Origin of the sequence: Pedobacter flavus, from assembly GCF_036324285.1 — a bacterium.
In the GTDB taxonomy this organism is placed as follows: Bacteria; Bacteroidota; Bacteroidia; order Sphingobacteriales; family Sphingobacteriaceae; genus Pedobacter; species Pedobacter flavus.
On the sequence record NZ_JAZDQU010000002.1, the window covers coordinates 482,419 to 540,089 of the forward strand.

A 57,671-nucleotide genomic window follows, 5' to 3' on the forward strand; every position below is an offset into this window, starting at 1 on the left:
GTTACTTCGGTAAAACTAAAAAATGTACCTGCATATCTTGCTGCTCAAGATTTAATAGTAGAATGTCCGGGTTTAGGTTCTTTAAAATTAGATGTGGCTTATGGCGGAAATTTTTATGCTATTGTTGATCCACAAGAAAATTTTAAAGGATTAGAAAATTATACCGCATCTGAATTGATTGCTTTTAGTCAGAATTTAAGAAAAGAAATTAATAAGCATCATACATTTATTCATCCTCAAAATCCTACCATTAATACTTGTACCCATATATTATGGGCAGGTGCTACCTTATCTGAAGAGGCAACCGCAAGAAATGCTGTTTTTTATGGAGATAAAGCAATAGACCGCTCTCCATGCGGAACAGGTACCTCTGCCAGAATGGCCCAATGGTACACAAAAGGTTTATTAAAACCTGGCGAATCTTTTATCCATGAAAGCATTATTGGAAGTAAATTTATTGGAAAAATTGAGGAAGTTACCGAAGTTAATGGAATCCCAGCCATTGTACCAAGTGTAGAAGGATGGGCTAAAGTTTATGGTTATAATACCATTAAAATTGATGATGATGATCCATATTCGAAAGGATTTCAGGTAATTTAATATGGCTGATGTTATTATAATTGGAGGTGGAATAGTTGGACTAAGTAGTGCCTACTATTTAACCAAAGCTGGATATAAAGTTACGGTTTTAGATAAAGACGAAATTGTAGGTAATTGTTCTTATGGAAATGCTGGAATGATTGTACCTAGTCATTTTGTTCCATTAGCTACTCCGGGTATGGTTAAGCAAGGAATAAAATGGATGTTTAATAGCAAAAGTCCATTTTATGTAAGACCATCCCTAAATATGAATCTAGTAAAATGGGGGCTTCAATTTTTACGATCTTCAAATGAAAAGCACGTAGAAAATTCAGCTATTCCATTGAGAGATTTTTCTCTTTTAAGTAAGCAATTAATAAACGACTTAGCTAAGGATCCTGATTTTAATTTTGAATTAGAAAATAAAGGAATTTTAGCGTTTTACAAAACAGAGAAAGTAGCAGAAGAGGAAGCTGAGTTGTGCGCCAAAGCCGTGGAATTAGGTTTGGAAATGAAAGTTTTAAATCTGGAAGAATGCAAGAAGTTACAACCTAATCTTGATTTAGATGTTTTGGGTGCCGTTCATTATCAATGTGATTCACATATTTATCCTGCTGCCTTAATGCAGAATTTGCAAGATTATTTATTGAAAAATGGTGTCGGTATTCTAAAAAAATCAGCAGTAACTGCATTTCAAATGGAGAGCGATAAAATTCTTTCGGTAATGGTGGGAAATAAAGAATTTAAAGCTGATCATTTTGTTTTAGCAACAGGTTCTTGGTCAACACAAGTTGCAAAATTAGCTGGCGAAAACATTTCCATTATGCCTGGTAAAGGTTATTCTTTTGAAGAAACGGTTGGAAATGAATCTATAACTATTCCAGCTTTATTATGTGAAGCAAGGGTTGCTATTACACCAATGAATGGGAAAATTAGATTTGGTGGTACCATGGAACTAGATCGTGTTAATAATAAGATTAATATAGATCGGGTAAAAGGTATTGTAGAATCTGTTCCCAAGTATTTTCCACAAGTTAAACCTAATTTACCCGAGTTAAATAAAATATGGTTCGGATTTAGACCGGCTTCTCCAGATGGATTACCGTACATTGGCAGAAGTAAGCACAAGAAAAACTTAATCATTGCAACTGGACATGGTATGATGGGCTTAAGTTTAGGACAGGCGACTGGAAAACTGGTTTGTGAAATTATAAGTGAGCAACCATTGAGCATGCCTTTAGCGCCATTTGCAGTAAATAGATTTTCATAATTCCACCAAAGTTTGGTAATATATTAACTTCTTTACTTTGTAATATTAAGTTTTAAAGGTAATATTGGTAAAATTTTATATTAAAATTGCCCAATGAAAGTATTACCTTTTACCATATTGGTTCCAGAAAATAAGAGTGTAATTTCTGAACGGGTTACCTTGCCTTATTTTTATCAGTACCTGCATAGGCACGAAGAAATGCAGATTACTTGGGTAGAAAGAGGGAGGGGAACCTTAATTGTTGGTACGAGCATGCATCCCTTTCAAGACAATGATATATTTGTAATAGGTGCCAATATTCCTCATTTATTTAAATCGAACCCTGAATATTTTAATGGTGAAGAATCTTTAAGTATAAAAGCTTGTTCTATTTATTTCAATCCTGACGGTTTATTATCTCCATTGTTTAATTTACCTGAAATGAATCAGGTGAATAATTTCCTTAATAATTACCGTCAAGGTTTTAAAATTCCTACTTCTATTTCTGGAGAAATAGCCAACAAATTAGTTGATATTCATGAAAGTTCGAGCCTAACGGTTATTTATGAATTTTTAAAACTTTGGGAATCTATAATGCAGTTTAAACAGCCCTTGGTGCCTATATGTAAAGTTTCTAAATCGGTAAATATTTCTGAAAATGAAGGCCGTAGATTAAGTACCATCATCAATTATATTATAGAAAATTATCATCATCCAATTGCATTAGAAGATGTAGCCAATACGGCCTGCATGACACCACAGGCATTTTGTAGATATTTTAAACAGCATACCGGAAAAACTTTTGTTAATTATTTAAATGAAGTTAGAATTCATGATGCATGTAAGCATTTAACTACAGTTAATTTGCACGATGGCATTTCTAATATTGCCTTTAAAGCCGGATTTAATAGTATAACCAATTTTAACCGAGTTTTTAAAAGTATAGTTGGTCAATCTCCGCGACAATATCTGGAGCGTTATAAAAAAATAAGTACCGTAAGAAATACAGCATAAGATTTCTTTATTAATGGATAATCAGTATTTTGTGATAAATATTTAACTATGAAAAAATTGTTTTTTGTGTTATTGGGCCTTCCTATGATTGTGTTTGCTCAAAAATTTGAATTAAAACAAGTTGCCTCTGGAACCCCAACTAGTATGAGGGGTTTGTCGGTTGTGTCTGATGAAGTGGCGTGGGTAAGCGGGAGTAACGGCTATATTGGAAAAACAGTAGATGGTGGTAATACTTGGGATTGGCAACGAATTAAGGGGTATGAAAAGCTTGATTTCAGAGATATAGAAGCGTTTGATGATAAAAATGCCATTGTAGTTAATGCAGGTTCGCCAGCCTATATATTAAAGACCAATGATGGGGGTGCTTCCTGGCAAGAGGTTTATAAAAATACGCATAAAGATATTTTTCTGGATGGAATGGATTTTTGGAACGCTGATCAGGGAATTATTTTTGGCGATCCCATAAATCATAAAATGCAATTATTGAAGACCATAAATGGTGGTTTAAGTTGGATGGATATTTCTGATCAACTGAAGATGAATTTTGCAGAAGGTGAAGCAGGGTTTGCGGCTAGTGGTACAACAGTAAGAACCCTGCCTGGAGGATATACTTGGATTGCTTCGGGTGGATTAGTTTCTAATGCTTACTTCTCTAAAAATTATGGTAAAACATGGGAGAAATTCCCAATTCCAATATTACAAGGCAATAATAGTTCAGGCCCATTTACCATTTCATTTTATAATAAAAGTAAGGGAATTGCAGTGGGTGGCGATTACCTTCAACCAAATAAAGCGGAAAATAATGTTTTGTGGACAGAGGATGGAGGAAAAACATGGCATAAGCCTATAAATCAAGTGAGTGGATATAGATCTGGTTCAGCCTATATATCTGAAAAGATAGTACTTGCAACTGGAACTAATGGAACGGATATTTCTTTAGATGGGGGAAATTCTTGGACAAAACTTGATGATAAATTAGGAAATGCCGTTCAGAAAGCCAAAAAAGGAAACTTAATACTAATTGTTGGGAATGGGGGAAAGATTTATAAAGTGGTTAAAACCCAATAGTTTTTATGAGTTAGATTATTCTAAAGTAGAAATTTTGTTATTCAAGCAAATTAAACGTTTGATTTTATATCTTAGTTGTTTAAATGTAAACCAATTGATATGAAAACAAAATTACTATCTCTTGTATCTGGAGCAGTATTAATGGTGTCTGTAGCGGGCGCACAAACCAGAAATGCTGTTATAGACAACATGGTGAAAGAAGCAACTGAGAATTCTCAGTTAAAACCAATGGCGCACGAATTACTTGATGTAATTGGACCACGTTTAGTAGGTACGCCTCAAATGAAAATCGCTCATGATTGGGCAGTTAGTAAATTTAACAGTTGGGGTGTTTCTGCCTCTAACCAAAAATATGGTGAATGGAGAGGTTGGGAGCGTGGCGTTACGCACATCGATATGATTTCACCACGTTTAAAAACGCTAGAAGGCATGCAATTAGCATGGTCTCCAGGCGCAAAGAAAAATATTATTGCAGAAACTATTATCCTTCCTTTAGTAACAGATTCTAATGCTTTTAAAGCATGGTTACCTAATGTAAAAGGAAAATTAGTTTTAATTTCTCAAAACCAAGTAACTGGTCGTCCTGATTATAACTGGGAAGAATTTGCTACGCCAGAATCTTTAAAAAAGATGAAAGAAGAGCGTGCAGCTGTTGCGGCAGATTGGGCAAATAGAATGAGAAATACAGGCTTAAACGCTAAAAATTTAGCTTTAGCTTTAGAAAAAGCAGGCGCTGCTGGTTTATTAGCAAGTAACTGGTCTGCAGGTTTTGGTGTTAATAAAATTTTTGGTGCCAACACTACTAAAATCCCTACTATCGACTTAAGTTTAGAAGATTATGGTTTAGTTTACCGTTTAACTCAAAGTGGTAATACACCTAAATTGGATATTAAATCTGAATCTAAAGAATTAGGCGTTGTTCCTACTTTTAATACCATCGCAGAATTAAAAGGTTCTGAAAAACCAAATGAATACATTATTTTATCAGCTCACTTTGATAGCTGGGATGGTGGTTCAGGTGCTACAGACAACGGAACTGGAACTATTGTTATGATGGAAGCAATGCGTTTGTTAAAGAAATTCTATCCAAATCCTAAAAGAACCATCTTAGTAGGGTTATGGGGTAGCGAAGAACAAGGATTAAACGGTTCTCGTGCTTTTGTTGAAGATAATCCTGAAATTGTTAAAAACATGCAAGCATTATTTAACCAAGATAATGGTACTGGTCGTGTAGTAAATATTTCTGGTCAAGGTTTCAAAAGAGCTCAAGAGTTTATCCCTAAATGGTTAGCTTATGTTCCTCAAGATATCCGTAGACACATTACTACTTCTTTCCCAGGTAGTCCAGGTGGTGGTGGTTCTGACTTTGCTTCATTTGTTGCAGCAGGTGCTCCAGGATTCTCAATCAGCTCTTTAGGCTGGTCATATGGTAACTATACTTGGCATACTAACCGCGATACTTATGATAAAATTGTTTTTGATGATGTTCAAGGTAACGCAATCTTAACTGCTATTTTAGCTTATGCAGCAAGTGAAGATCCAGAAAGATTTACAAACGAAAAAATGACTTTACCGGCTAATCCTCGTACAGGTGAGCCAGGAAAATGGCCAACACCAGTTTCTCCTAACCGTAAAGGTGGTTTATAAAATAAACTTCATTAATTAATAGAAAGAGGGTAACAATAAATCGTTACCCTCTTTTTTTGTTTTTGTTTTTACCTTTAAAGTGTGAATAGAAAAAGTTTTATAAATATTGCCTTGCCAGGATGTTTAGCTCTAGGTTTAAATATTAGTTTGCCTACTTGGGCTAGAAATAATACTGCAGAAACCTCATCAATGGTTCCACCAAATTTAAATGCGGGTGATATCATTGGAATTACATCGCCTGCTGGATATATTTCACTGGAAGATGTGCAACCTGCCGTAAAACAATTAGAAAAATGGGGTTATAAAGTAGAAATTGGACAAACCATAGGTAAGAAACATGGAACCTTTGGTGGGACAGATTTTGAGCGAATGTCTGATTTTCAATATATGCTTGATAACGATACAATAAAGGCCGTTCTATGTGCAAGAGGAGGATACGGGATGGTTAGAATAATTGATAAATTAAATTTCTCCAAATTTTCTGCTTCTCCAAAATGGTTAATCGGTTTTAGCGATATTACAACCCTACATAGTCACCTTTTTGCGGTTACAGGCATCCCTTCAATACATTCTAAAATGTGCAATAGTTTTCCTGCAAATCCAGCTGTAGCAAGTCAAATTCAGCAAGAGACCATAGAATCTATAAATTTTACTTTGAAGGGCATTAAAATGAAATATAATGCTCCCTTTCATCCATCAAACAAACAAGGTAAGGGAGTTGGAAAATTAATCGGTGGTAACCTTAGGACTTTAGAAAATATGGCTGGTTCCAACGCTCAGATTAACACCAAAAATTGTATTTTATTTTTAGAAGATACGGGCGAGTATCCTTATAGTGTAGATAGAATGTTGTGGAATTTAAAGCGAGCTGGGTTATTTAATCAGCTTCAAGGATTAATTATCGGCGGATTTAAAAATAAACTAGAAACAGAAGAAGATTTATTTCCTTTATCCTTACAACAAATGGTACATGAGAAAATCACGGAATTTGAATTTCCAGTATGTTTTGATTTTCCTGTTGGTCACCAAGTAAATAATTTTGCCCTTAAATGTGGAGTAATTCACCAATTAGAGGTAAGTGAGAACGGTACAATTCTAGTCGAAATTTAAATAAAAAAGGGTTTACTAATGTTATCAGTAAACCCTTAATATTTTGTGCTAATTTAATTAAGCAGTTTTCTTGCCAATTTGTTTTAAGGCAATTATTCCTAAAATTCCAGCGATTATAGAGGCAACTAAAATTCCATATTTTGCTTGGTCTACATGGCCGCTATCTGTAAAGGCTAAACCTGCAATAAAGAGCGACATAGTAAATCCGATTCCCGCTAATAAAGCTACACCAGCAATATGAATCCAAGTTGCCCCATGTGGAAGAGAAGCAACTTTTAACTTAACCATTACCCAGCTAAAGAGCATAATTCCAATAAATTTGCCGATAATTAAACCGAAAATAATACCTAATGAAATTGGGTTTATTAAATTCTGGAAAAAATCGGCTCCAATTGCTACCCCCGAATTAGATAGTGCGAAAATTGGCATAATTACAAATGCCACCCATGGGTGTAGCAAATGTTCTAAATTTTGTAAAGGCGTTGAGGCAGCTTTAGAAAGGATGTTTATTTCATGAATAATATGGTTTTGCTTTGCCGTAATTAAAATACCTCGTTTTGGTATTTCTTTTTCAAATTTTCCTACCAACGATTGCATTTTATCAGAAAAATAACGCTCATCAATACGAGAAATAGAAGGGATGGTAAAGGCTACTAAAACACCTGCTATTGTTGCGTGAACGCCAGATAATAAGAATCCAATCCAAACTACAATACCTAATAGCAAATAAAAAATTCTGGTTCTTATACCTAACTTATTTCCAACTAATAAAAGACCAACGAAGAAAAAAGCAATCCCTAAAGCATAGAAATTTATTTCTGCCGTATAAAATAAAGCAATAACTATAACCGCGCCTAAATCATCAGCCACAGCTAAAGCTGCTAGAAAAACTTTTACTGAGATAGGAATGTTTTTACTAGCCATAGATAATAAAGCTAAGGCAAATGCAATATCTGTGGCCATAGGAATTCCCCAACCACTTGCACTATCGGTGCCTTTATTAAATAAGGTGTAAATTAAAGCTGGTACCAACATTCCGCCAAGTGCGGCCGACATAGGTAAAACGGCCTTTTTAAATGAAGAAAGTTCGCCTTCTATAAACTCCCTTTTTAACTCCAATCCAATTAGGAAGAAAAAAACAGCCATTAAGCCGTCGTTAATCCAGATGTGTAAAGGGTAACTTAAGTTGAAATTATCAAATCCAATAGTAATATTAGTATGCCATAAATGATGATAGGCCTCAGAATAGCTAGAATTAGCCCAAATTAAAGCTGCAACAACACTAAAAAGTAGAACAATACCACTCGTGTATTCTAGATGAATAAATTTCTGTATTGGACTTAATATTTTTTCAATTTTTGTCGGTTTCATCCTCAAATATACAAAAATCAAGCTTTTGGTTAGGTCATAATCCTGTTGTGAAGTTAAAAATATGCCTAACTTTGGGTTAAATGGATTCATTAGAGAAGAGAAATATAAAATTAACCTTTAACACAGCCCTTGCTAAAATTCAGAATTGGTGTGCTTATCAGGAGCGCTCGCACGGAGAAGTAAAAGAAAAATTATATGAGTGGAATTTATATCCTTCGGAAGTAGATCAAATTATAAGTAAACTCATAGAAGAAAACTTTTTAAATGAAGAAAGATTTGTAAAAGCCTATGTTTCGGGGAAATTTAGAATTAAAAAGTGGGGTAGGAGAAAAATAAAACAAGGGCTCTTACAAAAGAAGGTGACTGATAAAATGATAGATAGTGGATTGAATACTATCGATGGAGATGAGTACGAAGCTACTTTAGCCGATTTGGCGATGAAAAAATTTCATTTGATAAAAGAAAAAGATGCTTTTAAACATAAAAATAAACTTATAACCTATCTTCAGAGTAGGGGATATGAAACTGATATGATTTTTTTTGTTTTGAAAGCCAATAACTTATATAAATAAGGTAATTTTTATTTAAAAAAATATTGGATGGAATAGAAACTTGTGTATATTTGCATTCCCAAAGGCAAACAGCCTGCAGGATTACATCGGATGATGTTAATAAATGCGAAAGTAGCTCAGTTGGTAGAGCACGACCTTGCCAAGGTCGGGGTCGCGAGTTCGAATCTCGTCTTTCGCTCTAAATATCTTCCTACCAGGAGATATTTTTAAAAAAAGCAATTTGCTTTTTGCTCAGATGGTGGAACTGGTAGACACGCAGGACTTAAAATCCTGTGCCCTCAACAGGCGTGCGGGTTCGATTCCCGCTCTGAGTACAATTAAATCCCGACTAATCAGTCGGGATTTTTTGTTTTATACCCCTCCTAAATTAATACAAGAATACTAGAGTTAGATTAGTTGTAATTTCTGTGGACTAATCCCTTTGATCTGTTACCTTGAAACGGAATGCAATGCAGTGGTAGGAGCTCATATTCAATCATCGCCACCATTTTAAACATAATCTGATTTTTGTCGAGTTAATCAGATAATTTATACCACCTATGTTTTTGTAATCTCCTTAGTGTTGGATTTAAAAAGATTAAAAAGAAAACCGATGTGAATGTATTGCTAATGGTATAGGCGATGGCAACTTGTAATGCCGGCTCATGACTAAACGACATGGCAATATTTTTTAAGACTCCAAAAAATGGGAACATGAAAATTACGCCTACTATGTTAAATGCAGAAGCCGACCATGCTACTAATTTGGAAAGAGACGAGAATTTTAAGCTGATAATTAAAGCAGTAGAGGTAGTACCAATGTTGGCTCCAATTACAATTGGAATGGCAGAATCTATGGTTATGGTTCCTTGAGCTAACAATACAATTACTAATCCTACTACCACCGAACTCGATTGAATGATTATAGTAATAATAATCCCATAAATTATGCCTAACAATGGGTTAGTGGCCATTGATAAAATTTCAATTAATAAAGGGTCATTTTTAATAGGTTCCATGGCCTCACTTATTAATGAAAGAGAAAAAAAGATAAAGCCAAAATAAAATATAGGCTTACCAACAACGGCAATTTTTGTTGGTATCATACTAATAATTGAGCCCAATACAATGAAGAATGGACCTATAAAAGTAGAGTTCATAGATACAATCCATGCGGTAGATGTGGTTCCTATATTAGTCCCTAATAATATCAATATACTATCTCTAAGCGTTATTACGCCACTATTTACAAACGATACAGTTAGTGTAGAAACTAATGTGCTAGATTGTATGGTTGCTGTGAAAAGGGTGCCCAATAAGAAGCCACCAATTCTGTATTTGGTTATTTTGCCAATCCATTTAGATAAACGCTCTGTTCCTAAATTTTGAATTTCTTTACTAAAGCTTTGTAAACCAAATACAAATAGGGCAATAGAAGCTATTATTATGACAATGGTTTGGAAATTTTCGAACATTTAAATGGTTTGTACGTTTGCTGCACTATTTTCTTTTTATCCCAATAATGCTCGGTTTTGAGTTCAAAATTAAAAAATTACCGCTTATATTCAATTTAATTATTTTTAGTTAAGGATTTGTTGGGTTGTTAAGTTTAGCTAATTTCTATATAATGAAAGAGTTATATGTATTTTTCTATTTTGCTTATTTATGAATTTAAATTTTGGATATACAATTTTATTTTATTTACTTTGTACTACAAAGTACTTTTATAATTTTTAATTTATTGAAAATTAGGCACTTTTATACTTAGTGAAAAAATGAAATTTAAATATTAACCCTATTAAAAAATGACAACTTCTCAAAATTCATCCCCAACTTGTAAACCATTTAATTCCGCTGCCTCATTTATGATTATTGGTGCAATCATAAATTTATGTTTGGTTTTATTATTTATTTCCGGAGTAGATAACCCCAATCCTTTATGGGGACAATTTTGGTTTATCCGCCCAATTATAGTAATAACATTAGCAGGAGCAATGGCAGGTTTTGTAGTTTTTAAGATAAGCAGTTTATGGATACCTGGAAGCTGGAAGTTGGTAGTAGGTTTATTTTTAAGTCTATTAATCTATGTTTTTATTTTGTGGATGAGTTCAGTTTTAGGTTTCGCAGGAACATTGTGGAATTAAGAATAGTTAGAAAGTCAGAAAAGTCTGAGAAGTCAGTCAGTAGTCAGTAGTTAGTTGGTAGTTAGTCAGCAGGTTGTTGATACTTGGTTCTAACTCCTAACTCTTAGCTTTTCCGTCTTTAGTCTTTAGTCTTCGGTCTTTCCGTCTTTCGGCTTTCCAACTTTTCCCTTATCTTTACACCATTCGTTCTTAGTTTTATTCCTCACAATAGTCGGTATTGCCTCTAAGGTAATTTAAAAGGGAATCGTGTGTAAATCACGAACTGTCGCGCAACTGTAAGTAACCAAAGCCTTTGTCAAAGCGGCCCACTCCTCCGGGGGGAAGGGCGACTAAGGTGTTATAAGTCAGGATATCTGCCACTCATTGTTTTGAATGCTTTCGCGGTAAAAAGTATATTCAATCGTATCAATAGTATATCTCAATAGAGGTTGTGCTGGCCTATGCTTTGAATTTTATTACCAAAGCTCTGATCGGCTTATTAAACAGTAATTATATGATACAAGAAAAAATCAAAAACTCCGAAACCCGAATTTTTAAAGCTGTATTTCCCAATACAACAAATCATTATGATACCTTGTTTGGTGGTACAGCCATGCATATGATGGATGAAGTAGCTTTTATAACGGCTACTCGTTACAGCCGACAAATTATGGTTACCGTAAGTAGTGATAAAATTGATTTTAAAAAGCCCATTCCGGCAGGAACAATTGTAGAATTAATAGGTAAGGTGGTCCACGTTGGTAATACGAGTTTAAAGGTTAATGTAGATATCTATATCGAACAAATGTACGCTGAAGGTAGAGAATTGGCTGTGCAAGGTATTTTTACTTTTGTGGCGATTGATAAAGATAAAAAGCCTATAAAAATTAATTAATAGGTGTAATTTTCTTGTGTTACTTTAATTGTTACATTTTTATTGGTCAATTGTAATTGAAATAGGCGATATTAAATTATTAATTGATTAAAAATGAAAAAAATCCTTCTAAGTATATTTTGCTTTGGAGCAGCATTTTTTGCTCAGGCTCAAATTTTAACAACCGGTGGAAAATTAAAACCCGAGCAAGCTATAATGGATGTCCGACATTATACGCTGAATTTAGCTGTGAATGTAGATGACGAATCTATTGCTGGTAATACAATTGTAGATGTAATTCTCTCTGAACCAACTAATGTGCTATTATTGGATTTGATGGATAATTTTGCTATCAGTAAGGTATTGGTTAACAATAGAGTGGAATCGTTTACTTTTAATAATGATTTAATTGTGATTAACCTCAAAAACACCCTAAAAGCAGGGAAGGCCTCCATTCAGGTTTTTTATTCAGGTAAACCACATGTGGCCATTAGACCGCCTTGGGAGGATGGTTTTACGTGGACGAAAGATGCAAATGGAACACCAAGAGTTGAGGTAACAGCAGAAGGAGGTGGTGGTAAAATATTTTTCCCTAGTAAGGATCATCCTTCAGATGAACCTAATGAAGGGGTAATTATGAATATCACAGTGCCTAATAATTTAGTAGTCGCTGGTCCGGGTTTATTAAGGAAAATCACTAAAAAAGGTGATAAAGTTACCTACCATTGGCAAACCAAATACACCATAAATAATTATAATATTGTTTTTAATGCGGCTGATTATACGGTTGTAAAACGTTTATATACCACTAGCGAAGGCAATAAAGTACCTATGGAATTTTATGTTTTAAAATATAATGTAGATAAAGCTCAAAAGCACCTAGATTTATTAGAACGCAGTATGCAAATGCAGGAAAAATACTTTGGAGAGTACCCTTGGATTAATGAAAAGATTGGAATTGTAGAAACAGAGCATATGGGTATGGAACATCAAACGATGAATGCATACGGTGCGAAGTTTAAATATTCTAAAATTGGCGCTTATGACTTCGATGGATTAATGCACCATGAACTTGGACACGAATGGTGGGGAAATAAAGTAACTGCAAAAGATTGGGCAGATTTTTGGATTCAAGAAGGGATATGTACGTTTGGTGATGCTTTATTTATTAGAGAACATGAAGGAATAGATGCTTATGTAAAGCATTTTAAAAGAGTAGGTCAAACGGCGATAAAAAATAATAAGCCATTGGTTCAAGGAAAAGATATTGATGGTAAGACCGCTTACGAAGGCGATATTTATCCTAAAGGGGCCTTTTTTATGCATACATTAGCCTATATTATGGGCGATGATTTGTTTTATCCTGCCTTAAAAAAGTTCGCTACTTCAACCCAATACACTTATCATAATAAAGTAGTTACAGCCGATCTAGAGGCTTTTTTTAGTAAGGAAGCAGGCATCGATCTAAAACCTTTGTTTGATTTATTTATTTTCTCAACCAATAAATTGGAGATTTCTATGAAGGAGTTACCAAATAATAGATATGCTCTACAATTAAACAATATCAAGATGAGTTTACCTGTTGATGTGGTTACTCACGAAGGAACCAAACGTTTAAATTTATCGGAAAAACCAATTATTATAAATAGTAATGTAATGCCATCTGTAGATCCTAATTGGTTTTATTTGAGGAAGATAATTATTGAATAGTATTTTTTAAAGGGTCTAATTTTTTTAGGCCCTTTTTTTATGGATGGGTTTTATAAATTAAATTCATCATTGATGTGCATTTTTTAAGATTTTGAGCTTAAATTTATAGGGAACTATGAAATTTTATCAATATTCTATTTCCCTAAATAAGCCTAGAGGATTTCACTTAATAACTGATCTGGTTGTTCGTGCAACAACTCATTTAAATTCCGTTTCTGTTGGGATGATGCAGGTGTTTATTCAACATACTTCGGCCTCACTAACCATAAATGAAAATGCAGATCCAACTGTAAGGAAAGATTTTGAGACTTTTTTTAATAAAATGGTGCCCTCAGATTTTCCAGATTTTATACATACTTATGAAGGATTAGATGATATGCCTGCTCATTTAAAATCATCTATTTTAGGTAGTTCTGTTCAAATTCCAATTAATAATGGAGAATTATGTTTAGGTACCTGGCAAGGTATTTATTTTTGTGAACATAGAGATTTTGGAGGAAATAGAAATTTAATTATTACAATCTGGGGGAATTAAAATGCAATCTACTTTATACAACATTCAAAAAATTGCAGATATTGTTAATGGTAAGCTGTATGCATTTAATTCAGAACATTTAATTCAAACGTTAGTTACCGACAGCAGAAGGATTAATCACCCGTTAAATGCATTATTTTTCGCGATTAAGGCTCAAAAGGATGGACATCTTTTTTTAAAGGATGCCTACCAAAATCAAATCAGAAATTTTATTGTAAATGTACTTCCTGATTTAAATCAGTTTAAAGAAGCTAATTTTATAATAGTAGATGATACTTTAAAAGCTTTACAACAAATCTCTGCTTACCATAGAAATCAATTTAATATTCCAGTAATTGGGATCACTGGAAGTAATGGAAAAACTATTGTAAAGGAATGGCTATACCAATTATTTGCACCAGATTATTCTATAATAAAAAGCCCTGGAAGTTATAATTCCCAAATTGGAGTTCCACTTTCTGTATGGCAAATAAACAATAAGCACAATCTTGGCATTTTTGAAGCGGGTATTTCCAATCCTTTAGAAATGGTAAAACTTAGGGCAGTTATTCAACCAACAATTGGTGTTTTAACCAATATTCGCGAGGCTCATGCTGCTGGGTTTTCTTCGATAAAGGAAAAGTTAAGTGAGAAGTTGCAGTTGTTTAAGGAGGTAGATTTATTAATTTACAATAAAAAGGATATTCAAAAAAGCGACCTTAAAGAGCTAAATATAAAAAAGCTTTTTGCTTGGTCGAGACATGGAAAGGCCGATTTAACCATAATTGATGAAGTTCCTATTGAAGGTAAATACTATTTAAGGGCTTATTTTCAGGATAAGGAAATAGAATGTTTGATTCCTTTTTCGGACGAAGCTTCCATAGAAAATGGGATAACTTGCTGGGCAGTAATGTTAGCCTTAGGAATTCAGCCATCAATTGCCGATGAGCGATTGGAGCGTTTATCTAAAGTTAGGATGCGTTTAGAATTAAAACCGGGAATTAATCATTGTTCTATAATTGATGATTCTTATAGTGCTGATTTGCCATCTTTAGCGATTGCGTTAGACTTTTTAAATCAGCAAAATCAACACGAACAGAAAACGGTAATTCTATCTGATTTTTTTGAGACGGGAAAATCACCAGAAAATTTATATCAAGAAATTGCAGGCTTATTAAATCAGAAAAAAGTAACCAGGGTTATAGGAATTGGTACTTCTATAGCAGAATATGGTAAATTCTTTAAGGGAGAAAAGCAATTTTTTACAGATACTACCCAGTTTATATCGGCCTTGCCTGCTCTTAGTTTTCATAAAGAAAGTATATTAATTAAAGGGGCAAGAAAGTTTGAGTTTGAGCGAATTAGTAAATTATTGACGCAAAAGAGTCACGATACGGTGCTAGAGGTAAATCTAGATGCTATGACGCATAATTTAAACTTTTATCGTTCTAAATTAAACGAGGGTGTTAAAATAATGGCCATGGTTAAGGCATTTTCTTATGGAAGTGGTTCATTTGAAATTGCCAATTTACTTCAATTTAATAAGGTAGATTATTTGGCGGTGGCTTATGCCGATGAAGGTGTGGCACTAAAACAGGCTGGAATTAAGTTGCCAATTATGGTAATGAGTCCAGAATCTTCTGCATTCGATAAAATTATAGAACACAATTTAGAACCCGAACTTTATAGTTTAGATGTTTTACAAGATTTTTTATCTTATTTATCAGACAATACAATAGATTATCCAGTTCATATTAAATTGGATACTGGGATGCATAGGTTGGGTTTTGAGGAGGAACAGGATGACGCAATTATTGACTTACTAAAATCTACCAATAAAATTTATGTTAAATCTGTCTTTACCCATTTGGTGGGTAGTGGAAATGATGATTTAAAAGAATTTACCCTCACTCAATTAAATGGGTTTAAAACTAGGGCAGAGAAATTATCCACTGCATTGGGTTATAAGTTTATAAAACACGCATTGAATACCTCTGGGATTGATAATTTTAACGAATACCAAATGGATATGGTTCGGTTGGGAATCGGTTTATACGGTTATGATGCTTCTGTTCCAGCTCAATCGTTAAGAACTGTAGCCGTTCTAAAAACAACAATTTCTCAGGTTAAGCAAATAAAACCATTGGAAACTGTAGGTTATGATAGGAAAGGGGTAATGCCTGATGGAGGAAAAACTGCTACTGTGAAAATTGGTTATGCTGATGGATACTCACGTTATTTTGGCCATGGAGTGGGAAAAATGATGATTAATGGAGTGTTGGTATCAACAATTGGGTCTATTTGTATGGATATGTGTATGTTGGATGTTACTGGACTAGATGTTAAGCGGGGGGATGAGGTTATTGTTTTTAATGATGAACTAACCATAAAAAATTTAGCTGATCAAATTCAAACCATTCCTTATGAAATTCTCACAAATATATCGCAGAGAGTAAAAAGGGTATATTTTTATGAGTAGTTTTGTAGTATGAACAAGTTGGGCAAAAGTTTATTGAATTATTTAATAAAAGGACTATTGGTAGTGGTTCCAGTTGCATTGAGTATTTTCATTGTAGTGTGGGCAGTAACTACCGTAGATAGCTGGATAGATGTAAATGCTGTTTTAGGTTCCGATCCTGTTACTGGTAAAACTAGGGATATACCAGGTTTAGGATTATTAACTGTATTAGGAATTATATTATTAGCAGGCGTTATTGTAACCAATTTAGTTACTGAGCCTGTAAAAGCCTGGTTTAGGCGATTAATGAAAAAATTGCCTTTATTTAATTTTATCTATTCTTCAATTAAAGATTTGACTGAAGCATTTGTTGGTGATGAGAAAAAGTTTACTCAACCTGTATTAGTGGAAGTGGAAGCTGGGCTAAAAAAAATAGGGTTTTTAACGCAGTCAGATTTAGATAATTTGGGATTAAAGGATGAAATGATCGTTTATTTCCCTTTTTCTTATTCATTTGCTGGCCAAATTTATGTAATTCATAAGGATAGAATTAAGCCTTTAAAAATGAATCCTGCTGAAGCGATGAAGTTAATTTTAAGCGGAGGGGTAAGTCAATAAAAAAAGGGTTTTTCTAATTAGAAAAACCCTTTTAACTTTAGTACTAAAAGTTAGGTTTTAGTACATATTTCTCATAAAACTTAAAGATATGTTCGGCTGCTTCTTCGGCAGTATCTACAAGCCTAAATAATTTTAAATCTTCTGCATGAATATTATGTTCTTTTGCTAACATGGTAGATTCAATCCAATTAACCAATCCACCCCAATAATCTTTTCCAACCAATACAATAGGAAAACGTGCTATTTTTCCAGTCTGAATTAAGGTTATGGCCTCAAAAAGCTCATCCATAGTTCCCATGCCGCCTGGCAATACAATAAATCCTTGACTATATTTCATGAACATTACTTTTCTAATAAAAAAGTAATCAAATTCTAATAATTTATTTGAATCAATGTATTTATTATGGAACTGTTCAAATGGCAAATCAATGTTTAATCCAACAGATTTTCCACCATTTTCAAAAGCACCTTTATTGGCTGCTTCCATAATACCGGGTCCACCACCTGTAATTACTCCGTAACCTCTATCAGTTAATAATTTTGCGCAGTCTACTGCAATTTTATAATACGGATTAGTTTCAGGAGTTCTAGCTGAACCAAAAATACTTACACAAGGACCAATTTTCGCTAATTTTTCAAATCCATCCACAAATTCGGCCATTATTTTAAAAATAGACCAGCTATCTGTAACTTTTATTTCTTGCCAATCTTTATTGGCAAACGCATTTCTTATCTTCTCTTCACTCGTCATCTCCATAGTTAAATTCTAAAATTTCGTTTGTAAGTCAGTAGGCTTACTAATTAATAACAATCCTATAAATGTAATTAAACCATTGAACAATATCAATTCTACACTAAAAGTATAACCGCCTAATAATTCAGCCGAATTATTGTTCAGAACCCAACATATTATAGGAGCAAGTATACAAACTACAGGCACTAATTTATCTCTTAATCCACGTTTTTTCATAAATAATCCGAAGCCATATAAGCCTAAGAGCGGTCCGTATGTATAAGATGCAACTTTAAATATTCCTTTTACAACCGATTCATCATTTACCGCATTAAATATTATAATTACCAAGAACATTAATAGCGAGAACCCAATATGAACCATATGGCGTCTCTTAACATGCTTAGCTGCATTTAAATCTTTTTCTTTGTCCATCCCTAAAAAGTCGACACAAAAAGAAGTGGTTAAAGCCGTTAAAGCAGAATCTGTGGTTGCAAAAGTTGCAGCGGTTAAGCCTAACATAAACACCACTGCAGGAATTATACTTAAGTGGTTTAAAGCAATTTCAGGGAAAAGGAAATCGGTTCTAGGTTTGCCGGTTGAAGCATCAATTGGAATTTCTATTCCATTTTGTTGTGCGTAAATGTATAATAAAGCACCTACACCTAGGAAAAAGATATTGATCACTACAAAAACTCCGGTAAACGTAAACATGTTTTTCTGAGCTTCGCCAATGTTCTTGCAGCTTAGATTTTTTTGCATCAAATCCTGATCTAAACCCGTCATGGCAATGGTAATAAAAATACCGCCTAGTAATTGTTTACTGATATGGAAGTTACTGGTCATGAAGTCTTCGTAAAAGAAAACTTTAGAATAGTTACTTTCTTTAATGGTTTCAAATGCCTGGAAAATGCTGATGTCTAAACTATCGCAAATGAAATAAATACTTAAAAATACTGAGGTTACTAAAAAGAATGTTTGAAGCGTATCTGTTATAATAATGGTTTTTAATCCACCTTTGTAGGTATAAGACCAAATTAAAATAAGTGAAATTAAAACAGTAGCCCAGAAAGGAATACCATAACTGTCAAAGATAAATCGCTGTAATACAATTACAACCAAGTATAATCTAAAAGCCGATCCAATTGTTCTACTTATCAAGAATATAGATGCAGCGGTTTTATAACTAATAACACCCAGTCTTTGTTCAATATAACCATAAATTGAGGTCAATTGCATACGGTAATACAATGGAAGTAATACAGTTGCAATAATTATAAAGCCTATGGCATTTCCTAAAACAAATTGAAAATATTGAAATTGATTTCCCGATGGTGCGCCAACTTCACCTGGAACCGATATAAAGGTTACACCGGAAAGTGCAGTTCCTATCATCCCAAAAGCAACCAAGTACCATTTGGAATTTCTATTTGCAATAAAAAATGTTGAATTATCGGACGATTTTTTTGAAGTGAAGAAGGCTACACCTATTAACAACAAAAAATACCCAATAAGAAAACACAATAGTAAAAATGGAGACATAATTTTGATTTTAGCGGCTAAATGTAAGAAATTGATAGGTGAAAAAATTATTTTACGGAAAGATAATTATAAATTTGTACAATGAATTTTTCTTCCAAATTACTGGAAAATGCTGTGGCTGAATTCGCTAAGCTTCCTGGAGTAGGTCCAAAAACCGCTTTGCGTTTAGTTCTTAATCTCTTAAAAAATGAAGATTCGGAAGTAGAAAACTTTACATCTTCAATTTTAAACCTAAAGCACCATATAAAATATTGTAATAAGTGTTCTAATTTGTCGGACGATGAAATTTGTGGTATTTGTTTAAATTCTAAACGTGATCATGAAACCATTTGCATTGTAGAAGATACAAGAGATGTAATGGCAATAGAAAATACCAATCAATACTTTGGTGTTTATCATGTTTTAGGTGGTTTAATTTCGCCAATGGAAGGCGTTGGACCTAGCGATTTAAAAATAGATCAGTTAGTAGAACGGATAAAAGAAAATCCTCCTAAGGAAGTTATTTTAGCGTTGAGCGCAAATATGGAAGGCGATACAACTATTTTTTACCTTTATAAGCGTTTAAAAGATTTTAATTTATCTATTTCTACAATTGCCAGAGGTATTGCATTTGGTGGTGAAATTGAGTATGCAGATGAAATTACATTAGGGCGTTCTATTTTAACAAGGGTTCCTTATGAAAATTCATTGATTAAGTAGTAAGGTATAAATTGAATTTGGGGTTTTGAATTATTAAATGATATGGATTTTAAAAACAAAGTAGTTGTTATTACTGGGGCTTCTAGCGGAATTGGAAAAGCTTGTGCGTACGATTTGGCAAGTAAAGGTGCTGATTTGGTCTTAGCTGCTAGACAGTTGGAGGTTATAGAGGAAATAGCGATAGATTTAAACGCGAAGTTTAATGTTCAAGTAATTGCTGTTAAAACAGATGTAAGTAAGGAGGAAGATTGTATTAAATTAATGGAAACAACTGTTTCTAAGTTTGGTAGAATTGATGTTTTACTTAATAATGCCGGAATTTCTATGCGTTCATTATTTTCAAACGTTGATTTAACTGTGCTTAAACAATTAATGGATGTGAACTTCTGGGGTACGGTTTATTGTACCAAATATGCTTACCCAGAAATTTTAAAATCTAAAGGTACTATTGTTGGTGTATCTTCTATTGCTGGATACCGTGGTTTACCTGGACGTACAGGTTATTCTGCCTCTAAGTTTGCGATGAATGGTTTTATGGAATCTATAAGAACAGAATTATTGCCTTTAGGCGTAAATGTTTTAGTGGTTTGTCCGGGTTTTACTACTTCTAATATTCGTGTAGCTGCTTTGTCTGACACAACAGCTGCTCATGGGGAGACCAGTATGGATGAAGGTAAAATGATGACTGCTGAGGAAGTTGCCAGCAGAATATCGCAAGGAATTAAAGATAGAAAACGTACTTTAATTATGACTGGACAAGGAAAGCTGACCGTTTGGTTGAACAAATTATTACCGAAATTGACGGATAAATTGGTATATAACCATTTCACTAAGGAAAAGAATGCATTAATAAAACCATAAAGAAAATTTTATTTAAAAATTTTACGCACGAATAAATTTAATTTGCATCTTTGTCTCAATGAACAGAATTTTAAATAACAATTGGTGGAGCCTTAGCATAATTTGCTGAGCGGCTATTGTTATACTATAAATAAATATTTAACAGAAAAGGGTTGCTTGGTAAGCAGCCCTTTTTTTTATGCCTAAAAAAATGAAAAATATATTAAATCATTTATTCGATTATAAGACTTTCTCTAGGGGAGAAGCAAAGGAAATTCTATCCTCTATTAGCCTGGGGAAGTATAATACGCAAGAAATCACCGCATTTATAACGGCTTTTAGAATGCGAAAAATTACGGTTGATGAACTTCAAGGTTTTAGAGATGCCATGTTAGATTTAGCTATTCCTGTTGATTTAGGTACGAATGAAATTATAGATCTATGCGGCACTGGGGGCGATGGAAAGGATACGTTTAATATTTCAACTTTAGCCTCTTTTGTTGTAGCTGGAGCGGGTTATAAAGTAGCTAAACATGGCAATTATGGCGTTTCGTCTAGTTGTGGATCCTCAAATGTGTTCGAGTACTTAGGTGGTAGGTTTACCAATAATATTGAATTGTTAAAACATCAATTAGATCAAGCTGGAATATGTTTTCTTCATGCGCCATTGTTTAATGAAGGGATGAAAAGAGTAGCGCCAATTCGTAAAGAGTTAGGTGTTAAAACCTTTTTTAATATGCTTGGACCCATGATAAATCCGGCAAAACCTAAATTCCAAGTTACAGGTGTGTTCGATTTAGAATTAGCACGCTTATACGCTTATTTATATCAAGATACAGGAAGTAATTATACCATTATTCATTCTCTAGATGGTTACGATGAGATTTCGCTAACAGGTGCTTTTAAAGTTTACTCAAATAAAGGTGAATCGGTTGTGCAATTAGAAGATTTAGGATTCGAACCTTTATCGCCTAAAGATATAGAAGGGGGAAATACAGTAGCCTCATCAGCACAAATTTTTATAAATGTTTTAAATGGAGAAGGAACGCAAGCACAAAATAATGTGGTTTTAACCAATGCAGCTACGGCTATTCAAACCATTCAACCATATAAATCATTTGCTGATTGCTATTATGAAGCCGAAGAGTCCTTGTTGCGAAAAAACGCATTACAATCATTTAATACTTTAATTTCTTAATTATGTTGCAATTAAAAGTCTGTGGAATCAATGATTATAATACCTTGATTCAATTAAATGCACTGGAACCAAATTATTTAGGTTTCATATTTTACGAACCTTCGCCCAGATGCTTAACGCTAGATAAAACCGTTTTAAGAAATGTAAATCCATCTATTCTTAAAATTGGGGTTTTTGTAAATGAAGACTATTTAAAAGTTGTTGAAAAATGCAAATTATTTAATTTACAGGGTGTTCAATTGCATGGAGAAGAGTCTATTGAGTATTTAATCTTACTAAAATCTTTGCTGCCCGATTTAATTATCTCTAAAGCATTTTTAATAGATTATACCTTCGATTTTAATCAACTTCTTCCGTATTCCGACTTGGTTGATTATTTTTTATTTGATTCTAAATCAGACTTATATGGTGGTTCAGGTAAAAAGTTTAATTGGCAAAAATTAGAAGAATATAATTTAAATAAGCCCTTCTTTCTGAGTGGAGGGATTGAGGTTAACGACTTAAACAAAATAAAGGAAATTAATCATCCACAATTTATAGGTGTAGATATTAACAGTAAGTTTGAAATAGCACCTGGAATAAAAAATATAGAATTAATTAAAAAATTTAAAGAACAACTGATATGAGCAATTTTGAAGTAGATGAATACGGTTATTTTGGGAACTATGGAGGAGCGTTTATTCCAGAAATGTTATACCATAATGTAGAAGAACTTAGACAAAAATACGCTGAATTAATAAATGAGTCTAGCTTTCAGGAGCAATACCATCAGTTATTATCTGACTATGTAGGCAGACCATCGCCATTGTATATGGCAAAACATCTATCGGAAAAGTATAATGCCAAAATATATTTAAAAAGAGAGGATTTAAATCATACTGGTGCACATAAAATAAACAATACCATTGGTCAAATTTTATTGGCAGAGAGGTTAGGTAAAAAGAGAATTATTGCAGAAACAGGGGCTGGTCAGCATGGTGTTGCTACTGCAACAGTTTGTGCTTTACGTGGATTAGAATGCGTTATTTACATGGGGGCAGTAGATATTGAACGTCAGGCTCCAAATGTTGCTAGAATGAAAATGCTAGGGGCGGAAGTAGTGGCTGCACACTCTGGCAGTAAAACTTTAAAAGATGCTACTAATGAGGCAATGCGAGATTGGATAAATAACCCGACCGATACTTTTTATATAATTGGTTCGGTGGTTGGCCCGCATCCTTATCCCGATATGGTGGCAAAGTTTCAGTCGGTTATTTCTAAAGAAACAAAAATTCAATTATTGGAGAAAGAGGGAAGGGAAAACCCAGATTATGTATTGGCTTGCGTAGGTGGAGGAAGTAATGCTATGGGTATGTTTTATCATTATATAAATGAACCTTCTGTACGTTTAATTGCTGTAGAAGCTGGCGGAAAAGGGGTTAAAAGTGGCTATAGTGCAGCTACCACTCAATTAGGCAAAGAAGGCATATTGCATGGAAGCAAGAGTATAATTATGCAAACCACAGATGGACAAATTATAGAACCTCATTCTATTTCAGCTGGTTTAGATTATCCAGGGATAGGCCCTCAACATGCTCATTTATGGGATACAAAAAGAGCAAAATATGTTTCAATCACTGATGAAGAAAGCTTAGAAGCGGGTTTATTGCTCACTAGGCAGGAAGGAATAATTCCAGCATTAGAAAGCGCGCACGCATTGGCATATTTAGAATATATGGACTTAAAATCTGACGAAATCGTAGTTGTTTGTTTAAGTGGAAGGGGAGATAAGGATTTAAGTACCTATGCGAATCACTTTAATTTTTAGATGAATATGGAAAATAGAATAAGAAGAACTTTAGCTAATAAATCAGAAAAATTAATCTCAATATACTTTACTGCGGGATACCCCAACTTAAATGATACTATAGGAATTGCTGAAAATTTGCAGAATGCGGGTGCCGATTTAATTGAAATTGGTATTCCATTTTCAGATCCAAGTGCAGATGGTCCTGTTATTCAAGCGGCTAATAAAGTGGCTTTAGATAATGGAATGTCTTTGAAATTGTTATTTACACAACTTAAAGATTTAAGAAAGCGAGTAGATATTCCTGTTTTACTCATGGGCTATTTAAATCCGGTTATGCAATTTGGGATAGAAGAATTTTGTAAATCTTGTGCAGAGGTGGGTATAGATGGATGTATTTTACCTGATTTACCCTTGGCAGAATATAAAAATGAATACGAGTCCTATTTTAAGCATTATAATTTAGAAATTATCTGGTTAATAACCCCACAAACCACAGAGGAAAGGATACGAGCTTATGACGAAAATTCTAATTCTTTTTTATATGCATTATCATCTTCTTCTACTACCGGAAATACAGCCGATTCTTTCTCAGAAGATTCTATAAACTATTTTAATAAACTTAAGATGTTGAACTTGAAAAATCCATTTTTCATTGGATTCGGAATTTCTAATAAAAACACCTTAAAACAGGCTTTCGATTATGCTAAGGGGGCAATAATAGGTACAGCCTTTATTAAATCTTTAAATAATGCTAATGGTTTAAATAAAACTGATGAATTTATTAATCTATTGAAAAAATAACCCAGTAGATTGAGTTCAGTTTTATTTAATGATTAGTGTTAATTTTTAAAAATTAACACTAATTCCAACCGTTGGACTAATATCTCCGAATCCGAAATTCGCATTGTCGTACTTTTGGATTAAGGTATCTCCCAAATAAAATTTGTATCGGTTATAATTTAACATGTTTATAGAACCTTCTATGTTTAATCTGTTGGTAGCAGCAAAAGAAAAACCTGGTATAACTGCGATTCCAAACTGTCTAATATCTAATTTTCCGGAATTTCCGAAAGAAGGATTACTGAAATTAGTTTCAGATGTGCCAAATCCGTTGTAAGCATTAAACTGTCCGTAGAAATATAATTTAGGCCCGATCGGGATATAATATCTTATAAAGGGAGATAAGCCTACCATCTGCTGTTGAGTTTCATTCCAATTATTTGGAACAGCGTTTACCAAATTTGTTCTTTTTTCTGTTGTTCCGCTAAAAATAATATGTAATCCAATCGCCAGCCTATCTTGAGGGAAATATGCAATGAATGGTGATATTTCATGCGATGTATTTAATGAGGTATAATCAAAATTGTTAGTATTTGTACGATTATATCCAATTTTACCCCCAATTATTTTTGCGCCTTTATCTACATCATACTGACCGAAGCAAAAGTTTGAAACTAACAATGAAAAAAATAATAATTTATATTTCATGGGTGTTGTTAAAAGGATACTTGTTCTGTTTTAAATCTCTTTTAAATAATATTTTTAATTAGTGGTACTAATTAACCTAAATAGCTTTTTAAGCACTATTGGTGCAAAAATATATTTTAAATTATATTAATTGCGTGATTTTTTTCATTATTTGAAAGAAATTATGTGGATAAATATTTTATTTATTTTTATGAAATTATGAATAAATAATTGAAATGTTCGCTAAATAATTACAAATATTTAATGTTCAAGAACTTCGCAAAAAAAAAGAGACTGCTTTTTTTCAAAACAGTCTCTAATCTTATGTTAGAAATGGTATTATTGATTTATAAAAACAAATTTATTATCGAACATATCTAATTTAATTTTATGGTCTTTGTCAATTTTACCTGCTAAAATCTCTTTTGAAAGTTCATTCAATATTCTTTTTTGAATAATTCTTTTCAATGGACGAGCACCAAATTGAGGATCATAACCTAATTGAGCTAACCAATCTAATGCATCCTCACTGGCTGTAATTTCAATACCCATTTCTGCTAGCGTATCTGCAACTTGTTTAAATTGAAGTGCAACGATATCTTTAATTTCTGATCTGTTTAAAGGTGTAAACATGATTAACTCATCAATTCTATTTAAGAACTCTGGTCTTAAAGATTGTTTTAATACTTCAAATAACTCATTCTTCGTTTTAGCGATAACCGCTTCATAATTTTCGTCACTCAAATCCTTGAAATTCTCTTGTATTAGATGCGCGCCAATATTAGAAGTCATGATGATAATTGTATTCTTAAAGTTTACCACTCTACCTTTATTATCTGTTAACCTTCCATCATCAAGTACTTGTAAAAGAATATTAAATACATCTGGATGCGCTTTTTCTATCTCGTCTAATAAAATTACAGAATAAGGTTTTCTTCTAACGGCTTCAGTTAATTGTCCGCCTTCATCATAACCCACATATCCTGGAGGCGCTCCAATTAATCTTGAAACAGCATGGCGTTCTTGATATTCACTCATGTCGATTCTGGTCAACGCATTTTCATCATTAAAAAGGAACTCTGCTAAAGTTTTAGCTAATTCTGTCTTACCCACACCAGTAGTTCCCAAGAAAATAAAGGAACCTATAGGTTTTCTTGTATCGTGTAAACCTGCCCTCGACCTTCTAATCGCATCAGATACGGCTTCAATAGCCTCATTTTGTCCAGCCACACGTTTGTGTAACTCTTCCTCCAAGTGCAACAGCTTTTCGCGCTCACTTGCAATAAGTTTTGTGACTGGGATACCTGTCCATCTACCCACCACACCTGCAATATCATCAGCCGTAACTTCCTCTTTAAGCATTCTGCTCTCAGATTGCTTACTTGCTAATTCAATCTTTAGCGCTGCGGCCTTATCTTGAGCTTCCTTAATTTTTCCGTACCTTATTTCAGCTACCTTTCCATAATCACCAGCTCTTTCAGCTTGTTCAGCTTCTAATTTGTATTTCTCAACATTTTCTAATTGCTGATTAATTTGATCTACTAAATCCTTTTCGCCTTGCCATTTTGCTTTTAAATCGTCTCTTTCAGCAGTTAAATTAGCGATCTCTTCACTTAATTCTGCAACCTTTTTTTCGTCTTTTTCGCGTTTTATGGCTTCGCGTTCAATTTCTAATTGCATGATTTTTCTGGAAAGCTCATCTACGTTTTCAGGAACTGAATCCATCTCTAAACGTAATTTAGAAGCAGCTTCGTCCATTAAATCAATCGCTTTATCTGGTAAAAATCTGTCAGCAATATACCTTTGAGATAACTCTACTGCTGCAATAATGGCCTCATCTTTAATCCTCACCTTATGGTGAGTTTCATATCTTTCCTTTAAACCTCTAAGAATAGAAATGGCATCTTGGGTGTCGGGTTCATCCACCATAACCTTTTGGAACCTTCTTTCTAGTGCCTTATCTTTTTCAAGATACTTTTGGTATTCATCTAAAGTAGTAGCTCCAATGGCACGTAACTCACCTCTGGCTAACGCGGGCTTTAGAATATTGGCAGCATCCATTGCGCCTTCGCCACCACCGGCACCTACAAGCGTATGAATTTCATCTATAAATAGAATAATTTCACCATCACTTTGCGAAACCTCCTTAACCACCGCTTTTAAACGTTCTTCAAATTCTCCTTTATATTTAGCACCTGCAATAAGTGCACCCATATCTAGAGAATATACGATTTTTGATTTTAGATTTTCAGGTACATCACCTTGAATAATTCTAAAAGCAATACCTTCTGCAATGGCAGTTTTACCTACACCGGGTTCTCCTATAAGGATCGGATTATTTTTAGTTCTTCTAGAAAGAATTTGAATTACACGTCTAATCTCCTCATCTCTACCAATTACGGGGTCTAATTTTCCGCTTTCGGCAAATGCATTTAAATTACGTGCATATTTCTCTAAAGCTTGATAAGTAGCTTCTGCGTTTTGATCTTTCACTTTTGAATTACCTCTTAATTGTTGAATGGCTGATTTTAAATCCTTTTCTATAACACCTTGATCGCTTAATAGGCGAGATGCTGGACTCTTAACAGAATTTATAGCTAATAAAAGATGGTCTATTGAAATAAAATCGTCTTTAAATTCTTTTAAATATTGGTTTGCTTTTTGAAAAACTTGGTTTAAGTCGGAACTGATATAATTATTTCCACCTGTAACCGCAGGCAGTTTTTGAATTGCTGCATCTAAATTGTCGGTTAACAATGCAAGGTTTACATTTAGTTTTTTTAAAACATAAGATACTATGTTTTCGTCGACTGCCAATAAGCCTCTCAGCAAGTGCACGGGTTCTATTGCTTGATGCTGATGGCCTTGTGCTATTTCAGAAGCTTTTTGTACTGCTTCTTGAGCTTTGATTGTAAAGTTATTGAAGTTCATATTTCATAACCATCAAAAGGAATACCAAGGGTTAAAAAATATAAAATTAGGTCTTATAGAAATGCTATATAAAAGAAAAGCATGACGTTTTGTCATGCTTTATACTTTTCTTATGCTAAAATTTCCTTTAATTTGGAAGTTTGATGATCAACCAGCTTTTGAAGTGGTCCAGAAGCCAACATTTTCATCATCATATTTAAATCAGCAGAAATTTCTGATTTTACCGCTGTAGAATTTGCATCAATTGCTTCCAACTTCCATTTAATAATTAAATCGAATGGTGGTTTTTCAATAGGAGTGGCAGTTAATTCTTTATTTTCTATCCTTTCAGAAATGCGTAATGATAATTTAGCCATATTTTGAATGGTAAATTTTGCTTCATCCTTAGTTGAGGTCCAGTTGTAAATATTTTCTGGCATCAACTGTTGATGATTATTCATGTCTTCTAAGAACTGATAAATAGATTCTACAGGTTTATTTATGGTTATATTACTTTCAATGACAGTCATTTATTTTAAAATTAGAGGTGAAAATCGAATTTAATTATTAAAAATGATTAAATAAGCGATTTAAATAATAAATATTATAATTATTTACCCCAGTTACTTGGATTAAGCCTCCAGGTTCTTAACAACTCTAATTCTGCATTGGTAATTACACGGTTTTCACTAGCATATTCTACAAGAGCATTGTAATTAGAAAGCGTATGAAATGTACATTTTGCTGCTTTAAAATTCTCTTCAGCTTCAGGTAATCCATAAGTAAATATTGCAGCTAAACCACCTACAGTAAGTCCGGCATCACGAAGTGCTTGAACCGCTTGTAAGCTACTTTTTCCTGTTGAGATTAAATCTTCAATAACAACCACTCTTTGGCCTTCAATAACTTCGCCTTCTATTAAGCTGCCTGTACCGTGCTCTTTGGCTTTAGATCTAACATAAATAAAAGGTAAGCCTAATTCTTGAGCTACCAATACACCTTGTGGTATTCCAGCAGTTGCTACACCGGCAATAACATCAACAGCACCAAATTCTTCTTGAATTAACTGAGCTAATTTCTGACGGATATAAGTTCTAACAGAGGGGTGCGATAAAGTTATTCTGTTATCACAATAGATGGGAGACTTCCAACCCGAAGCCCAAGTAAAAGGATTAGCAGGTTGTAATTTAATTGCTTTAATTTGTAATAAAAATTCCGCTACCTTATCTTCAATTTCACGCTTATTATACATGCCTCAAAATTACAGAATTTATATCAATACCAATACTTTAACTATAACAGAAAATCCACATCAATACGATGAAAATCATCAACCTGTTGATAATCAGAATTTTGATTTTCTAACATTTTACGCTAATCAATTTAAAGTAAATGATGTGCATTTTATTTTACATGTTGAAGACGCAAAAAATGCACTAAAACAGATAAAGAAAACAGTTAAAGTAATAAAAGCAGCAGGAGGGGTAGTATGTAACCCGAATCATGAATATTTGTTGATTTTTAGAAATAACAAATGGGATTTACCAAAAGGAAAGATAGAAAAGGGAGAAGATAAAAAGGAAGCCGCGGTTAGAGAAGTAGAAGAGGAATGTGGTGTTTTAATAGATAGGGTGATTGAAAAATTAGATTCAACCTATCATATGTATGAACTTAACGATGAAATAATCCTGAAGAAAACCTATTGGTATAAAATGGAAGTTGATGTGCTCTCTAAATTAACTCCACAAATTGAAGAAGGAATTACTGAAGTAGAATGGGTATCGCCACAATTTATGGCGCAAAAAATGGAAAATACCTATCCGTTAATTAAGGAAGTTATTTCGAAAATGGGGTTATTTTAAATATTTAAACGCAATTGGTGATAAAAATGGACTTACATCTCCGCCGTTGCGTAAAATATCTCTAACAATAGTAGAACTGATAGCAGAGTATTCTGGTTTACTTAAAATAAAAATAGTTTCTACCAATGGCATCATGGTCTGATTAATTTGCGCAATGGCACGTTCATATTCGAAATCGGCAACCGAGCGAATTCCTCTAATCATGTAATTGGCATTAATTTTTTTACAAAAATCTACCGTTAAACCATAATAAGTCTGAATTTCTATTTTAGGATTGTCTTTATAAATACTTCTTAAAATTTGCTCCCTGACATCGGCTTCTAAAAAATTTTGTTTTGCAGAGTTTAAACCTATCCCAATTACTACTTTATCAAATAAAGGTAACGCACGATTTAATATGTCTTCATGAGCGATAGTTATTGGATCAAATGAACCTGGAAAAAGTGCAATTTTCATAACAAAATTTAATTTCTGTGAATATAATTAAAACTAAGCCTCACTAAAAAAGCTAAATGCAGAATTGCCGTAAGTGCGGGTTTCTGTATACCCTGGCAAGTTATGTAATTTTAAAAACTTTGGGTGTTCAACAATTAATACGCCATCTTTTTTTAATAGTTTATTTTCGGCTACCAATTTAGGGATTAATGGAATAGTGGGTAAATCGTATGGTGGGTCTGCGAAAATAATGTCATAGGGTTTTTTATAAATTTCTAAGTATTTAAAAACATCCGCTTTAAGGGTTTGTATTTGCACTAAATTATACTTGTTTTTCACCGCTTCTAGCCATTTTATGCAGCCCGGATGCTTATCTATACTTTGAACTAAACTCGCATTTCTGCTAGCAAACTCAATACTAACGCTTCCAGTACCAGAAAATAAATCCAATATCTCGCAGTCCTCGAAATCAAATTGATTTTGTAAGATGTTAAACAAGGATTCTTTTGCCTGATCTGTTGTAGGGCGTACCGGTAAATTGGCAGGCGCTAACATATGAATTCCTCTTAATTTTCCGCTAATGATGCGCATGTGTTTAAGGAAATTAAAGCAGTAAAATAATGTTCAGGTAAATTTTGGTTGATGGTTTCTTTAAATGAGCTATTCTCGTTAATATGGAAGTTTACCTCTTTAAAATATTTTATTATGCGTGCATAATAATTATCTCCTTGATCAATTAATCCTAATAAAAATACAGGTGTTTCATTTTCAATATTAAGTTGGTCTTTTAGCAACAAAATAAAGTAATTTAACTCGTCTGCATTGGTAATTTCAAAAGTTTTCTGGAATTGGAGGGTGTTATTTTTAAGATATACAAAATAAGCTGAGTTACTATTGAAATCTATATAAAGTCCGTCTTCTTTATTTAAAAACACGCTTACAGGGTGGTAATAATTTATTTTATGAAAGCCAAATTCTTGTAATAACCTTTCTAATTCATCGGGAATTTCTACCATAGGAACCATTCCATTTATAGTTTCTGTGGGAATTAGGTTTTTATCATTCGAAGGAACGAGGAAATTATTTATCCAGTTCTGAGGTTTATTGGCAATCCATTCTGGAACTAATATTTCATTTCCTGCTGCATAACAAATATGTACTTCTTTGAAATGTTGTTGCAGTTCAATTCTATTTTTTAACTCGTTCCGTAAAACATCCATTGCATGCGGTTTATTTTGTACGGAATAAATGGCAATTATTTGATTGCTTTTTATCGTTTTAATGGCATAAGCAACCGCATTTTTACTGCAGTGAATAAGCAATTCTAAATCGCTATTTAACTCCTTATTAAATGAGTGATGTTTAAAAAATACGGACGATTGATTCATATTTAATTTTTTAGAGCATTTTTATGTAGGTATTCGTAACTTTCAGACCCTTTATCATGCTATAAAGCAAAAGTAATAAATTATACGACCCATTTAAATTGGATAAGCTAAATAATATTTTAACTCATTTTCCTTTCGAACCAACGGCAGATCAACATAGGTTTGCAGAATTAATGGTAAAATTTCTTTCTAGTAGGAGCGAGGAGGGTTGTTTTATTTTGCGTGGATATGCAGGAACGGGTAAAACTACTTCAATTTCGGCCTTAGTAAAGGCACTGCCTAAGTTTAATTTTAGAACCGTTTTATTGGCTCCAACTGGAAGGGCGGCCAAGGTTATTTCTCAATATTCTAAGAAAAAAGCCTTTACTATTCATAAAAGAATTTATAGAAAAAAACAGTCGGTAGGTGTGGATCTAAGTTTTGAATTGGCACCTAATTTAGCTGAAAATACAATTTTTATAGTTGATGAAGCCTCAATGATTGCCGATTTAATGGATTATAGAGGATCTTCTTTATTGAGGGATTTAATTAAACATGTTTTTCAGCCTGGACCTGGCGGGATAAATAAGAATTGTAAATTAATTTTAGTGGGCGACACAGCCCAATTGCCCCCTGTTGGAACTACAGAGAGTGTAGCTTTAAGTGGTGATTATATGAAAAGTAATTTTCATTTAGATATCATCGAAACTGAATTGAAAACGGTTGTAAGGCAAGGTGAAAAATCTGGAATTTTAGCAAATGCTACATTATTAAGGAAAATTATATCGTCGGAGCAAACAGGATTTCCAAAGCTTATTACTAAGAATTTCAAAGATATTTTTAGAATGCCTGGTGCACGCTTGGCAGAAGGATTGGAGTATGCTTATAAAAAATATGGTGTAGAAAATTCGTTGGTTATTTGTCGTTCCAACAAATCAGCGAATTTGTTTAATAACCATATCCGTTCTCAATTATTGTACAGAGACGAAGAGTTAACTGGGGGTGATCATATTATGATAGTCAAGAATAATTATCATTGGTTACCAGAAAATCAGGAAACGGATTTTATAGCCAATGGCGATATGGCTAAAATTATTAGGGTTAGGAAGGAAGAGGAGCGATATGGGTTAAGATTTGCAGAGGTCTTATTAGAGTTGATGGATTATCCCGAGGCCGGAACATTAACTTGTAAAGTTATTTTAGATACGTTAAGTGCTGATACGCCAAATTTATCAATCGAAACAAATAAACGGTTGTATGAAGCAGTTTTAAACGACTATGAGCATGTTAAAACCAAAGCATTGCGACAACAATACATTAAAGAAGATCCTTATTATAATGCTTTACAGATTAAATTTTCGTACGCAGTAACCTGTCATAAAGCGCAGGGCGGTCAATGGGATGCAGTATTTGTAGATCAGGGTTATTTAACAGAAGAAATGGTGGATACGGGCTTTATGCGATGGTTATATACTGCATTAACCCGATCTAAATCAGAATTATTTCTAGTGAATTTTAGCGATTCTTTTTTCAAAGATAAAGTGCTAGAATTTTAAAATAGTCATAAAAAAACCCTAGACTTAGGATCTAGGGTTCGTAGTTTAGGTTGAATTAAATTTCTTTTTTAGCCTATTACTCTAACGTTTTCAGCTTCCGGTCCTTTTTTACCGTCTTTTACTTCAAATTCTACTTGTTGTCCTTCTGAAACACTACGCATTGATTGTAGCGCAGAGTGATGGCAAAAGATATCTTTTCCGCCATCCTCAGGAGTGATAAAACCATACCCCTTTGAATCATTGAACCATTTTACTGTACCTGTCATAACTTTTTTTATTAATAATTATGTGAATATATACAATTCTTAATAAATGCAAATGTTTTTTCTATTTTTTTTTGAAAATTCAAAATAATTTTAAGCAAAAATTTGGTTTAAAATTTTTTGAAATTGTAAACTATTGTTATTCAATGATTACCAAAATGTAAAAAAAATGGGATAATTAAATCAAGCCTTAGATTAATCCACTAATTTGATTTCATGATCGCCAATTGTAATTTTTCGCTCCTTGTACAAAGCACCAATTATCTTTTTGAAGGCACTTTTACTCAGTTGAAAACGATCATATATATCTACCGGATTACTTTTATCACCCAATGGAATTGTTCCTCCACTATCGATTAATTCCTGCAATACACCATCTTTGCTATCAATAATATGGCTATAACCTATAGATTGTAGTGTTAGATCTATTTTATTTCCAATTCTTACTTTTTTAACCCAACCTTTTTTAACGTCTCCAGGTCTTAGCTCAGTAAATACTTCATTTCTGTAAAGTAACCCGATGTATTTATTGTCGATGATAGCGTTATATCCTAAATCAGTTTCTTCTGCAATTAATAAACTTACTTCGTCACCTTCTTCTAAATCAATATCTTCTTCTTCTACAAAATCTAGCAATCTGGAAGAGGCTAAGAATTTCCCGGTTTGATCGTCAATATATAAGTAAACCACATGTTTACCACCCTTCATCATAGGTCTCTTTTGTGCTCTATTAGGCACGAAAACATCTTTATCTATACCTAAATCTAGATAAACTCCATCTGGCGATTCTGCAACAACTTTAAGAAATGCGAAATCTCCAGCGCAAGCATATGGCTTTTGGGTGGTCGCTTGTAATCTATTTTCTTTATTTAAGAAAATGAAAACATGGGCGTTTTGACCAACAACAATGTCCGAATTGGCATGATGATCAGGTAAAAATGCATCCTCTTCGCCATCGGTTAACAAAAAACCATGATCTACGCGTTCTTTTACTCTTAATTCATTATATAATCCTAATTCTAACATATTTTTTCTACTTTGTGCAAAGGTATGGAATTACAATGGTTAATTTAGACTATCTAAAGGGCGCTTATAATTATACTTAACACATACTTAATATAAACTTTATCGGTATTTAATTTAAGTAATTTACTTTTATGCTATGAATATTTCAGTAATAGAATTAGTAATTGTTTTACTTCTACTGTTGGCTTTAATAGTGTTTTTGGTGCAAAGAAATAAGAAAGACAAAACAGATTATGAGTCTTTTGAAAATGAGCAAAAAAAACCTGAAAGACATGATGAAGATTCAATTTAGCTTTATTTAAAAGTATTAGAGAGTTTTCTCATAAAGGGAAATTTTAATAGAAATACTTTTAATTAGTGGCTAAAATGTCTCAGGAGTTGTAATAAACTCTTTTGAGATTGGCTAGGGTATGATTTAATATTTATAAAGATTTTTCATAAAGTTTGGTTTAGTTTAAAAATGAGGCGCCACCAATTAGGTGGCGTTTTTATTATATTCAGACTTAATTGGGAGCAATTATTTGCTTTTAAGAAGTGCTCTATTCAATAATTTCCAATAGAATAATAAAACCATCATTTTATTAATTAAAAACATTTGAATTGCTCTAAATGTTATAATTGGCATAAGAGGAGGTTTTTATGATATTACAGTTAAATCCAACAATTTATGTAGATACTCCATTAGGAAAGGGGCATGCCATTTTTGTTATTGATTATGGAATGCATCAAAACTCATGTTGGGTGGTAACTTTAGAAAATAACGGGATTGTAAAACATTTTGATGCCAATGATATAATTATTTGTACAAATTTTACTTACCATATAAATACAGAAAAAAATGGTTTTGTAGAAGCTGATTAAGCTCATTATAACAAATAGTCACACTTAATTTTTTATCATTTTTAACTTAAGTTCGATTTTTAATTGGAAGTAAATAGTCTTATTTAAGTAGTTGATTTTTAAACGATAAGAACAAATAAGAATTTGAAATTATTTAATTAGATTAATTTTTAAAGCTTTAGCTGATGTTTTTTTGATTTTAAAAGTTCAAATTGCGGGAAACCGCAAAATCAAATTAAATATTTGATATAGATTTGCAGAGGATTATTTAAAATATAATACGATGCCAACAAAAAGCCCCTTAAATAATAAAATATTTAGGGGCTTTTATTTTTTGTGGAGCCGAAGGGGTTCGAACCCTTGTCCGGTTGTAGGAAAAATTATACTTTCTACATGCTTATTTTTCAATTAATTGTAGGGCAATAGACGGGCTGAAAACCGACCTTATCCATTACCTTAGGTACTTTATCTCGCCTGTATTCCGTACCTCATACAAGCCAGCTTCGTTATTATGATGCCTCTAAGTCCAACCTAACGATGCGGCAGTTGGAGAGACAATGGACTATGCTAATTCTAAATTAGGCAGCCATGGCGTAGTTTTCTTCGCCAGTTAAATTTTGAACGTTCACTTTAAGTGCTCTCCGTACAACGCACTGCATGCTTATATAACCAACGCCACCCCGTCAAATCCAGAACGGCCCCAGTGTAGATACAAAGATAAGGAAAAAGACTGAAAGAGGGAAAAGAAGACGGTAGACAGAAAACAGTAGATAGTACAAAGTAGTCAGTAGACAGTAGATAGTAGACAGTTAAAGTGTAAAGGTTGTAAAAGTCTGCGTTAATATACAATAGGATTCTTTGGCCACATATTTAGACCGTTGTGTTTGGTTACTGAATATTGGAAAACTAAAAAAGCCACCTTTTGGGTAGCTTTTTTAAATATAATTATAAGATTAAATTTTTCCTGGATAAGCTTTTAATCCTGCCTCTAAGCAATCCATAGCCGCATTTAAATCTGTGTTATTTAAAACGTAAGCCATACGAACTTCTTGTTCACCACTACCTGGTGTAGAGTAAAAGCCAGTAGCTGGTGCCATCATTACGGTTGCTCCATTGTAATCAAAATGCTCTAACATCCATTGACAAAACTTATCAGAATTGTCGATAGGTAATTTAGCCACTACATAAAATGCACCACCTGGATTTGGACAAAAAACACCTTCAATGGCGTTTAATCTTCCTACTAAGGTGTCTCTTCTTAATGTATATTCTTTGTTTACTGATTCAAAATAAGCATCTGGAGTGTCTACTGCTGCTGCACCGGCAATTTGTTCAACCATACCCGGACTTAATCTTGCTTGTGCAAATTTTAATGCCGATTGAATAACTTCTTTGTTTTTGGTAATTAAGCAACCTAATCTTGCACCGCATGCGCTATAACGCTTAGAAACGGTGTCCATTATAATAACATTTTCGTCTAATCCATCTAAGTGCATAGGCGAGATAAATTCTTTTCCATCATAACAGAATTCTCTATAGGCTTCATCTGAGAATAAGAATAAATCATATTTCAAGCACAATTCTTTTAAGGCTTCTAGTTCTTCTTTAGAATATAAGTAACCAGTTGGGTTATTCGGGTTGCAAATAATTATAGCCTTGGTTTTTTCGGTGATTAGTGCTTCAAAAGCATCTGCCGAAGGTAAAGCAAATCCATTTTCAATATGAGAAAGAATAGGTTTAACTACAACATTACTCATGCACGCAAATCCATTATAGTTTGCATAAAATGGCTCAGGGATAATTATTTCATCACCTTCATTAATGCAAGTTTGCATAGCTATGGTAATAGCCTCAGATCCTCCTACAGTTACTAATATGTCCGCTGGCGTTATACCATAACCTATTTTGTTATAATATTCAGCAAGTTTGGTTCTGTAAGCTAAAGTACCTTCTGATGGAGTATAAGCCCAAACATTAAAATCAATGTTTTTAATGGCGTCTAGCATGATTTCTGGAGTCTCAATATCTGGTTGTCCGATATTTAAGTGGTAAACTTTTTTACCATCTTTTTTTGCTTTGTCCGCATAAGGAGTTAATTTCCGAATGGGAGAGGCGGGCATTTCAACACCTTTTTTCGATATTTTTGGCATAGTACAAAAATAAAAAACCCCGAGCATATCTCAGGGGTTTGTTTGTAAATTTTTAATATATTTTCTATTTAACCGTTTCGCCTTTTATGTAAAGTACTTTGGTAGGTGTTTTTGAGTTCGAAATTATTTTAATGGTTTTGCTAAATGGCATTGGCTCGCCAGTTGGACTAAACGTTACTTTAATTATACCTGAACCTCCTTTTGGGATTGAAGATTGCGTAAAACTGGCAACTGTTCCACTTGTAGTTTCTGTTTTTGTAATCAATAAATCCTCGTCTCCGATATTGGTGAACTTAAATTCGAAAGTAGCAGGTGTTCCAATAGTTATTTTGCCATAATCATGCGTTTCCTTCTCAAATTTAAACTCAGCTGGTTTTGTTTGAGCCATTGTAACTGTTGTAAGCCCAATTAGGCAAAAACAGATCAATAATATTTTTTTCATGGTTTTGTTTTTAGTTCAATTTATGTGTTTTATTTACTAATAACGCTTATTTGGTAGTATTTAGTACTTCACCTTTTAAGCTTATTACTTTTGTTTTTTCCTTTGTGTTTGCAGTAAGGGTCACATTTTTTGTGAATGTCCCAATGCTTGCCGCATCATAAGTTACTTTTACTGTACCTGATTCACCTTTTTTAATAGGGGTACCTTTTGTCGGATTTAATACTGGCGTTGTACATCCGCAATCTGCTTGCGCATCTGTAATAATTAATGGCGTTTCTCCAATATTTGTAAATCTAAATACAACAGTTACAGGTTTGTTTTTTTTAATTTTTCCGAAATTATGGGTTTCGGTAATAAACTTAAACTGAGGTGGTGTTTGTGATTTTGCTGTAATTCCTAAGCCAATTAGTACGGTTAACAAGAATAGTATTTTTTTCATTTTATTAAATTGATATATAAATGTAGTTAAAATTACGTTAACTATTAAGTATTTGAGTTCCGGTGTAGCTATTTTTTGGAGCTCAAAAAACTTGTTCTTTAAAGCAAATTTAACTTATTTATACTTAATCAAAAAGTGTTCCACAGATTTGAATTGGCATTTTAGATTAGATAGCGTTTAAAAATCTTATCTTTGTGGCAAGAAAATATCCGCTCATGACGAATAACGATTCTTTAAATACGAACTCTATTGCCTCTTCTGAAATTAGTTTTGAGGATTTCAAAAATATAGTAATTGCCGATTATAAATTAGCTTACGAAAGTAGACAAGCAAGTTTATTGGGTAGAAAGGAAGTGCTTACAGGAAAAGCCAAATTTGGAATTTTTGGCGACGGAAAGGAGATTCCTCAAATCGCAATGGCAAAAGCTTTTAAAAAGGGTGATTGGCGTTCAGGTTATTATAGAGATCAAACTTTTGCTTTTGCAACCGGTATGATAACTATTAAGGAGTTTTTTGCTCAACTTTATGCACATCCTAGTATTGATGCTGAACCGGCTTCGGGTGGTCGACAAATGAATGGTCATTTTGCTACACGTACTTTAAATGAAGATGGTTCTTGGAAAAATTTAACCGAAATTAAAAATAGTTCTGCCGATATATCGCCTACAGGCGGTCAGATGGCCCGTTTAGTCGGACTTGCATATGCTTCAAAAATGTTTCGTGAAAATAAGGATTTAGCCTTCCTAAATCAGTTTTCTGTAAACGGTAATGAGGTTGCTTTTGGTACTATTGGTAATGCATCTACTTCTGAAGGTGTGTTTTTTGAAGCCATAAATGCAGCGGGTGTTTTACAAGTCCCAATGGCAGTTTCTGTTTGGGACGATGGTTACGGTATTTCTGTACCTGCCGCTTTTCAAACTACTAAAGAAGATATTTCAGAAATTTTAAAAGGATTTCAAAGAGGTGAATTGGCCGGCTATGAAATTTTTAAAGTTAAAGGTTGGGATTATGCAGCGCTTTGTGAAGTTTATGAGAAAGCAATTAAAGTTTGTAGAGAGCAACATGTACCAGTTTTAATTCATGTTACAGAGTTAACACAACCGCAGGGCCACTCAACTTCTGGTTCTCATGAACGTTATAAGTCTAAAGAAAGATTAGAATGGGAGGCAGAATATGATTGTATTGCGCAGATGCGTAAATGGATGATTGAAACTGCTTTATCTACTGAACAAGAACTAGATGAATTAGAAGAAATAGCGCGTAAGTTTGTAAAAGAGGCCCAAAAAGAGGCATGGAATGATTTTATAAATGATATTGCTGCTGAAAAAAATAAAGCCATCGCATTGCTCCAAAATTTAGGCAACGAGGTTAGTGGTTTAGATGTGTTGATTAATTCTTTAGTGAAGTCGGCCGATGCTCAAAGAAAAGAGATTTATAGTGCTATTAGAAAGGCATTAAGAATGGCGGTTCAGGTAAGTTCTCCAGCAAAGAATGATTTAATTAATTGGTATCAACAACAGGAAAATGCCAATCATACTCGTTATAATGCTAAATTGTTTTCAGAAACTTCAGAAAGTCCGCTTCTAGTTCCAACCATTGCAGCACAATATGACGATGCTTCAAAAATGGTGGATGGAAGAGAAGTTTTAAATGCATGTTTTGATGCAAATTTTAACAGAGATCCACGTATTGTAGCTTTTGGCGAAGATTTAGGAAATATAGGTGATGTTAATCAGGGTTTTGCCGGATTACAAGAAAAATATGGTGATATCAGAATTTCTGATACAGGCATTCGCGAAATGACTATTGCCGGTCAAGGTATTGGTTTAGCTATGCGCGGATTAAAACCTATTGCAGAGATTCAATATTTAGATTATTTATTGTTTGCTATTAACATTTTAAGTGACGATTTAGCAACCCTTGCATATAGAACTAATGGCGGACAAAAAGCACCTTTAATTATTCGTACTCGCGGACACCGATTAGAAGGTGTATGGCATTCTGGATCTCCAATGGGGATGGTGGTGAATACGTTAAGAGGTATGCATGTTTGTGTGCCTAGAAATATGACTCAAGCTGCAGGTATGTATAATACTTTGTTGCGTGGCGATGAACCAGCGATTGTTGTTGAGTGTTTAAATGGATACCGCTTAAAAGAAAAATTACCTGTAAATATTGGTGAATTTACTGTTCCGCTAGGTAAGGCCGAAATAATTAGAGAAGGATCTGATATCACGGTTGTAGCGTATGGTTCAACTTTAAGAATGGTAGAAGAAACGGCAAATGAGTTAGCAGAATATGGTATTTCTGTAGAAATTGTAGATCCACAAACTTTATTGCCGTTTGATACGGATATGATTTGTGCTAAATCATTAAGCAAAACCAATAAGTTGTTGGTTGTTGATGAGGATGTACCAGGTGGTGCAAGCGCATTTATTTTACAGCAAATATTAGAAGTACAAAAAGGATATTATAGTTTAGATGCTCAGCCAGAAACTTTAACGGCTAAAGCACATAGACCTCCTTATGGTTCTGATGGCGATTATTTTACTAAACCATCGCATGACGATATTTTTGAGGCGGTTTATAAGATTATGCAATCATCAAATCCTGCTAAATTCAAAGATATTTATCGTTAGATTTTAAGGTGTTTAAATACTTCAATTATTGCTAGATAACCATGGGGAAATTCTCCTTGCATGTCTAGCAATAATTTTTTGTGATTTTTAAACTTTAAATTTATGTAAGGTGCAAATACTAAAGGTTTCGAAGGAAGATTTAAATTGCCTTCTATAAAGGTTGCATCTATTAATTCTGCAGCATCAAAAGTTATTATTGAATTACTTAAGCATCCCCAGGTTGTAATTTCTATGATTTTTGATGGTAATAGTTTTATTTTTAAAATATATCTACCACTTAAATAAAAGAAACTAAAGAGTACACTATTTGCAAAGGTTATAAAAATAAACTGCCATAGTATTAATTCCAAAGCACTTAATTCTCTTGTCATTACATCACCTTTTTCAAGGTTTAAAACAAACCAAGTAGAAACTATTCCAACAATTGCGGAAAAATAAAAAACAAGGGTTATGGTTCTTGTTCTTGGATTTTTAAACAAAACAATGTCTTCATTAATGTCCCAAATATTTGATCTTAATTTCCTTTGTTTATAAGCTTCTTTATGAGCATCTTTATTAGTCATCTAAAAAAATATTTAAATCTTTTCTGGCTTTATCCATATCCCTAGGGTTGTTAGAATTATTCATAACCTTTATTAATTTATCTCTGAAGTCTAGATTATAACTTGCATAATTTAAAGCTAGGTCTATTATTAAACGAATCAGAATTAATATCAAGGCAGATATTATGTCGGCATTTAAAAATAGAAAGGTGAAACCGGTTAAAATGGTGACAAATTGTTGAATAAATATTCTTAAATAAGGTTGCGTAAATAATGATTCTACTTGTTTAGTTTCATATTTTTTTGGCAGAAAGAAATTTTTGAATGCAAAGGCAACATTAACCATTACTATACTCATAAATGCCATTAAATATTCAGGGATTCCGAGCAGATATTTATAATTTCCCCAAACATCAAAAGAGTCTTTTAGTCCTGGAATAATGGATGTAAAAAATGCAAATACAAAAACCGATTGAATAAATATAAAAAAGAAATAGTGTACAGCGAAAAAAGGAATATAAAAGAAGCTACTTGCAGGGTGTTTACCTTTTCGGTCAGTACTCGAGGTACTGTATAAAAATGTGGCCAATAATTTAAATATATGAATAAATCCGATGGCTATGGTTTCGAAAAAGTATGTTAAGAGGATTGTTTCTGCCTTCCAATTAAATAAGTACAAACCACAAATCATTAGTAAAGAAAATCCCCAAATTAAATAATTCTTTGAATTCGGAATCAACCAATTATACTTATTCATTTAATGTGTTTTTTTGGCAGTAATTTATGCGGTTATTGATTATAAAATTAAGCTATTCTTTTACTTTTTCTAAAATTCCAATAGTTGTAACACCTTTAGTCATCCATAAATACAATTGTCCATTGTTTTGAGGTTCAACTGTTAATGTTAAGGTTTGATTAGGATTTGAGATAAACCAATCTATATTTCCATTTTTTTCATTTAGGAGATATTTTCCTCTAACTATATTTTTAACATTATAATAGATTAAACTATCGTTGGTAAAATGATATTGTTTTAAGCGTTCATTTTCACTTATTTCTTTATCAATTAGTCCTACTAATTTCCATTTTCCGATTATGCTCTCTTTTTTTACCTGCGCGTTTGCGGAAAAACAAAAGATTAAAAAAGTGATGTTAAGTATAATTTTTAATTTCATATTATATTTTTTTCCCTTCTTTATTTATATAATACGCTTTGCCATTTAATTCTACTAAAGATTTTCCATCTTTAAAATCTTCTGCAATTCTAAAATGAATAGGTGTAATTTGTTTACCCGATTGATTTATAAAGCCCCACAAATCATTTTTTCTTACTGCAATTAACCCTTCACTACTTTTTGAGATCAAGTCATATTGAAATGGAATTTTTAAATTTCCTGTTTTATCAATAAATCCCCATTTATCATTTTTAGCGACAGCTGCTAGTCCTTCTGAAAACTGATCAACCATATCAAATTGAGGTTTTATCATCAGATTTCCTTTTTTATCAATAAACCCCCATTTATCTGCGATTCTTATGCTAGCATAGTTTTCTGAAAATGAGAGTATGCCATCGTATTGAAATCGAATAACGGTTTCATTTTTTATATTTATAAACCCCCATTTATCGTTAATTGATGCCCCTGCTAACCCTTCTTCAAATTCTTCTAGTTCATCATAATGGAAGGGAATTATCGGTTCGTTTTTATTATTTATAAACCCCCACTTGTCATTTTTCTGTACTTTTGCCAATCCATTTCTAAAATCCCAGGCAGCAGAATAGATTAAAGGAATTATTTCTATTCCTTTTGTATCAACAAATCCGTAAATTGAATCGAATAATTTACCTTGTTTTACCAAGGCAATCCCATTTTTAAAAGGATTTATATATTCGTATTTCGGATCCAAAACGATGGTTCCATCCTCCAGTTTTAGTCCATAAAGATCATTACTACCTAAATAGGGGGTAGGTATTTGAGCATTTAAAATACTAAATGAAAATAATAGATTAATGAAAATTAAGATTGACCGCATTGAAATTATTGTTCTTTAAATTCTTTACCATTTGTATCGATATATATAAATTTATAATTTCCAATATCAATAGCTTTTAACCCATCTTTAAAATCAGTTGATCCATATATTGAATATTTAGGCTCAATTACTATTTTTCCAGATTTATTTATAAATCCCCAAAGTTTATTGACCAAAACGCCAGCCAGACCTTCTTTAAAATACCCGCTTGTTGAGTCGTAAATCGGATCAATTACCCATTCTCCTTTTTTATTAATAAATCCTGATTTACCATTAAGTTTTGCCATTGCTAATCCTTCACTAAATTTACCAACACTTTCATATAGAAATGGAATCACCGTTTTTCCTGTTTTATCTATAAACCCCCATTTATTGTCTTTTCTTGCACCAGCTAATCCATCTGCAAAATCATTTACTGCTTGGTATATTAGTGGAATGGCAACTTTACCAGTATTATTTACAAATCCTTGTTTAAAATCTTCCCCTATTACTCTTCCCATACCTTCAACCATTGGAAATGCCGATTTATAAATAGGTGGTGTAATTTCTTTACCATATTTATCTAAATAACCAAAGTTCTCAAGATTATTAACCTGATAAATAAAGAATTTATCATCAATTATTTCATCGTTATTAGAAAACATCGATGTATTATCCTTAATGTAGAAATAAGTTTTTTTAGTAATCTCTTTTCCGTTAACATCAATAATTGAATAGGTCTTATCTTTATGGGTAACTATTGCGAAATTATTATTAAACCAGTTCGATGTAGTTAAACCCATGTAGGCAAATGATATATATTTTGTAGGAATAACTAGTTTTCCTGTTTTATCTATATAACCATATTGTCCCCCAGCTTTCACCAATGCCCTTCCACTATAAAATGGTCCATCTATTTTATATGTCTTATCGGCATCAGTAAGAACTATTTTCCCAGTATTGTCTAAAAAATAGGTGTTATAAAGTCCAATTGTATTTCCTGTTTTTTTCCTCATTAGAAATAATCCTTCTGAATATCCTAAATCCTGATCATATTCTAAAGGAGTAATTATTTTTCCATCATTATTAATTAGGCCAGTTTTATTATTCTTTTTTGCGATGGCAACACCGTTATTGTTAAATTGTAATAAATAGTCGTATTGCGGCTCTATAATAATGGTTCCAGTTCTATTACTTATTCCGTATTTTCCATTTTTGCCTAAATAAGAAACATTTTTATTAATAAAGGCTGTTTGATTAATGTTTGTTTCTGGCGGACTTTGTAAACCATTTGTACTATAAACTTTGGCATTATATATTGTTAAAATCCCAAATATTATAATAAAGTGTTTCATATTCATTTAATTAGTTAGTAGAGCATAAACTAAAATTCCAATAGATAGTAGGCATGCAATTATTAGAATTAGCGGTATAACTTTGTTTCTTTGCTTTTTATCTTTTTTAATCTTTGTCCATAGAATTAAAGCAATTATTCCTGCCGGATAGGCAATAAATAGAGCTATCCAATACACCCAAAATATTCCAGTGAATAAAAACCAAATGGCAAAAATTAGTGCCAGATAAAATAGGAGGTCATTTTTACTCATCTGAATGTTGATTAAAATTATTGAGTGATTTACCTTTTATGAATGTTTATTTTTATCACTTATTCATTTGTTTTGCTCAATGGTGGTTTCATCTTTATTTACTTTTATCCCTTGTTCATCTAATACATATAGTGATATAGATAAAATTATTAGCCCAATAATGAGATTAAACTCTAATGGTTTATTTTCTGGGAAATAAAATATGATTTGATAAAGGCTTAATAGGATAGCTAATAATGCTAATGGCTTTAAATAACTTTTCCTTGTATTATTTTCCTTAATAACAGGTACGTTTGGATTCCTTGATTTTAGTTGTTCTATTAAATTTTTAATAAACTCATTATATTCAGCGGTTTTGTCGACATATTTTCCAATAGACTTATAACTATTGGATAATATATCGTAGGTTCCAGAATTACTATCTATGGAGCAACTGTAGCTATTATTTTTATCTAAAATAGGTTTAAAGCTTAATCTGATAAGTTTAATTTGATTATATGGAATTATCTTATCCTCTTTTCCTGCTTCTTGTAAGAATAACCCTTCATGTAAAATATCCCAATATTGATTCTTATTAATTGCAGATTTTCTGAAACTATAACTATAATGGTTTTTAATGTTATTCATTTTCCAATAAGGGATTTTTAAATTTTAAAAGCTGCAATTTTGTTGTCTGATGATTTATAATAGATGATTCCTCCTCGTTCATCAACTTTATATTCAGGTTTTTTATCTTTTAATAAGATTTCTTTCTCTACTTTTCCATTGTCTTTATTTAATCTTACTAATCCTACACCACTATCTAAACTGGTTAAAATAAATTGAGCATTTTCAGTTGCAGAGGTAGCTTTAAATCTTTTGTTCATGACTTGAAATGATGCATTCGCAATTTCAGCAAATCCTTCTTGTTGGATTTTCATCTGCTCACCAAAGCTGTTTAATTGGTTTGTTCCTGGAACACGCCCGTACATTCCACCTTGGTATGCAGCGGCGGTCGACATAGCAAAAGACGCAACAGCTAAGGTTCCAGATAATATTTTTATTATTCCACTCTGACCTGGTGATTTATAGTATTCATGAAATTTTTGTTTACCATTTTCATCTAATAACATTAAATTCTGACTAGATGATAAGAGAATATTCCCATTTCTGATAGACATGCCAGTAGGGGCTTCTTTCTCTTTGAATTCGTATTTGCTCAATACACTTGTATTCCCAGAATTTTCATCAATGGCAATTATCTCCTCCCCAGTACTTATTAAATATCTCTTTTTAGCTGGGTCATATGCGCTGGCAACTGCCTTCGCTTTTTTATATTTTATGGGGCTTTTCCAAATAGATTCTCCTGTTTTATCATCAATAATATTGGCGTCTGTATCTGTAATGTAGATTATGCCATTAGGGGTAGAAGCCATAATTTGAATGTTTTCGCCGGTGCTTAGTGGTTTTTTAAATAAAGGTGTTCCATCATAAGCAATTTTATTTATGCCCCCAGATTCTATACCAAATAAAATTCCATCTTTCATGATGTAGAAATGCTGTACATAACCCTTGGTTTTTGGTGCTTTTTCCCATAGATCTTCACCTGTGCTTGCACTTAGAAATCCTATTTTCGACTCAGCAGCACTTGCTGCAAGTTTCGCTAAACCACTTTTCCCACTATTATCTACATCACTTACAATAGCAATACCTTGGGGTAATATTTCGAATCGAGTAACTTTACCCTTTATTTTTCTTTCTTGAGCCCATAATAATTCGCCATTTGAACTTATTTTATGAATCCTAGTATCTCCGTTTTGTTTCTCTTCAAATCCATAAATTTCTTTTTCTGAGTCGTCGGTGGACATCCAGGTTAAATCGTCGACATTAGCTTCCCATAATTTATTTCCAGAATTCAAATCAAATGCCCAAAGTTTTTTCGTAGTTGGTACAATAATAGTTTTACTTGTTAACAAAGGTTTTCCTGAACTTAGAGGTAGTGCTCCGCCAACAGTTACTTTCCCGGCAGAAGGATCTAAACTATTTAAGAAAGATTGTTTACCCGTTCCTAAATCGTAAACGCCAACTGCAAGTGCGCCTTTTTCTTTTGCTGATCTATTTCCAACTACAGTTAGCTTGTTTTTATAAAGATCAATATGGAATTGAGCTATGGTTTTCCAGCCGTTTTCTTCAGACGCAAAAATCATTTTACCAGAAATAAAATCAATTACCGTCTTTTTAGAATTTAATAATCCACCTTGGTTTACAATTACATAAGGCGAAAGTGGAACAAATTCTAGCTCTTCTTCTTTTACTTTTCCATATTCTGCAAAATTGAAATGTGGCTGCTTTGCATCAGGGGAGATGCCAGATAAACCATTATTGGTTGCTAAAATAAGTACACCAGCATCTGTTAAATGCATGAAATTTATTTTACCCCCAAAATCGTATTCATAGCTGGGTTTTTCAACAACTTGCGACTGCGCATTAATGGAGAATAAAACAAAAAGTAAAAAATATATCTTTTTCATTTTCAATAGTTAAGTTCAATTTATGTTCAAAACTATTTTTAATTAAAGGTTATTTAAATACGAATAAATACGTATTTTGGAATCTGTTAACCAAGAATATCAGTCTAAATGCTAGTTTTAAAAAGTATTTTTTAATTTATATTTATAGTAAATTTCAAATTATGAAATTTAAACGCTTGTCATTTTTTCTTTGCTCCATTATTATGTTTTTTGCATTACGTGCAAACGGACAATTTATAGAAGATGGGTATAATAAAATAGATAATCTACCTATTTCTGAACAAGGAAAAATTGATTCAATCTATAGTTTTTTCTTTAAAAATTATAATAAGGATTTTGCTGCGGTTGATAGTCTAGCCCAAATCTCTTTAGCAAAGGCAAAATTAATAAAATACGCACGTGGTGAGGCTGTTCTTTTAACTATGCTGTCGTTGGTTCAGGAAAGTCTAGGAAAGCTTAATTTGTCTGAAACTTATGCGAAAAATGCTATTTCTATTCTAGAAGCTAATAAAATTTATAAAGATTTGCCATTGGCTCATTTTTCTTTAGGTACGTTTTATAGAAGAAAAAATAGACAAGCTGAGGCTATGAGCGAGTATTTAAAGGGTTTACAAATTGCCGAAAACACTAAAAATAATCCGGGAATTAGACTTTTAAATACTGCTACAGCAATTTTATATGTTAGTTTAAAGAATTATGAAAAAGCGCTTGAATATCATTTGAAGGCTTTGGAAATAAGCAAAAAAATTAATGATGAAATTTCAGAACAGAAATGCTATACAAATATAGGAATTGTTTACTCCAGGAAGAAGGATTATGATGAAGCGCTCAAGTATCATTTACTTGCATTAAAACTTGCAATTAAAGGGGGAGATGAACGAACAATTGCTTTTGTTTATAACGATTTGGGGAGTACTTATTTATACAAGAATAATTTAAAGAACGCTATTTTCTATTTAAAGAAGTCTATAGAAATACGCGAAAATATAAATGAACTAATTGAATTGCCTTATACATATAATTATCTAGGCCAGACTTATTCTAAAGCCCGGAATTTTATTGCTGCAGAGAAATGGTTAAAAATGGCACTTTCAACGGCTAAATCAATTGAAAATAATAAGCAGATTTATGAAGCTTATGAAGAATTATCCAATATGTATGCTTCATTTAATAGGTTTGATTCTGCCTATGTTTATAGTCATAAATATAATTTGTTAAGAGATTCGGTTCGCCAGATAGAAAATATAGAGAATTTAAATGAGCTTACTACTCAATATGAAACTTCTAAAAAGGAACAACAAATTAAGGAGTTAAGTCAACAAAATACCATTCAAGAGTTACAATTGGAGCAACGAAAGTATTTGTTGTTGATGGCTATAGTATTAACTTTTGCAGCTATTTTGGTTGCGTATTTCTTCAATTACAAAAGAAAACAAAAAGAAAAAAGGTTAGAGTTAGAAGCACAATTACTTAAAATAGAAGCCGAGCAAAAGGTAACATCAGAGCGTGTTCGAATTTCTAGGGATTTGCATGATAATATTGGTTCATATTTAACTTTTATAAATACCTCAATGTCGGGTTTAGAAGTAAATGAAAATGATCAGCAAGAAAAATTAGCTTTAATAAAGGATTTAACCTTAGAAACAATAAAGGAACTAAGGAAAACAGTTTGGTTGATAAATAAATCAGAAGTTACTGTAGAAGAATTTTCTGTAAAGCTACGTGAATTGTTTAAAAATATAGCTCATCTTAAGGTAAATGTATCAGGCGAAGTTAATCTAAAGTTATCTGCTCAACAGGCAACAGAAGTATTTAGAATTATTCAGGAGGCAGTGAATAATGCGTTAAAATATAGTAATGCAGAAAATATTAATATTGTTTTGGAAGTACATCCAGAACGAACATTGAATGTTGAAATTAAAGATGATGGTGTTGGTTTTGATGTAAATGAAGAGCGTAATGGTTTTGGACTAGGAAATATTAAAAATAGAGTAGAATTGTTAGGTGGACAATTATCTGTTGAGTCTATTAATAATATTGGTACTAGAATTTCATTTTCATTTAATTTAGGTTAATATTTATTTAGGTAGTTCTTCGTATTTCTAAATTGTTATAACCTTATATTTTTGTTAAATATGAATATTTGTATTGCCGAAGACAATTCAATGGCCTTAAAATCTATTATAGAAAAATTAAAGGTTTTTCCAGATTTGAAAATTAAAGCAAGTTTTGCTGATGGACAGGAATTGTTAAATAAAATTGATGAATTAAATATCGATTTTGTATTGATGGATATTGATATGCCTAATTTAAATGGAATTCAAACCACCAAAATATTAAAAGTTAAAAATCCGAAAATTAAGATTATTGCATTAACCACTTTTGATGATGATGATAAGATTTTTGAGATGATTAAAGCTGGTGCCAGTGGCTATTTATTAAAGGAAGAAAGTGGAGAAACTATTTATAAAGCTTTATTTGATGGAATTAATGGAGGTGCAAGTATGTCGCCTACTATCGCATTGAAAGTTTTGAATTTATTAAGAAATCCACTAGAAACCGATCAAAATTTAGAAAATTTTGAACTTACAAAACGAGAAATAGAGGTGCTAGAACAATTAAAAAATGGTTTGAGCTATAACGATATCGCAAAAAATCTTTTTATAAGTTATGGCACAGTTCGAAAACATATTGAAAATATTTATAGAAAGTTAAATGTCGACAATAAAGTCAATGCTATAAATATCGCTGTGGCAAATCGTGTAATAAATTAAATTTACCGCTTTTGCACAGCATATAAGTGCCACTTCTGATCTTTTTGTTTGTAAACTTCCGTCCAGTAAGTAATCTCTAAATTATCTGTATTTAAATTTTGTTCAGCAAAACTTAGAATGGCTGTTCCATTTAAAATATGAAGAGTTGGATCAATTATTTTAATCTTTTTTAAGTCTATTCCCTCATTTATTCGTTGATTAATAAAATCTACTTTACCAAAAAATGTACGGTTAGACACAAAAGAAAAAGTATCATTTAAAATATCATTTAAAAACAAACTATCTTTTCTTTCAATTGCATTTAGAAGTTCCATTTTTAAATCAATAATTTTCCTTGATTCTATACTGTCAGCATCTGGATTTGTAGTTGCTAAATCGTATTCATTAAAGGTTGATTGGGTCGAATCTGCAAGTAAATTAACCTTAATTAAAACTGGATCCGAGTTCGAATTAGTTTGTTGGATATTCGTATTACAAGAAATTGTAAAAAGTGATCCAATTAATATGAAATAAGCTGATTTACGTAACATTTTTATGAAGTTTAATTGATTTATAGAATCCTATTTTTAATAGCTCCTGTATATTTTCTTTCTCCAGCAGATATTTTAATGTTCAGGTTGTTTTCTTCTGGTGGAACCGGACATCTATATCCTGTGCTATAAGCACAATAGGGGTTATATGCTTTGTTAAAATCGATAATTAATTTACCGTTTTCTATTTCTTGGATTCTAAAATCCATATATCGTCCACCTCCATAAGTTTCTTTATCGTTGGTTAAATCTGTGAAAGGAAGAAACAAATAATCTTTATAAGTAGGGTTGTTAGAAAGTTCTAAGTTTTTGTACAAGGTTAATTTAATGTTTTTGCCATTTACTTTTCCGGTCGCAGTTGCATATCTTATAAATTCCTTACTACTTCCATCATATGTTGGCATTTTGAATGGGGTAGAGTTGATGATCAATTCAATATTAGCCTGCATAACATATTTTTCATCAGGTTCATAAAAATGAATATTTATCATATCCTCTGCCTTTAATGGTGCAGTTGGATTAGTAGTGAATGATGATTTATAACCTTCTCTATACAATTTCATATATTCTTTGTAATCTTGAGCAAAGAGGGTATCACTACACAAAGCGATCAATAAAGCGAATACTAATAATATCTTTTTCATTCTAGATTTTACTGTTTGAATTTTTAAATATAAGGTTGACCAATACTAATGCCGTCATGGCTTCAACAATAACAACTGCTCTTGGTACTACACATGGGTCATGTCGGCCTTTACCTTTAATGGTTGTTGGATTTTCATTTAGGTCAACAGTTTCTTGTTCTTTTAAAATTGTAGAAACAGGTTTAAAACCTACATTAAAATAGATAGGCTGTCCAGTAGAAATACCTCCTAAAATACCTCCAGTGTGATTGGTATCTGAGATAATTCCTTCTTTTAAATTTGTTCCTTCTAAAATTGGGTCATTATTTTCTGAGCCTAATTTTGTGGTGCCTTCAAATCCAGAGCCGTACTCAAATCCATGAACAGCATTTATGCTTAACATGGCTTTGGCCAATTCTGCTTGAAGTTTATCGAATACAGGTTCGCCAATTCCTGGAGGACAACCTCTAATGATACAATTTATTCTTCCACCAATTGAGTCGCCATTTTTCCTAACCTCATCAATATTCTGAATCATTTGATTGGCAATTTCTTGATCAACACAGCGAATCACGTTTTGTTCTCTTAAAGTTTTTAATTCTTCAATAGAAAGGTTTGGGAGTTGTTGATTGAATATTTTTCCAACTGCATAAACATGTGCGAATATTTCAATTCCTTTTTGTTTTAATATGAGTTTTGCAATAGCACCTGCAGCAACTCTTGTTGCGGTTTCCCTAGCTGATGATCTTCCACCACCTCTGTAATCTCTTATTCCATACTTAGATTGGTAAGTAAAATCAGCATGTCCTGGTCTAAAAGAATCTTTATTAAAGTCATAATCATTAGAACGATGATCTTCATTTTTTATTAAAATGGTGATAGGCGTTCCGGTTGAAGTTTGATTAAATACACCTGAAATAATTTCAAAATGATCTGATTCTTTTCTTTGTGTAGTGATTTTAGACTGACCAGGTTTTCTTAATAATAATTCATCTTGAATAAAAGCTTCGTCAATTTTTAAACCAGCAGGGCATCCATCAATCACCACCCCAATATAAGGCCCATGTGATTCTCCGAATGTTGTTACGCTAAAATATTTGCCAAACGTATTGCTCATTGAATAGATTTTATTGATTTCCTTTAGAGGATGGTTTAAAGTTAGACTTTATTGTGTTAATTGAATACCAATTTTAGATAAATCATTCCAAAAATTGGGATATGATTTACCGATAACATCCATATCTTCAATTTCTAAGCGATTAATTTTCAGTGCAAGAGGTGCAAAAGCCATTGCCATTCTATGGTCGTCGTATGTTTTTATGCTCACTTTATCAGGATATTGGATATTCTGAGTATTAAGTTCATATAGACCTCCATTTTCATTTAGCGTAACATTAATTTTGGAAAGTTCCATTTTTAATGCCTTTATTCTATCAGTTTCTTTAATTTTTAAAGTTTCTAAGCCTTTCATTTTTAGGTTTTTCCCCAATAAAGCACAACAAACGGCAACAGTTTGAGCTAAATCTGGACATTCAATAAAGTCATAAATTAATTCTCTTTCTGGTGATTTACAGCGTGAAAGATTAATTCCTGAAGATGTATATTTAGTTTCGACACCCAGATTTTTCATTATTTCAACAATTTTTTGATCACCTTGAAGGCTATCTTTTTTAAATCCCGATAAAAATAAATCTAGGTTATCTGAATTAGCAACTATTGAATACCAATAAGATGCAGAACTCCAGTCTGGTTCAATAAATAACTGGCTATGCTTAAAAATTTGTGGGACAATAATTATCTGATTCTCTATCCAAGTATACTCAATCCCGCAAGAATTTAACATATTCAAAGTCATATTTACATAAGGCTTCGATGTTAACTTCCCTTCAATATTAAGTTTTAAACCCAAAGGTAGGGCAGGGGCAATTAATAAAAGTGCAGAAATGTATTGACTGCTAACATTACCATTGATGTTAATTTCAGCAGTTTTTTGAATTTTAGTTCCATTGATTCGTAATGGAGGATATCCGTTTGTACCTAAATACTTTATATCGGCCCCTAAACTATTAAGTGCCTCAACTAATATTTTAATAGGTCGTTCATGCATCCTTTCTGAACCAGAAATTTCGAATTCGCCCTCTTGAAAAGCTAAAAATGCAGTAAGAAAGCGCATTGCTGTACCTGCTGGGCCAACATTTAACTTTAGTACTTCCTTCTTTTTGTGAAGTTCTATTTTAGATAAACAACTTTGAAGCACCTGCGTATCATTAGCATCGCTTAGGTTTTTAATATCAACCAAACCATTACTAATTGATCTTAATATTAAAGCCCTATTACTTTCGCTTTTTGATCCCGAGATAGCGATAGTTGCTCTATTATCAATCTTTTTATTAGTTATGAAAGCACTTTTTTTCATTCAAAAAACTTAAGATTTATTTGGGATTTTTGCTTCGTTCATTATTTCAGTCTGTTTTCTTATCGATTCTCCATGCACCAATTCTAAGAATTTTTTAGTGAAATTAGCATCTAAGTTAAATGCACCACCAAAAGCTAAACTTTTCTGAATAATTTCTTCCCATCTTTTTACTTGTAAAATAGTTACATTATTTTCTTTTTTAAAGTTTCCTATTTTTTCTACTAATGCCATTCTTTCACCTAATTTCTGAATTAATTGATCATCAATTTTATCGATCCTATTCCTTAAATCGGCTAAAGCATCCATAAAATCTTCATTTTTAGATGCTGCTACACGTAGGTTTAATTCTGAAATTATTTTACTTAAAGCTTCAGGTGTTAACTGTTGTTTGGCATCGGTCCATGCTACTAATGGATTAATATGGGATTCTATCATTAAACCTTGCATATCTAAATCGAGGGCTTTTTGAGCAACATAAGGAATAAGTTCTCTATTTCCGCAAATATGACTAGGGTCGTTAATAATTGGTAATTCCGGGCAAATGGTTTTTAACTGAATAGCTAATTCCCACATAGGAACATTTCTGTATGAAGTTTTTTCAAATGACGTAAAGCCTCTATGTATGGCTGCAATTTTGGTAATTCCGGCGTTATTAATACGCTCTAATGCGCCAATCCATAACGATAAATCGGGGTTGACAGGATTTTTTACCATAACTGGAATATCCACCCCTTTTAAGGCATCAGCAATTTCCTGAACAGTAAATGGATTAACAGTAGATCTAGCACCAACCCATAATACATCTACACCTGCTTTAAGGCATTCTTCTACATGGGAGGCTGTTGCAACTTCTGTAGCAATTGGTAATCCAGTTTCTTCTTTAGCTTTTTTTAACCATTCTAATCCAATACTGCCAATACCCTCGAACTCACCTGGGCGCGTTCTTGGTTTCCAAATTCCTGCTCGTAAAATAGAAACTTTGCCTGTATTTGCTAAAAGACGTGCAGTATTTAATAATTGTTCTTCAGTTTCTGCACTGCACGGACCCGAAATTAATAGAGGTTCATTTTTAACATCTATCCAGGTATGAAGTGGTTGTATATTTAATGATAATTTCATTGTAGATATATTCAATATTTAAACTTGGTCATTTTTTTTATATTCACCCATTATGTTAAAATTTACCGTGTATTTTAACACTTTACGTAGAGATGATTCGTAATTTTCTCTATTCTTCCACTCAATATCTACATAAAAATAATATTCATTTCTTTTACCTAGGACGGGCATCGATTGAATTTTGGTTAAGTTTACATCGTGTTCGGCAAAAATATTCAATACTTTAGAAAGAGCACCCACATAATTTCCTACTTCAAAGCTAATAGAGGCTTTATTTATGGTTTCAATTTCTTCGGTTTTTTCTTTTTTGAGAATTAAAAATCGGGTATAATTTTTCTTATTCGATTCAATTCTTCTTTCAATAATATTTAATTCATACAACTCTGCTGCTAAGCTGTTTGCTATGGCAACTGTATCTTGTAATTGTTCTGTTTTTATACGTTTGGCACATGCAGCTGTATCTGTACTTTCAATGATTTGTAAATGTGGATATTCATCAAAAAAATCAACACATTGTCTAATGGCAATAGGGTGTGAGGTCACATATTTTATATTGTCGAACTTTACACCCGGCAAAGCCATAAGATGTAGTTGAATAGGTAAATATACTTCACCTTCAATAGAAAAATTGTATTCTCTTAGTAAATTATAATTGGGCAACAAACTGCCAGCAATAGAATTCTCTATGGCCATAACAACATAATCTGCTTCATCTTTAGCCAAGATTTCACAGGTTTGCTTAAATGAACTACACTCAATAGTTTGAATGTTTTGTCCGAAAAATTTCACTGCAGCTTCTTCGTGAAACGAAGCTTTAATTCCTTGAATGGCTACTTTGGTTATATTTTCCATTTTCTCTAAAAAAGAAAAATCCCGACCTATTGGGCCGGGATTTTCACATATATTTAATCAATATTTTAATGCAAATTAATCCCGGCTCTTACTAAAAAAGTAAAAGAAACCGTACCAATATGCGTTTGTTCTAATCATTGTATGGTGTCAAATGTACACTTAAAATATTAAGAAGCAAAAAATTCATTTAAATTTTTAATTGATTCTAATTTAAAAGTCATTAAACAGATTACGACTTAGGATGAATCTATATTCAATTGAATGAAAATCAATAAAGCAAACTATTATTTTAAATCTTGATAGAAATTTAAACTTTCAATAATCAATTCATTAGATACATTAATGTTAAAATCGCAGTCGCCAATTCTATTCAGTAATGAAAACATAAGTTGATGGTTTTCGTTCTTTTTATCGTATGCTAGTGTTAATAATATTTGATCAAAAGCATTTTCTTCTAAACTATATTTTGGATAAATTTTAAGAAGAAAATCTACTATTATGTTTAATTCTTCTGGAGTTAATTTATTCACTACAGTAGAAATATATGCTTCACAAAGCATACCCACTACAATTGCTTCACCATGATTTAATGGTTGTGGATCATTTTGTAGAGAATAAGTTTCTATAGCATGCCCAATTGTGTGTCCAAAGTTTAAAATCTTTCTTAAACCTTTTTCTTTAGGATCATGCTCTACAATTTTATTTTTAATGGTAACAGACTTAATAATTAAATCAGGATGAATGCTTTCTAAATTTGAGTTTAAAATTTGGTCAAATAATACATCATCGGCGATTAATCCGTGTTTTATTATTTCTGCAAACCCACTTAAAATTTCTCTTTTGGGTAAGGTCTCTAAAAATTCGGATTCAATGAAAACCGCTTCAGGAATGGAAAATGTTCCAATCATGTTTTTGTTTTCATCTAGATCTATACCTGTTTTTCCGCCCACAGACGCGTCAACTTGTGAAAGTAAGGTAGTAGGAATATTTACAAAATCTATTCCTCTCTTAAAAGTTGCGGCAATAAATCCACCCATATCGGTTACCACTCCACCGCCCAGATTTATTAAAAGCGACTTCCTATCAGCATTAAAATCTAGTAACGTATTCCAAATACCAATACAAAAATCGATGGTTTTATGTTGTTCACCAGCTTGGGTTTCGATGATAGAATAATTTTGAAAATCTCCTAATCCATCTCTTAATATGGGTAAGCATAATTCTGAAGTGTGTTCATCCACTAAAACAAAAACCTGCGAGTAATTATTCTTTTCTATTAAATTAAGAAGAGGATTAAAACCCAGATTAAAATATATTGGTTTACCGTTACTTGAAATTTCCATTAGATAATTTCAATTTTATGGCTCATAAATTCAATTATATCGCCTTTGCGGACTTTTAAGCGTTTTCGGTAGTCAACCTGACCGTTGTATTTAACAAGTCCGTCTTCAACCAAAGTTTGTGCTTCACCACCACTTTGTACCAATCCAGTTGCTTTTAAAAGCGCAATCATTGGAATAAATTCTCCTTCTAATTTAAATTGTATCATTTATCATCAAATTTACAAAATATTGATACTCTTTTTATGTTGCCTTAGAATTTTAG

At 32.6% G+C, this 57,671-nt stretch carries 57 protein-coding genes, 2 tRNA genes, 1 other RNA gene and 1 riboswitch (1 of these 61 running past the window's edge); of the genes, 28 read left to right on the forward strand and 32 right to left on the reverse strand.

The genetic code is table 11. The annotated features are described in order from the left end of the window. The 6 genes from VRU49_RS08120 to VRU49_RS08145 form a co-directional block, all read left to right on the forward strand. Positions 1-600: the 3' portion of a 4-hydroxyproline epimerase gene (locus VRU49_RS08120; protein ID WP_330146278.1), read on the forward strand. It extends 402 nt beyond the left edge of the window; only the last 600 of its 1,002 coding nucleotides appear in the window; the start codon falls outside the window, past its left edge; its stop codon occupies positions 598-600. Between the two features lies 1 nt (position 601). Then, positions 602-1,849 (forward strand): NAD(P)/FAD-dependent oxidoreductase, encoded by a 1,248-nt coding sequence (locus VRU49_RS08125; RefSeq protein WP_330146279.1) that lies wholly within the window; start codon positions 602-604, stop codon positions 1,847-1,849. A gap of 93 nt (positions 1,850-1,942) precedes the next feature. Continuing rightward, positions 1,943-2,842, forward strand: coding sequence for an AraC family transcriptional regulator (locus tag VRU49_RS08130; protein WP_330146280.1), 900 nt, complete (start codon positions 1,943-1,945; stop codon positions 2,840-2,842). A 48-nt stretch (positions 2,843-2,890) separates the two neighbouring features. After that, a complete protein-coding gene (locus VRU49_RS08135) occupies positions 2,891-3,910 on the forward strand; it encodes a WD40/YVTN/BNR-like repeat-containing protein (RefSeq protein ID WP_330146281.1) in 1,020 nt (339 codons plus the stop codon). Between the two features lie 99 nt (positions 3,911-4,009). Then, entirely contained in the window at positions 4,010-5,557 is a 1,548-nt protein-coding gene (locus VRU49_RS08140) for a M20/M25/M40 family metallo-hydrolase (protein ID WP_330146282.1), read from the forward strand. Positions 5,558-5,638: 81 nt separating this feature from the next. Beyond that, positions 5,639-6,667 carry a S66 peptidase family protein gene (locus VRU49_RS08145; RefSeq protein ID WP_330146283.1) on the forward strand — a complete coding sequence of 343 codons (1,029 nt, stop codon included), beginning with the start codon at positions 5,639-5,641 and terminating at the stop codon, positions 6,665-6,667. Positions 6,668-6,724: 57 nt separating this feature from the next. On the opposite strand, the gene nhaA is transcribed toward VRU49_RS08145, so the two are convergent. Then, positions 6,725-8,038 carry a Na+/H+ antiporter NhaA gene (gene nhaA / locus VRU49_RS08150; protein ID WP_330146284.1) on the reverse strand — a complete coding sequence of 438 codons (1,314 nt, stop codon included), beginning with the start codon at positions 8,036-8,038 and terminating at the stop codon, positions 6,725-6,727. An 80-nt stretch (positions 8,039-8,118) separates the two neighbouring features. Between nhaA and VRU49_RS08155 the strand changes: the two genes are divergently transcribed. From VRU49_RS08155 to VRU49_RS08165, 3 genes are all read left to right on the forward strand, one after another. Beyond that, positions 8,119-8,610 carry a regulatory protein RecX gene (locus VRU49_RS08155; protein WP_330146285.1) on the forward strand — a complete coding sequence of 164 codons (492 nt, stop codon included), beginning with the start codon at positions 8,119-8,121 and terminating at the stop codon, positions 8,608-8,610. 105 nt (positions 8,611-8,715) lie between these two features. Then, a tRNA-Gly gene (locus tag VRU49_RS08160) sits at positions 8,716-8,788 on the forward strand. A gap of 51 nt (positions 8,789-8,839) precedes the next feature. Next, a tRNA-Leu gene (locus VRU49_RS08165) sits at positions 8,840-8,924 on the forward strand. 201 nt (positions 8,925-9,125) lie between these two features. Here the strand turns inward: VRU49_RS08165 and VRU49_RS08170 are convergent. After that, positions 9,126-10,064: a Na/Pi cotransporter family protein gene (locus VRU49_RS08170; RefSeq protein WP_330146286.1), complete on the reverse strand. Its 939-nt coding sequence runs from the start codon at positions 10,062-10,064 to the stop codon at positions 9,126-9,128. Between the two features lie 330 nt (positions 10,065-10,394). On the opposite strand from VRU49_RS08170, the gene VRU49_RS08175 reads away from it, so the two are divergent. The 6 genes from VRU49_RS08175 to VRU49_RS08200 all read left to right on the forward strand — a co-directional run bounded on the left by VRU49_RS08175 (position 10,395) and on the right by VRU49_RS08200 (position 16,886). After that, positions 10,395-10,733 carry a hypothetical protein gene (locus VRU49_RS08175; RefSeq protein WP_330146287.1) on the forward strand — a complete coding sequence of 113 codons (339 nt, stop codon included), beginning with the start codon at positions 10,395-10,397 and terminating at the stop codon, positions 10,731-10,733. A gap of 195 nt (positions 10,734-10,928) precedes the next feature. Beyond that, a riboswitch (cobalamin riboswitch) is annotated at positions 10,929-11,108 on the forward strand. Between the two features lie 118 nt (positions 11,109-11,226). Beyond that, complete coding sequence (locus VRU49_RS08180) at positions 11,227-11,607, forward strand: acyl-CoA thioesterase (RefSeq protein WP_330146288.1); 381 nt, start codon at positions 11,227-11,229, stop codon at positions 11,605-11,607. Between the two features lie 93 nt (positions 11,608-11,700). Next, the gene (locus VRU49_RS08185) at positions 11,701-13,296 is read left to right on the forward strand and encodes a M1 family metallopeptidase (RefSeq protein ID WP_330146289.1); all 1,596 of its coding nucleotides are present in this window, start codon (positions 11,701-11,703) and stop codon (positions 13,294-13,296) included. Between the two features lie 115 nt (positions 13,297-13,411). Continuing rightward, entirely contained in the window at positions 13,412-13,831 is a 420-nt protein-coding gene (locus tag VRU49_RS08190; RefSeq protein WP_330146290.1) for a secondary thiamine-phosphate synthase enzyme YjbQ, read from the forward strand. Between the two features lies 1 nt (position 13,832). Continuing rightward, on the forward strand, positions 13,833-16,289 hold the full coding sequence (locus tag VRU49_RS08195) for a bifunctional UDP-N-acetylmuramoyl-tripeptide:D-alanyl-D-alanine ligase/alanine racemase (RefSeq protein WP_330146291.1): 2,457 nt from the start codon (positions 13,833-13,835) through the stop codon (positions 16,287-16,289). 9 nt (positions 16,290-16,298) lie between these two features. Next, on the forward strand, positions 16,299-16,886 hold the full coding sequence (locus VRU49_RS08200; protein ID WP_330146292.1) for a DUF502 domain-containing protein: 588 nt from the start codon (positions 16,299-16,301) through the stop codon (positions 16,884-16,886). A gap of 43 nt (positions 16,887-16,929) precedes the next feature. Here VRU49_RS08200 and VRU49_RS08205 read toward each other — a convergent pair whose 3' ends face one another. Then, positions 16,930-17,637, reverse strand: a complete 708-nt coding sequence (locus VRU49_RS08205; protein ID WP_330146923.1) for an LOG family protein — start codon at positions 17,635-17,637, stop codon at positions 16,930-16,932. 15 nt (positions 17,638-17,652) lie between these two features. Then, positions 17,653-19,161, reverse strand: a complete 1,509-nt coding sequence (locus VRU49_RS08210) for a sodium:solute symporter (protein WP_330146293.1) — start codon at positions 19,159-19,161, stop codon at positions 17,653-17,655. An 81-nt stretch (positions 19,162-19,242) separates the two neighbouring features. Here VRU49_RS08210 and recR point away from each other — a divergent pair, with 81 nt between their 5' ends. The 6 genes from recR (at position 19,243) to trpA (ending at position 24,488) form a co-directional block, all read left to right on the forward strand. Beyond that, positions 19,243-19,860, forward strand: a complete 618-nt coding sequence (gene recR, locus VRU49_RS08215) for a recombination mediator RecR (protein WP_330146294.1) — start codon at positions 19,243-19,245, stop codon at positions 19,858-19,860. A 42-nt stretch (positions 19,861-19,902) separates the two neighbouring features. Further along, a complete protein-coding gene (locus tag VRU49_RS08220; protein WP_330146295.1) occupies positions 19,903-20,721 on the forward strand; it encodes an SDR family oxidoreductase in 819 nt (272 codons plus the stop codon). A 190-nt stretch (positions 20,722-20,911) separates the two neighbouring features. Continuing rightward, positions 20,912-21,898 carry an anthranilate phosphoribosyltransferase gene (trpD, locus tag VRU49_RS08225; protein WP_330146296.1) on the forward strand — a complete coding sequence of 329 codons (987 nt, stop codon included), beginning with the start codon at positions 20,912-20,914 and terminating at the stop codon, positions 21,896-21,898. A 2-nt stretch (positions 21,899-21,900) separates the two neighbouring features. Next, positions 21,901-22,524, forward strand: a complete 624-nt coding sequence (locus VRU49_RS08230) for a phosphoribosylanthranilate isomerase (protein ID WP_330146297.1) — start codon at positions 21,901-21,903, stop codon at positions 22,522-22,524. Then, complete coding sequence (trpB, locus tag VRU49_RS08235) at positions 22,521-23,705, forward strand: tryptophan synthase subunit beta (protein ID WP_330146298.1); 1,185 nt, start codon at positions 22,521-22,523, stop codon at positions 23,703-23,705. The genes VRU49_RS08230 and trpB overlap by 4 nt, the downstream gene beginning before the upstream one ends. A gap of 6 nt (positions 23,706-23,711) precedes the next feature. Beyond that, the gene (gene trpA, locus VRU49_RS08240; RefSeq protein ID WP_330146299.1) at positions 23,712-24,488 is read left to right on the forward strand and encodes a tryptophan synthase subunit alpha; all 777 of its coding nucleotides are present in this window, start codon (positions 23,712-23,714) and stop codon (positions 24,486-24,488) included. A gap of 45 nt (positions 24,489-24,533) precedes the next feature. Here trpA and VRU49_RS08245 read toward each other — a convergent pair whose 3' ends face one another. From VRU49_RS08245 to pyrE, 4 genes are all read right to left on the reverse strand, one after another. Beyond that, positions 24,534-25,175: a hypothetical protein gene (locus VRU49_RS08245; protein WP_330146300.1), complete on the reverse strand. Its 642-nt coding sequence runs from the start codon at positions 25,173-25,175 to the stop codon at positions 24,534-24,536. A gap of 318 nt (positions 25,176-25,493) precedes the next feature. Next, positions 25,494-28,085 (reverse strand): ATP-dependent chaperone ClpB, encoded by a 2,592-nt coding sequence (clpB, locus tag VRU49_RS08250; RefSeq protein WP_330146301.1) that lies wholly within the window; start codon positions 28,083-28,085, stop codon positions 25,494-25,496. A 110-nt stretch (positions 28,086-28,195) separates the two neighbouring features. Then, complete coding sequence (locus VRU49_RS08255; RefSeq protein WP_330146302.1) at positions 28,196-28,594, reverse strand: SRPBCC family protein; 399 nt, start codon at positions 28,592-28,594, stop codon at positions 28,196-28,198. 80 nt (positions 28,595-28,674) lie between these two features. Further along, complete coding sequence (pyrE, locus tag VRU49_RS08260) at positions 28,675-29,316, reverse strand: orotate phosphoribosyltransferase (protein ID WP_330146303.1); 642 nt, start codon at positions 29,314-29,316, stop codon at positions 28,675-28,677. On the opposite strand from pyrE, the gene VRU49_RS08265 reads away from it, so the two are divergent. Then, entirely contained in the window at positions 29,315-29,926 is a 612-nt protein-coding gene (locus VRU49_RS08265) for an NUDIX hydrolase (protein ID WP_330146304.1), read from the forward strand. The two genes, pyrE and VRU49_RS08265, sit on opposite strands and share 2 nt — an antisense overlap. Here the strand turns inward: VRU49_RS08265 and coaD are convergent. From coaD to VRU49_RS08280, 3 genes are read right to left on the reverse strand one after another with little or no spacing between them, the layout of a single operon-like run. Continuing rightward, positions 29,918-30,382, reverse strand: coding sequence for a pantetheine-phosphate adenylyltransferase (coaD, locus tag VRU49_RS08270; protein ID WP_330146305.1), 465 nt, complete (start codon positions 30,380-30,382; stop codon positions 29,918-29,920). The genes VRU49_RS08265 and coaD overlap by 9 nt on opposite strands. 33 nt (positions 30,383-30,415) lie before the next feature. Continuing rightward, the gene (locus VRU49_RS08275) at positions 30,416-30,952 is read right to left on the reverse strand and encodes an RsmD family RNA methyltransferase (RefSeq protein ID WP_330146306.1); all 537 of its coding nucleotides are present in this window, start codon (positions 30,950-30,952) and stop codon (positions 30,416-30,418) included. Then, the gene (locus VRU49_RS08280; RefSeq protein WP_330146307.1) at positions 30,928-31,749 is read right to left on the reverse strand and encodes a DUF3822 family protein; all 822 of its coding nucleotides are present in this window, start codon (positions 31,747-31,749) and stop codon (positions 30,928-30,930) included. Before VRU49_RS08280 ends, VRU49_RS08275 begins: the two co-directional genes overlap by 25 nt. A 98-nt stretch (positions 31,750-31,847) precedes the next feature. Here VRU49_RS08280 and VRU49_RS08285 point away from each other — a divergent pair, with 98 nt between their 5' ends. Further along, on the forward strand, positions 31,848-33,284 hold the full coding sequence (locus tag VRU49_RS08285; RefSeq protein WP_330146308.1) for an ATP-dependent DNA helicase: 1,437 nt from the start codon (positions 31,848-31,850) through the stop codon (positions 33,282-33,284). 68 nt (positions 33,285-33,352) lie between these two features. Here VRU49_RS08285 and VRU49_RS08290 read toward each other — a convergent pair whose 3' ends face one another. Both VRU49_RS08290 and VRU49_RS08295 read right to left on the reverse strand, forming a co-directional pair. Continuing rightward, the gene (locus VRU49_RS08290; RefSeq protein ID WP_330146309.1) at positions 33,353-33,550 is read right to left on the reverse strand and encodes a cold-shock protein; all 198 of its coding nucleotides are present in this window, start codon (positions 33,548-33,550) and stop codon (positions 33,353-33,355) included. A gap of 192 nt (positions 33,551-33,742) precedes the next feature. Beyond that, positions 33,743-34,573 (reverse strand): CvfB family protein, encoded by an 831-nt coding sequence (locus VRU49_RS08295; RefSeq protein ID WP_330146311.1) that lies wholly within the window; start codon positions 34,571-34,573, stop codon positions 33,743-33,745. A gap of 136 nt (positions 34,574-34,709) precedes the next feature. On the opposite strand from VRU49_RS08295, the gene VRU49_RS08300 reads away from it, so the two are divergent. Further along, complete coding sequence (locus VRU49_RS08300) at positions 34,710-34,865, forward strand: hypothetical protein (RefSeq protein ID WP_330146312.1); 156 nt, start codon at positions 34,710-34,712, stop codon at positions 34,863-34,865. 347 nt (positions 34,866-35,212) lie between these two features. Next, on the forward strand, positions 35,213-35,434 hold the full coding sequence (locus VRU49_RS08305) for a hypothetical protein (protein WP_330146313.1): 222 nt from the start codon (positions 35,213-35,215) through the stop codon (positions 35,432-35,434). Positions 35,435-35,747: 313 nt separating this feature from the next. Here the strand turns inward: VRU49_RS08305 and ssrA are convergent. The 4 genes from ssrA to VRU49_RS08325 all read right to left on the reverse strand — a co-directional run bounded on the left by ssrA (position 35,748) and on the right by VRU49_RS08325 (position 38,444). Next, positions 35,748-36,115, reverse strand: a transfer-messenger RNA (tmRNA) gene (gene ssrA, locus VRU49_RS08310). 251 nt (positions 36,116-36,366) lie between these two features. Beyond that, on the reverse strand, positions 36,367-37,563 hold the full coding sequence (locus VRU49_RS08315) for a pyridoxal phosphate-dependent aminotransferase (RefSeq protein ID WP_330146314.1): 1,197 nt from the start codon (positions 37,561-37,563) through the stop codon (positions 36,367-36,369). A 64-nt stretch (positions 37,564-37,627) separates the two neighbouring features. Continuing rightward, complete coding sequence (locus VRU49_RS08320; protein WP_330146315.1) at positions 37,628-38,005, reverse strand: DUF1573 domain-containing protein; 378 nt, start codon at positions 38,003-38,005, stop codon at positions 37,628-37,630. 46 nt (positions 38,006-38,051) lie between these two features. Then, positions 38,052-38,444 carry a DUF1573 domain-containing protein gene (locus VRU49_RS08325; protein WP_330146316.1) on the reverse strand — a complete coding sequence of 131 codons (393 nt, stop codon included), beginning with the start codon at positions 38,442-38,444 and terminating at the stop codon, positions 38,052-38,054. A gap of 215 nt (positions 38,445-38,659) precedes the next feature. Here VRU49_RS08325 and VRU49_RS08330 point away from each other — a divergent pair, with 215 nt between their 5' ends. Further along, on the forward strand, positions 38,660-41,083 hold the full coding sequence (locus tag VRU49_RS08330) for an alpha-ketoacid dehydrogenase subunit alpha/beta (RefSeq protein WP_330146317.1): 2,424 nt from the start codon (positions 38,660-38,662) through the stop codon (positions 41,081-41,083). Here the strand turns inward: VRU49_RS08330 and VRU49_RS08335 are convergent. The 7 genes from VRU49_RS08335 to VRU49_RS08365 form a co-directional block, all read right to left on the reverse strand. Continuing rightward, a complete protein-coding gene (locus VRU49_RS08335; RefSeq protein WP_330146318.1) occupies positions 41,080-41,646 on the reverse strand; it encodes a hypothetical protein in 567 nt (188 codons plus the stop codon). The genes VRU49_RS08330 and VRU49_RS08335 overlap by 4 nt on opposite strands. After that, the gene (locus VRU49_RS08340; RefSeq protein WP_330146319.1) at positions 41,639-42,382 is read right to left on the reverse strand and encodes a DUF6498-containing protein; all 744 of its coding nucleotides are present in this window, start codon (positions 42,380-42,382) and stop codon (positions 41,639-41,641) included. The genes VRU49_RS08335 and VRU49_RS08340 overlap by 8 nt, the downstream gene beginning before the upstream one ends. A gap of 52 nt (positions 42,383-42,434) precedes the next feature. Further along, positions 42,435-42,800, reverse strand: a complete 366-nt coding sequence (locus tag VRU49_RS08345) for a hypothetical protein (RefSeq protein ID WP_330146320.1) — start codon at positions 42,798-42,800, stop codon at positions 42,435-42,437. A gap of 1 nt (position 42,801) precedes the next feature. Continuing rightward, complete coding sequence (locus tag VRU49_RS08350) at positions 42,802-43,656, reverse strand: WG repeat-containing protein (RefSeq protein ID WP_330146321.1); 855 nt, start codon at positions 43,654-43,656, stop codon at positions 42,802-42,804. Between the two features lie 5 nt (positions 43,657-43,661). After that, entirely contained in the window at positions 43,662-44,990 is a 1,329-nt protein-coding gene (locus tag VRU49_RS08355; RefSeq protein ID WP_330146322.1) for a WG repeat-containing protein, read from the reverse strand. 315 nt (positions 44,991-45,305) lie between these two features. After that, the gene (locus VRU49_RS08360) at positions 45,306-45,869 is read right to left on the reverse strand and encodes a hypothetical protein (RefSeq protein WP_330146323.1); all 564 of its coding nucleotides are present in this window, start codon (positions 45,867-45,869) and stop codon (positions 45,306-45,308) included. 17 nt (positions 45,870-45,886) lie between these two features. Further along, positions 45,887-47,752 (reverse strand): PQQ-binding-like beta-propeller repeat protein, encoded by a 1,866-nt coding sequence (locus VRU49_RS08365; RefSeq protein ID WP_330146324.1) that lies wholly within the window; start codon positions 47,750-47,752, stop codon positions 45,887-45,889. 161 nt (positions 47,753-47,913) lie between these two features. Between VRU49_RS08365 and VRU49_RS08370 the strand changes: the two genes are divergently transcribed. Both VRU49_RS08370 and VRU49_RS08375 read left to right on the forward strand, forming a co-directional pair. Then, the gene (locus tag VRU49_RS08370; protein ID WP_330146325.1) at positions 47,914-49,827 is read left to right on the forward strand and encodes an ATP-binding protein; all 1,914 of its coding nucleotides are present in this window, start codon (positions 47,914-47,916) and stop codon (positions 49,825-49,827) included. A gap of 60 nt (positions 49,828-49,887) precedes the next feature. Beyond that, positions 49,888-50,526, forward strand: a complete 639-nt coding sequence (locus VRU49_RS08375; protein ID WP_330146326.1) for a response regulator transcription factor — start codon at positions 49,888-49,890, stop codon at positions 50,524-50,526. Positions 50,527-50,528: 2 nt separating this feature from the next. On the opposite strand, the gene VRU49_RS08380 is transcribed toward VRU49_RS08375, so the two are convergent. From VRU49_RS08380 to VRU49_RS08415, 8 genes are all read right to left on the reverse strand, one after another. Beyond that, positions 50,529-51,056, reverse strand: coding sequence for a nuclear transport factor 2 family protein (locus VRU49_RS08380; protein WP_330146327.1), 528 nt, complete (start codon positions 51,054-51,056; stop codon positions 50,529-50,531). A gap of 20 nt (positions 51,057-51,076) precedes the next feature. Next, entirely contained in the window at positions 51,077-51,700 is a 624-nt protein-coding gene (locus VRU49_RS08385; protein ID WP_330146328.1) for a DUF1684 domain-containing protein, read from the reverse strand. Between the two features lies 1 nt (position 51,701). Next, positions 51,702-52,796: a chorismate synthase gene (gene aroC, locus VRU49_RS08390; protein ID WP_330146329.1), complete on the reverse strand. Its 1,095-nt coding sequence runs from the start codon at positions 52,794-52,796 to the stop codon at positions 51,702-51,704. A gap of 48 nt (positions 52,797-52,844) precedes the next feature. After that, complete coding sequence (gene aroA / locus VRU49_RS08395) at positions 52,845-54,095, reverse strand: 3-phosphoshikimate 1-carboxyvinyltransferase (protein ID WP_330146330.1); 1,251 nt, start codon at positions 54,093-54,095, stop codon at positions 52,845-52,847. A 9-nt stretch (positions 54,096-54,104) separates the two neighbouring features. Beyond that, positions 54,105-55,214 (reverse strand): chorismate mutase, encoded by a 1,110-nt coding sequence (locus VRU49_RS08400; protein ID WP_330146331.1) that lies wholly within the window; start codon positions 55,212-55,214, stop codon positions 54,105-54,107. A gap of 18 nt (positions 55,215-55,232) precedes the next feature. Continuing rightward, positions 55,233-56,066 carry a prephenate dehydratase gene (locus VRU49_RS08405; RefSeq protein ID WP_330146332.1) on the reverse strand — a complete coding sequence of 278 codons (834 nt, stop codon included), beginning with the start codon at positions 56,064-56,066 and terminating at the stop codon, positions 55,233-55,235. A 284-nt stretch (positions 56,067-56,350) separates the two neighbouring features. Further along, on the reverse strand, positions 56,351-57,409 hold the full coding sequence (gene aroB / locus VRU49_RS08410) for a 3-dehydroquinate synthase (protein ID WP_330146333.1): 1,059 nt from the start codon (positions 57,407-57,409) through the stop codon (positions 56,351-56,353). Beyond that, positions 57,409-57,615, reverse strand: a complete 207-nt coding sequence (locus VRU49_RS08415; protein ID WP_330146334.1) for an RNA-binding S4 domain-containing protein — start codon at positions 57,613-57,615, stop codon at positions 57,409-57,411. Before VRU49_RS08415 ends, aroB begins: the two co-directional genes overlap by 1 nt. Between the last annotated feature and the right edge of the window lie 56 nt (positions 57,616-57,671).

Bases quoted from the DNA above. Each gene is read 5' to 3' on its own strand.
- VRU49_RS08125 (WP_330146279.1), top strand. From the start codon at position 602: ATGGCTGATGTTATTATAATTGGAGGTGGAATAGTTGGACTAAGTAGT.
- VRU49_RS08130 (WP_330146280.1), top strand. From the start codon at position 1,943: ATGAAAGTATTACCTTTTACCATATTGGTTCCAGAAAATAAGAGTGTA.
- VRU49_RS08135 (WP_330146281.1), top strand. From the start codon at position 2,891: ATGAAAAAATTGTTTTTTGTGTTATTGGGCCTTCCTATGATTGTGTTT.
- VRU49_RS08140 (WP_330146282.1), top strand. From the start codon at position 4,010: ATGAAAACAAAATTACTATCTCTTGTATCTGGAGCAGTATTAATGGTG.
- nhaA (WP_330146284.1), bottom strand. From the start codon at position 8,038: ATGAAACCGACAAAAATTGAAAAAATATTAAGTCCAATACAGAAATTT.
- VRU49_RS08155 (WP_330146285.1), top strand. From the start codon at position 8,119: ATGGATTCATTAGAGAAGAGAAATATAAAATTAACCTTTAACACAGCC.
- VRU49_RS08170 (WP_330146286.1), bottom strand. From the start codon at position 10,064: ATGTTCGAAAATTTCCAAACCATTGTCATAATAATAGCTTCTATTGCC.
- VRU49_RS08175 (WP_330146287.1), top strand. From the start codon at position 10,395: ATGACAACTTCTCAAAATTCATCCCCAACTTGTAAACCATTTAATTCC.
- VRU49_RS08180 (WP_330146288.1), top strand. From the start codon at position 11,227: ATGATACAAGAAAAAATCAAAAACTCCGAAACCCGAATTTTTAAAGCT.
- VRU49_RS08185 (WP_330146289.1), top strand. From the start codon at position 11,701: ATGAAAAAAATCCTTCTAAGTATATTTTGCTTTGGAGCAGCATTTTTT.
- VRU49_RS08190 (WP_330146290.1), top strand. From the start codon at position 13,412: ATGAAATTTTATCAATATTCTATTTCCCTAAATAAGCCTAGAGGATTT.
- VRU49_RS08195 (WP_330146291.1), top strand. From the start codon at position 13,833: ATGCAATCTACTTTATACAACATTCAAAAAATTGCAGATATTGTTAAT.
- VRU49_RS08200 (WP_330146292.1), top strand. From the start codon at position 16,299: ATGAACAAGTTGGGCAAAAGTTTATTGAATTATTTAATAAAAGGACTA.
- VRU49_RS08205 (WP_330146923.1), bottom strand. From the start codon at position 17,637: ATGACGAGTGAAGAGAAGATAAGAAATGCGTTTGCCAATAAAGATTGG.
- VRU49_RS08210 (WP_330146293.1), bottom strand. From the start codon at position 19,161: ATGTCTCCATTTTTACTATTGTGTTTTCTTATTGGGTATTTTTTGTTG.
- recR (WP_330146294.1), top strand. From the start codon at position 19,243: ATGAATTTTTCTTCCAAATTACTGGAAAATGCTGTGGCTGAATTCGCT.
- VRU49_RS08220 (WP_330146295.1), top strand. From the start codon at position 19,903: ATGGATTTTAAAAACAAAGTAGTTGTTATTACTGGGGCTTCTAGCGGA.
- trpD (WP_330146296.1), top strand. From the start codon at position 20,912: ATGAAAAATATATTAAATCATTTATTCGATTATAAGACTTTCTCTAGG.
- VRU49_RS08230 (WP_330146297.1), top strand. From the start codon at position 21,901: ATGTTGCAATTAAAAGTCTGTGGAATCAATGATTATAATACCTTGATT.
- trpB (WP_330146298.1), top strand. From the start codon at position 22,521: ATGAGCAATTTTGAAGTAGATGAATACGGTTATTTTGGGAACTATGGA.
- trpA (WP_330146299.1), top strand. From the start codon at position 23,712: ATGGAAAATAGAATAAGAAGAACTTTAGCTAATAAATCAGAAAAATTA.
- VRU49_RS08245 (WP_330146300.1), bottom strand. From the start codon at position 25,175: ATGAAATATAAATTATTATTTTTTTCATTGTTAGTTTCAAACTTTTGC.
- clpB (WP_330146301.1), bottom strand. From the start codon at position 28,085: ATGAACTTCAATAACTTTACAATCAAAGCTCAAGAAGCAGTACAAAAA.
- VRU49_RS08255 (WP_330146302.1), bottom strand. From the start codon at position 28,594: ATGACTGTCATTGAAAGTAATATAACCATAAATAAACCTGTAGAATCT.
- VRU49_RS08265 (WP_330146304.1), top strand. From the start codon at position 29,315: ATGCCTCAAAATTACAGAATTTATATCAATACCAATACTTTAACTATA.
- pyrE (WP_330146303.1), bottom strand. From the start codon at position 29,316: ATGTATAATAAGCGTGAAATTGAAGATAAGGTAGCGGAATTTTTATTA.
- coaD (WP_330146305.1), bottom strand. From the start codon at position 30,382: ATGAAAATTGCACTTTTTCCAGGTTCATTTGATCCAATAACTATCGCT.
- VRU49_RS08275 (WP_330146306.1), bottom strand. From the start codon at position 30,952: ATGCGCATCATTAGCGGAAAATTAAGAGGAATTCATATGTTAGCGCCT.
- VRU49_RS08280 (WP_330146307.1), bottom strand. From the start codon at position 31,749: ATGAATCAATCGTCCGTATTTTTTAAACATCACTCATTTAATAAGGAG.
- VRU49_RS08290 (WP_330146309.1), bottom strand. From the start codon at position 33,550: ATGACAGGTACAGTAAAATGGTTCAATGATTCAAAGGGGTATGGTTTT.
- VRU49_RS08295 (WP_330146311.1), bottom strand. From the start codon at position 34,573: ATGTTAGAATTAGGATTATATAATGAATTAAGAGTAAAAGAACGCGTA.
- VRU49_RS08300 (WP_330146312.1), top strand. From the start codon at position 34,710: ATGAATATTTCAGTAATAGAATTAGTAATTGTTTTACTTCTACTGTTG.
- VRU49_RS08305 (WP_330146313.1), top strand. From the start codon at position 35,213: ATGATATTACAGTTAAATCCAACAATTTATGTAGATACTCCATTAGGA.
- VRU49_RS08315 (WP_330146314.1), bottom strand. From the start codon at position 37,563: ATGCCAAAAATATCGAAAAAAGGTGTTGAAATGCCCGCCTCTCCCATT.
- VRU49_RS08320 (WP_330146315.1), bottom strand. From the start codon at position 38,005: ATGAAAAAAATATTATTGATCTGTTTTTGCCTAATTGGGCTTACAACA.
- VRU49_RS08325 (WP_330146316.1), bottom strand. From the start codon at position 38,444: ATGAAAAAAATACTATTCTTGTTAACCGTACTAATTGGCTTAGGAATT.
- VRU49_RS08330 (WP_330146317.1), top strand. From the start codon at position 38,660: ATGACGAATAACGATTCTTTAAATACGAACTCTATTGCCTCTTCTGAA.
- VRU49_RS08335 (WP_330146318.1), bottom strand. From the start codon at position 41,646: ATGACTAATAAAGATGCTCATAAAGAAGCTTATAAACAAAGGAAATTA.
- VRU49_RS08340 (WP_330146319.1), bottom strand. From the start codon at position 42,382: ATGAATAAGTATAATTGGTTGATTCCGAATTCAAAGAATTATTTAATT.
- VRU49_RS08345 (WP_330146320.1), bottom strand. From the start codon at position 42,800: ATGAAATTAAAAATTATACTTAACATCACTTTTTTAATCTTTTGTTTT.
- VRU49_RS08350 (WP_330146321.1), bottom strand. From the start codon at position 43,656: ATGCGGTCAATCTTAATTTTCATTAATCTATTATTTTCATTTAGTATT.
- VRU49_RS08355 (WP_330146322.1), bottom strand. From the start codon at position 44,990: ATGAAACACTTTATTATAATATTTGGGATTTTAACAATATATAATGCC.
- VRU49_RS08360 (WP_330146323.1), bottom strand. From the start codon at position 45,869: ATGAATAACATTAAAAACCATTATAGTTATAGTTTCAGAAAATCTGCA.
- VRU49_RS08365 (WP_330146324.1), bottom strand. From the start codon at position 47,752: ATGAAAAAGATATATTTTTTACTTTTTGTTTTATTCTCCATTAATGCG.
- VRU49_RS08370 (WP_330146325.1), top strand. From the start codon at position 47,914: ATGAAATTTAAACGCTTGTCATTTTTTCTTTGCTCCATTATTATGTTT.
- VRU49_RS08375 (WP_330146326.1), top strand. From the start codon at position 49,888: ATGAATATTTGTATTGCCGAAGACAATTCAATGGCCTTAAAATCTATT.
- VRU49_RS08380 (WP_330146327.1), bottom strand. From the start codon at position 51,056: ATGTTACGTAAATCAGCTTATTTCATATTAATTGGATCACTTTTTACA.
- VRU49_RS08385 (WP_330146328.1), bottom strand. From the start codon at position 51,700: ATGAAAAAGATATTATTAGTATTCGCTTTATTGATCGCTTTGTGTAGT.
- aroC (WP_330146329.1), bottom strand. From the start codon at position 52,796: ATGAGCAATACGTTTGGCAAATATTTTAGCGTAACAACATTCGGAGAA.
- aroA (WP_330146330.1), bottom strand. From the start codon at position 54,095: ATGAAAAAAAGTGCTTTCATAACTAATAAAAAGATTGATAATAGAGCA.
- VRU49_RS08400 (WP_330146331.1), bottom strand. From the start codon at position 55,214: ATGAAATTATCATTAAATATACAACCACTTCATACCTGGATAGATGTT.
- VRU49_RS08405 (WP_330146332.1), bottom strand. From the start codon at position 56,066: ATGGAAAATATAACCAAAGTAGCCATTCAAGGAATTAAAGCTTCGTTT.
- aroB (WP_330146333.1), bottom strand. From the start codon at position 57,409: ATGGAAATTTCAAGTAACGGTAAACCAATATATTTTAATCTGGGTTTT.
- VRU49_RS08415 (WP_330146334.1), bottom strand. From the start codon at position 57,615: ATGATACAATTTAAATTAGAAGGAGAATTTATTCCAATGATTGCGCTT.